Here is a 56,578-nt window from a genome sequence, read left to right on the forward strand (position 1 = left end):
ACGGCGGGGTGCGCCGCGTCAGCCGTGGGTGGGCGGCGAGGCCCGGAGCACCTCGAGGCGGGCGCGGTACTCCTGCTCGTCGATGTCCCCCGCGGCGAAGCGGCCGGCGAGCACCTGCTCGGCGCCCGGCCCGCGGTGCATCCCCGGGCGTCCGGGTCCGCCCCACGGCCCGCCCCAGCGGCGGAACACCAGGCCCCGGAGGGCGACGAAGAACAGGACCCAGAACAGGAAGAAGCCGAAGGGGAAGAACAGGAACCACCAGTGGAAGCCTCCGTCGGCGTACGGCCCCGGGTGGGTGGCGAGTGCGGTCAACGCGGTCATGGCGCGTCCTCTCGGTCGGTCGGCGACCGGCTCTCGGTCACGCCACCACCGTCGCCCCGGCCGATCTGCTCGCGCGTCGGCCCCGGGATGGCTCTCACGCTGCTCCCCCGGGAGTACGCGCGCCGTCAGGCCATCCAGCCCGGCCGCACGAGCCCGCTCTCGTAGGCGAGGACGACGAGCTGGGCCCGGTCGCGGGCCCCGACCTTGGTCATCGCCCGGCTGACGTGCGTCTTCGCGGTCGCGGGCGAGAGGAACAGCCGCCCTGCGATCTCGTCGTTCGTCAGCCCCTCGCCGACGAGGGCGACGACCTCGCGCTCGCGCCCGGTCAGCGCCTCGAGCGCCCGGACCTGCTCGACCGGCGGCCGGCGGGCGTCGCCGGCGGCCACGTGCTCGAGGAGGCGCCGCGTGACGCTCGGGGAGAGCGCCGCGTCCCCGGCGGCGACCTGCCGGACGGCGATGATGAGGTCGGCCGGCTCGAGGTCCTTGAGGACGAAGCCGCTCGCCCCGACCCGCAGCGCCTCGAAGACGTACTCGTCGAGCTCGAACGTCGTGAGGACGAGGACCCGGGTCCCGGCGAGCGCGGCGTCGGCGCAGATCTCCTCGGTCGCCGACAGGCCGTCGCGCGTCGGCATCCGGATGTCCATGAGGACGACGTCCGGCCGGGTGTCGCGGACGACGGCGACGGCGACCTCGCCGTCGGCGGCCTCGCCGACGACCTCGAGGTCGTCCTCGCCGTCGAGGATCATCCGGAATCCGGCGCGCAGCAACGGCTGGTCGTCGACGAGCACGACGCGGATCACCGCCCACCCCCTCCCCCGGACAGCGGGAAGACCGCCCGGACCCGGTGGCCGGAGCCCGTCGCGCCCGACTCGAGGGTGCCCCCGAGCCGCTCGACCCGCTCACGCATCCCGACGAGGCCGGTGCCGGAGGTCTCGCCGGTCTCGACGGCCGCGCCCTGCCGACCCGGGTCGACGACCTCGACGACCAGCCCGGACTCGTTCCGCGACAGCATGATCCGCGCGCCACGAGCACCGCTGTGCCGCCGGACGTTGGTCATCGCCTCCTGGACGACGCGGTACGCGGCCGCATCGACCGCCGCCGGCAGCGCCCCGACGTCGGCGAGCCCGTCGACCTGCCACCCGAAGCCCGGGTCGGCGGCCACGAGGTCCGCCACGTCGGTCAGCGCGGGCCCGGGACGCACCGCCGCGGCGGCCCCGGGGTCGCGGACGGCGTCGAGCACGCGGCGCACCTCCTCGAGGGCGCGGTGCGACTCGGCCTTGACCGTGGCCAGGGCCTGCCGGGCGTTGTCGGGGTCGCGGTCGAAGGCGTGCAGCGCGGCCCCGGACTGCACGTTGATGAGGGTGAGGCTGTGCCCGAGGGTGTCGTGGAGGTCGCGGGCCATCGCGATGCGCTCCTCGGACCGGGCCCGCTCGACCCGGTCGCGCCGCTCGTCCCGCACCCGCGAGAAGCGCTCGCGCCGACGCCGGATGCCCTCAACGAGCAGGGCGGCCACGGGGGCGGCGAACACCGGCCCGACGGGCTCGCCGGTGGCGACGTAGGCCAGCGCGGCCGAGATGGAGACCCCGAGCGGCACGAGCGGGAAGCGCGACAGGAGGGCGATGGACAGCGGGCCGGCGACGAGCAGCAGCACCCCGCCCCAGCCGACCTGCGTGCCGTCCCGTGCGGCCCGGCCGAGCGAGCCCCCGAGCTGGAGGACGAGCGCGACCGCCGCGAGCGGCACCGCCGGGAGCCAGGCCGGCGGCCCGCCGCGCTCACGCCACCGGGGGTCCACCGTCCGACCGTAGCCGGGCCGCGGCCTCGCGTCGTCGTCCCGGCGGAGTATCCGGGCGTGCACCCGCGGCGGTACGCCGCCGCGCCTTCCCGACCTCGTGGGGAGAGACCCGCCGACACGCGGACGGTGAGCGGACGTGCCCCCACAAAGCCGGGAGAAGCGCGGGGACAGGTCGGTGACGGGGGCGGGGCACAGGTCAGGGACGGGGGCGGAAGACGGCGTCGACGGCGGGGATGCGGGCGCGGTACCCGGCGAGCAGCTCGCGGGCCACCGTCACGGAGTCGACGAGGGGGTGCAGCGCGAAGGCCTCGACGGCCCGCTGCTCCGACCCGGTCGTGGACGCCTCGATGACGAGCCGCTCGACGGCCTTGACCTGCTGCACGAGCCCGAGAGGGTGCCCGACGAGCGGCGACACGGGGTGCGGCCGCGGCCCGGCGGCGTCGACGGTGCACGGCACCTCGACCACCGCGTCGTCCGGCAGGCCGGCGACCGTCCCGCCGTTCCGGACGTCGAGGATGAGCTCGGCCGGCTCGCCGCGGGAGATGGCCGCCATGATGGCCAGCGCGACCCCCTCGTACCCGCCGCCCTGCACGTCGGCCTCGTCGCGCTCCTCGTCGGCGTCGCGCGCCTCCTTCATGTACGTGGCGTTGCGCTCCATCCGCACCCGGTCCCACTCGGCCAGTGCCCCTGCGTGGGAACCGTGTCCGGACAGCCCGGCGTAGAAGGCGCGCTGCTGCTCGAGGAGGTACTCACCCCGCGTCTGCCCGGACCCGGTGATCGAGCGCACCGCGTCGCGGGTGAAGTAGTAGTAGTACAAGTACTCGTTGGGCACCGCCCCGAGCGTGCGCAGCCAGTCGAGGCCGAAGAGCTGCCCCTCCTCCATCGACCCGAGCAGCACGTCGTCGGCCAGCAGGTCCGGGAGGACGTCGCGCCCACCGTGCGACACGCCCCGCAGCCAGCCGAGGTGGTTGAGCCCCACGTAGTCGACGACCGTCTCGGCAGGGTCGATGCCGAGCGTGGCGGCTGCCCTGCGCCCCAGCCCGATCGGGCTGTCGCAGATGCCCACCACCCGGTCGCCGAGGACCGACTGCATCGCCTCGGTGATCATCCCCGCGGGGTTCGTGAAGTTGATGACCCACGCGTCGGGGGCGACGGCCGCCACGCGCCGGGCCACGTGCAGGGCGACGGGCACGGTGCGGAGCCCGAACGACAGCCCGCCCGGACCCGTGGTCTCCTGCCCGAGCAGTCCGAGGTCGAGGGCGACCCGCTCGTCGGCCGTGCGGCCCTCGAGCCCGCCGACCCGGATCGCCGAGAAGACGAAGTCCGAGCCCTCGAGCGCGGTGTCGAGGTCGGTGCTGGCGTGCACCACCGGGGGGTCGTCGTGCGCGGTGGCCATCTCGTCGAGCACCTGCCGGATGGCGGCCAGCCGGTCCTCGTCGACGTCGTGCAGCCACACCTCGTCGACCCGTCGCTCGTGGGCGTCGCGCAGCAGCGCGCCGTAGACGAGCGGCGTACGGAAGCCCCCGCCGCCCAGCATCGCGAGCCTCACGCGAGGACCACCTCGGTGCCGGCGGCGCGGCAGGCGGCGAGCGTCGCGGCGTCGGCCCCCTCGTTCGTCAGGAGCACGTCGACGGCCCCGGCGTCGCAGACCCTCAGCGACCCCGTGCCCGGCAGCTTGTGCGCGTCGACGAGCAGGACCGAGGTGTCGGCAGCACCGAGCAGGGCGCGCTTCACCGGCACCTCGACCGCCGTCGTGTCGAGAACCGTTCCGTCCGAACGCACCCCGCTCGCCCCGAGGAAGACCGTCGTGCCGTGCACCTGCCGCAGCGCGTCCTCGGTGAGCGAGCCCACGAGCGAGTGGTAGGTCCGGCGCACGACGCCGCCGAGGAGGATGAGCTCGACGGCCTCGTCACCCCGGAGGACGTCGAGGACGGCGAGGCTCGCGGTGACGACCGTGACGGGGCGGCCGCGCAGCTCGCGGGCCAGGAGCATGGTCGTCGTCCCGATGTCGAGGACGACGCAGTCGCCGTCGGCGACGAGCCCGGCGGCGCGACGGGCCACCGCGGTCTTCTCGGCGGCGTCGGTGGCCGCGACCTCGGCGAACCCGCGGACGGCGTCGGCGTCGGCGACGCCGTGGGTGACCGCCCCACCGTGCACCCGCCGCAGCGCCCCGAGCCGCTCGAGCTCGATGAGGTCGCGGCGGACGGTGGCGATGGACACGCCGCACAGGCCGGCGAGCTCCTCGGTCGACGCACTCCCCCGAGCGCGCAGTCTCCCGACGATCGACTGCTGCCGCGCTGCCCGCATGCGCCCACCATAGCGATCAGAAATCGTCACGGAGTGATGACGTGTGCACATTTGTGTGCACCGGAGAGCACCACGCGGCCCCGGACGGGTGCATGCTGGCGGCCTCACCGCCGATGCCCCTCCGGAACCGAGGAGACGACCGCCGTGCCCACCCCGGCCTTCGACCCGCTCGCCCCCGTGCGCCGCGACGGCGACCCCGAGTGCGACGTCTTCGTCTGGGGCACGGTCTTCCTCGACATCATCATGACCGGTCTCGAGGCGCTGCCCGACGGCGGCCAGGAGGTCTGGGCCACCGGCATGGGGTCGTGCCCCGGCGGCATCGCCAACCTCGCCGTCGCGGCCCGCCGGCTCGGCCTGCGCACCTCGCTCGCCGCGGCCTTCGGCGACGACGCGTACGGCGACTTCTGCTGGGAGACCCTCGCCGACGAGGAGCGGGTCGACCTCAGCCGGTCCCGCCGCTTCGAGGGATGGCACTCCCCCGTCACCGTCTCGATGGCCGTCGACCGCGACCGGGGCATGGTCAGCCACGGCCACGCGCCCCCGCTCGACGCCACGGCCCTCATCGGCGAGCCGCCCCGCTCGCGCGCGGTGATGGCCGAGCTGGCGCCGGGACGCCCGCTCACCGGCGGCACCGAGCCGACCTGGGTCGAGAAGGCCCGCGACGCCGGGGCGCTCGTCTTCGCCGACGTCGGGTGGGACCCCTCCGGGCGGTGGCCCAAGGACGTGCTCGACCAGCTCGTCGTCTGTGACGCGTTCCTGCCCAACGCCGTCGAGGCGATGGCCTACACGCGCACGCGCACCCCGAACGAGGCGCTCTACGTGCTCGCCGACCTCGTGCCGCTCGCCGTCGTCACCAACGGCGAGGAGGGCGCGCTGGCCATCGACTCCCGCACCGGCGAGGAGGCCGTCGTGCCGGCACTGCGCGTCGACGCCCTCGACCCCACCGGAGCCGGCGACGTCTTCGGGGCGGCCGTCGTGCTCGGCACCGTCGCCGGCTGGCCGCTCTCGCAACGCATCGGGTTCGCGGCCCTCTGCTCGGCGCTGGCCGTCCAGCACTTCGGGGGCTCGCTCGCGGCCCCGGGCTGGGGCGACATCGCCGACTGGTGGCACCACCTGCGCGACGGCGCCGCCACCGACAGCTACCACCGCTCGCTCCGCCGCCGGTACGAGTTCCTCGACGCGGTGGTGCCCGAGGTCCCCATCGGCGCCGAGCGCCGCGCCACCGCAACCATCGCCCGCCACGTCGACGTCGAGGGCTACCGCCCCGCCGCCACCACCAGAGGAGAGCCCGCATGAGGAGACGACCCACGACCACCCTGATCGCCGCCGGGATGCTCGGCGCGCTCGCGCTGACGGCCTGCACCCCGGGTTCGAACAGCAGCGAGGGCTCCACCGCCTCGCAGTCCGGCCAGGTCAACACCGACCCCGCCTCGATGGGGCAGGTCACGCTCACCGTGTGGGACCAGGAGGTCCGCGGCGGCCAGGCGGCGCAGATCGAGGAGCTCAACAAGGAGTTCCAGGCGAAGTACCCGAACATCACGCTCAAGCGGGTCACCCGCTCGTTCGACGACCTCAAGACGACCCTCGGCCTCGCTCTCTCCGGCAACACCCCGCCGGACGTCTTCCAGGCCAACAACGGCCGCCCGGACATGGGCAAGTTCGTCCAGGCCGGGCAGCTGCTGCCGCTCGACCGCTACGCCGACGCGTACAAGTGGACCGACCGCTACCCCGAGTCGGTCCGCAAGTACTCGAGCTACTCCGAGGACGGCAAGACCTTCGGCACCGGGAACCTCTACGGCCTCCCGCAGGTCGGCGAGGTCGTCGGCGTCTACGCGGACAAGGCCGTGCTCGCCAAGGCCGGGGTGTCCGAGGTCCCCACCGACTGGGCCGGCTTCGAGGCCAGCCTCCAGAAGGTCAAGGACGCCGGCCAGCAGCCGCTCGTCCTCGGCAACCTCGACAAGTGGCCGGCCATCCACGTCTTCGGCACCGTCCAGGCGCAGACCACGCCGGCCGACCAGATCCGCCAGCTCGGGTTCGGGCAGAAGGGCGGCAGCTGGACGACCCCGGAGAACACCGAGGCCGCCCAGACCCTCGTCGACTGGGTCGACAAGGGCTACTTCTCCAAGGACGTCAACGGCCTCGGCTACGACCCGGCGTGGCAGGAGTTCTCGAAGGGCAAGGGCGCCTACCTCATCGCCGGCACCTGGCTCCAGGCCGACCTCGGCAAGGCGATGGGTGACGACCTGACCTTCGTCCTGCCGCCCAAGGCCCAGGCGACCCCGGCGGCGACCGGCGGCACCGGCATCCCGTGGGCGGTGTCCAGCAAGACGAAGAACCCCGACGCCGCCGCGGCGTACATCGACTTCATCACGAGCAAGGACGCGATGGGCGTCCTCGCCAAGACCGAGAACCTCCCGGTCGCCGACACCGCCGACCAGAAGGCGCCGAGCGCCATCGGGCAGGACGTCTTCACCGCGTTCGGCACCGCCGTCGAGGACGACGCCCTCGTCCCGTACCTCGACTACGCGACGCCGACGATGGCCGACACCCTCGGGGCGGCGCTCCAGGACCTCCTCGCGAAGAAGGCGACGCCCGAGCAGTTCCTCGAGACCGTCCAGAAGGACTACGGCGACTTCGTCGCCCAGAACGGATGACGGACACGGCGGTCGCGGCCGAGGACCGCACGCGGACCCCGGAGCGGGCCCGGCGCCGACGCGGCGGCGGGCCCCCCGGGGAGCCGCGCGCGGTCGGCTGGCTCTACGTGCTGCCGGCCCTGCTCGTCTACGCCGCGTTCCTCCTCTACCCGCTGCTGCGGGCGGTCCAGATCTCGCTCTACGACTGGAACGGCAACACCCTCGCGACGTGGGCCGGCCTCGACAACTACGCCGACGTCGTCACCGACCCGGCCCTGCGGGCGTCGTTCGGGCACGCCCTCGTGCTCATCGCCTTCTACGCGCTGCTGCCGCTGCTCGTCGGGCTGGTGCTCACGGCGATCCTGTCCCGGGCGCAGGTGCGGGGGCTCGGGTTCTTCCGCACCGTCGTCTTCCTCCCGCAGGTCGTCGCGATGGTCGTCATCGCCGTCGCGTGGCGGCGGATGTACTCCCCCGACGGCAGCGTCAACGACCTCCTCCGGGCGATCGGGCTCGACGGCCTGACCCGCGGCTGGCTGGGCGACTACACCGCCGCGCTGCCCGCCGTCGGGCTTGTCGGCACGTGGTTCGAGATCGGGCTCGTCACCGTGCTGCTGCTCGCCGGCACCGGCAAGATCCCGACCGAGCTCTACGAGGCGGCCCGGCTCGACGGCGCCGGGCCGGTGCGCGAGTTCGTCACCGTCACCCTGCCGGCGCTGCGCGGCGAGATCTCGGTCGCCCTGACACTCACCGTCATCGCCGCCCTGCGCACCTTCGACCTCGTCTACGTGACGACCCGGGGCGGGCCCGGCACGAGCACCTCGGTGCCGTCGTACGAGGTGTACAACCGCGCCTTCCAGCAGGGACGGGTCGGGTCGGCGGCCGCCATCGCCGTCGTGCTCACGCTCGTCATCTTCGCGATCTCGTTCGGCATCACCCGGATCGCGGAGCGGGACCGCTGATGCGTGTCTCCCGCGGCGAGCGCACCGCCAACTACGTCGTCCTCGTGGCCTTCGCGGTCTTCGCCCTCTGGCCGGTGCTCACCGTGCTCCTCGCGGCGCTCGGGCCGGACGACGCCGCCGGCGGGTCGGTCGGCGGCGGCGTGCTCGGCCTGCACCCCGAGAACTTCGTCACCGCCTGGGACCAGGGGCGGTTCGGCAGCTACCTGCGCACCAGCGTGCTCGTCTCGGGCACCGTCGTCGTCGTCAGCGTCGTGCTCTCGCTGCTCAGCGGGTACGCGCTGGGCACGATGCGCTTCCGCGGCTCGACGGCCCTGTTCTACCTCTTCCTCGTCGGCATCATGATGCCGAGCGAGGCGGTCCTCGTGCCGCTGTACTACGACCTGCGCGACCTCGGGCTCACCGACACCGTCTGGGCCCTGCTGCTGCCGCAGATCGCGCAGTCGGTGGCCTTCGGGACCTTCTGGATGCGGGCCTGGTTCCGCTCCTCGAGCCGCTCGATCGTCGAGGCGGCGCGGCTCGACGGCGCGTCGACGTGGCGCATCCTCTGGCAGGTGCTCGTGCCGCTCGCCCGGCCGGCGGTCGTCACGCTCACCGTGCTCACCTTCATGTGGACGTGGAACGAGTTCCTCGTCCCCCTCGTCATGGTCGTCTCCGAGTCGCTGCGCACCGCGCCGCTCGGTCTGGCGTTCTTCCAGGGGCAGTACACGCAGGGCTTCACCCTGCTCGCGGCCGGGGCGTGCATCGTCGCGACGCCGGTCGTCGTGCTCTACCTGTTCCTGCAGCGCCACTTCATCGCCGGGATGCTCGAGGGGGCAGTCCGGGAGTAGGGCAGGGGAAAACCGTTCCGCGACAGGGAAGAGGTCGATGATGACCAGGTTCACGAGTAGACCACGCGCGTCCGCGAGGAGGGCGGCGACGCTCGCCGTCGCGGCCGCCCTCGCCCTCACCGGCGCCGGCGCGGCGGGTGCCGCGACGGCGGGTGACCACGACGGGCACGGTGGGCACGACGGCCACGGGTCGTCCGCACCGCCGCACGCCACCACCTCGGCGGGCCGGCCGGTCGACCTCGGCGCCCTCTTCATCGGCGCGCACCCCGACGACGAGGCGGGCTCGCTGTCGGCCTTCGGCGAGTGGGGTCACGAGAACGGCCTGCGCACCGGCGTCGTCACCGTCACCCGCGGTGAGGGCGGCGGCAACGCCGTCGGGCCCGAGGAGGGTCCGCCGCTCGGCCTGCTGCGCGAGAAGGAGGAACGCTCGGCCGTCGGGCGCGCGGGCATCACCGAGGTCTTCAACCTCGACGAGGTCGACTTCTTCTACACCGTGAGCGACGCCCTGACCCAGCAGGTCTGGGACCACGACCAGGTCCTCGGCAAGGTCGTCCGGGTCATCCGCCAGACGCGTCCCGAGATCCTCTTCACGATGGACCCTGCACCCTCGCCCGGCAACCACGGCAACCACCAGGACGCCGCGCGGCTCGCGACCGAGGCCTTCGAGGCCGCCGCCGACCCGAAGCGCTTCCCCGAGCAGATCCGGTCGGAGGGACTGCATCCCTGGGCGCCGGCGAAGCTGCTCAACCGCGGCACGGCCACCGCACCCACCGGGTCGCAGTGCATGGCGCAGCTGACGCCGAAGGACCCGACCCAGACCGTGTACGGCGTCTGGGCCGGCGCGAAGGCCGCGGACGGTCGCACGTGGGCCGCGGTCGAGCGTGACGCCCAGCGGCAGTACGCCTCGCAGGGCTGGGCCGGTTTCCCCGACGTCCCCACCGACCCGGCGCAGATCGGCTGCGACCTCTTCCGGCAGATCGACTCCCGGGTGCCCTTCGCCGAGCCGGGGACGGCTGCCGCGCAGCGGCCGTCGTCCGCGCTGGCCGGGGCGACGGTGCAGCAGAAGGGTGCGGTGCCGCTGGGTACCGGGCTGCGCGTCACCACGGACCGTTTCGGGGTCCTCGCGGGCGCCCCGTTCACCGCGACGGTCTCGGTCACCGCGCCGAAGCGCGCCCTCCCCGGCTCGTCGGTGGCGCTCGACCTCCCCGAGGGATGGACCGCGCGCGGCGACGGCCGGCTGGGCACGGTGAAGCCCGGGCGGACGGTCACCCGCTCGTTCCGGGTGACCCCGGCCGCCGACGCGACGGCCAGCGAGCGGCAGCGCATCGCGGCACGCCTCTCGACGCGGGTCGGCGCGGGCTACTCGGACCGGGTCGTCGAGGTCGTCCCCACCGTGACCGCCCGTCCGCAGCTGCTCCCGCAGGTCGCGGCCTTCGAGGACTGGGCGCCCGCCGTGGCCCACCAGCCCCAGCTGAGCGGCACCGTGACGCCCGTCCTGTCCCTGCCGTCCGGCGGGACGCGTGAAGTGCGGGTCGACCTGCACTCCAACGGGACCCGTGAGGACGCCGGCACCGTGTCGCTCGACCTGCCGGCCGGGTTCTCCGCCGAGCCGGCGAGCGCCCCCTACGGACCGCTCGCCGCGGGAGCCGACGGATCGGTGACCTTCACGGTGACGAACACCGACGCGTCGCTGCCGACGTCGAACGCCGGCGGCACGCCGGGCGCGGCGGCCGGTGACTACGCGTACTCGATCGTCACGACGACGCGGGCCGGCACGGCGACGACGTCCGCCGCCCTGGAGCTCGTGCCGACGACGACCATCGAGCAGGCCTCTGCCGCACCGGTGGTCGACGGCGTCGAGTCGTCCGGCGAGTACCCGGGTGAGGAGCTCGACCTCTCCCGGCTCTGGGAGGGGACGGCCTGCTCGTCCGCGGCCGACTGCTCGGCGACCGGGAAGGTCGCGTGGCACGACGACACGCTCAACGTCCTCGTGCACGTGACCGACGACGTCCTCGGGACGAAGCTCGCCGCGGCCGACTGCAAGCGGCACTGGCGCACCGACTCCGTCGAGATCGCCGTCGACCCGCGGGGCGACAGCGAGAACACGTCGACGACGTTCAAGGCCGCCGTCCTGCCGGTCACCGCCGAGGGGACCGCCTGCGGCCTGCGCGACGCCGACAACCACCAGGGCCCGGCCGCCGAGACGGCACCGGGCATGAAGGTCGCGTCGGTCGTGAACCAGCCCTACGACGGGTACACCGTCGAGGTGTCCATCCCGATGTCCGAGCTCCCCGGCGCGGTCGACCCCGAGCACCTCGGGCTCGACGTGTTCGTCTACGACTCGGACACCCAGGACAAGACCGGCCAGACCCGCATCGGCTGGTCGACCTGGGGTGGCGTGCAGGGCGACCCGTACCGCTGGGGCGTCGCGACCCTGCCGGGGTACACGCCACCGGCCGGACGTCCCACCGAGGCACCCGAGCCCGTCATCCCGCTCACGGCGCTGTCCTCGCTCGACAGCCCGCCGAGCCTGGCCCAGGCGGTGCGCGTCGACGTGCCGCTGGCCGGTGACCCGGCGAGCCGGTCGACGGACGCCGGCTGGGTCGAGAAGGCCTCGGCCGGGCGGTCGTCGGTGACGGCCCGCTTGCGGGCCAACGCGGCCGGCACGGCGCACGTCGTCGTCGTCAACCGCGACGGCACCGTGGGCACCCGCACCGTCGAGGTGCGAGCCGGCCGTCCGGAGGTGAAGGTCACCCTCGACCGGGCGCTCGGGCGGGACGCGAAGGTCTACGTCGGCTGGCTCGACCGGCGCGGCGGCACGCTCGCCTCGGTGGCCCGGGTGCGCTGACCGGCACGCCCCCGACACGGGCCGGGCCGGAATGCGGTTGCCGCCGACCCTGCACGCCGGGGTACGGTGGCCGGGACATGGAGAGCTGACCCACGCACCCCGCTCGCGCCCGAGGCCCCGCCCGGCGAGCGCCCGCCGCACCCGCGTGGAGCCTCCCGTGTCACCGTCCCCCACCGCCCCCGTCGTCGTCCGCGACCTCTCGATGACCTTCGACGGGCGCCCCGTCCTCGACGGCGTCTCGCTCACCGTGCCCCCCGGCCACCGCGTCGGCCTCGTCGGCGAGAACGGCTCCGGCAAGTCCACCCTCCTGGCCTGTGCGGCCGGCGTCCTCACGCCGTCGGCCGGGTCGGTGACGACGCCCGCCGACCTCGGGTACCTGCCGCAGGACGGCGGCCTCGACCCCGGGGCGACGGTCGGCGAGGTGCTGCGCGACGCCCTGGCCCCGCTGCACCGGCTCGCGGCCGAGGTCGAGCGGCTCGCGACCCACGTCGGTGCGCATCCGGACGACGCCGCCGCCTCCGCGTCCTACGACGACGCCCTGTCCCGGGCCGTGGCCCGCGAGGCGTGGGACGCCGACCGCCGGGCCGAGGTCGCCGCGCACCGGCTCGGGCTCGAGGCGCTGCCCCACGACCGCCCGGTGGCCCGGACGAGCGGCGGCCAGCGCTCGCGCCTCGCCCTGGCCGCCCTCCTCGTCCGCCGGCCCGATGCCCTCCTGCTCGACGAGCCGACCAACCACCTCGACGACGACGCGCTCGACTTCCTCGAGTCCGAGCTCGTCGCGATGCCCGGCGCGGTCCTCGTCGCGAGCCACGACCGCGTGCTGCTCGAACGTGCCTGCACCGGCGTCGTCGACCTCGACCCGCGCCACCGCGGGACCGACGGCGTCGGCGGCGCGACGTGGACCGGCTCGTTCGCCGAGCACCGCGCCGCCAAGGCCGCGGCCCGCCGGCGCTGGGAGGCGGAGTGGCTCGAGCAGCGCGAGCTCGTCGCCGACCTGCGCGGACGGGCCGAGACGCGCGAGTCGTCGGTGGCCCACGGCCGGGGACCGACCGACAACGACAAGTTCATCCACGCCTTCAGGGGCTCCCGGGTGCAGACCGCCGCGCGGCGCCGAGCGCGCGACGCCGAGCAGCGGCTCCTGCGCATCGAGCGCGACCCCGTGCCGCGCCCGCCGGCGCCGCTGCGCCTCGACGTCGACCTCGGCCGCGCCGGGGGCGGTGACGCAGGCCTCCGCGTCCGCGACCTCGTCGTCCCCGGCCGGCTCCAGCTGGCCCGCCTGGACGTGGCCGCCGGGGAGCACGTCCTCGTCACCGGCCGCAACGGGTCCGGCAAGTCGACCCTGCTGCGCGCGCTCGCGGAGCCCGGGCGGCACCGGGGGGTCGAGGTCGGCGGCCGGGTCGCGCGCCTCGCCCAGGACACCGCGTTCCCCGACCCGCGCCGCTCGCCCCAGGTCCTCGTCGCCGCGGCGCTCGGGGTGGCCGTCGAGGATGCCCGCGCCGCCCTGCTGCCCCTCGGCCTCGTCCACCCCCGCGACGTCGCGCGCCCGGTCGGCGACCTCAGCCTCGGTCAGCAGCGCCGGCTGGCGCTGGCCCTCGTCGTCCTCGCCCGGCCGGACGTCCTGCTCCTCGACGAGCCGACGAACCACCTGTCGCTCACCCTCGTCGACGAGCTCGAGGCGGCCGTCGACGCCTCGCCCGCCACGATCCTCGTCGCCTCGCACGACCGGTGGCTGCGGCGGCGGTGGACGGGACGCACGATCTCCCTCGACTCCCGCTGAGTACCGGTGCTCTCGCCGGACGCCCGGCCGGCGGCGATGCTCGCGACATGACGCCGACCCGACCCTCCCCCCTCCGGCTCCTCGGCGCCGCCGGCGTCCTCGCCGCCGCGAGCGCCGCGGCGTGGTTCGTCTGGGTCGGCTGGGACCACGAGTACCAGGTCGACCCGGCCACCGGGGTCGCCTCCGGCCCCTACGAGGCCTGGCAGGTGGTGGGGTGCGCGCTCACCCTCCTCGTCGCGGGGGTGGTCGCCGGCGTGCTCGTCTCGCCGTGGCTGCTCGCGGTCGTGCCCCCGGCCTTCACCGCCGCGTGGACGGTCGACGCCGCGGCCTCCGACGAGACCGGCCTCTTCGTCGTGGGCGCGGTGCTCGTGCTGCTCGGCGCGTCCTTCGGTGCTGCCGTTGTCGCTCTCGTCTCCCTCGGGCTGCGAGCGGCTCGCGGTCGTCGGGTGCCGTCTACCGTGGGCGGATGACCGGTACGGACCGACGCGTCGTCGCCCTGGGCCGCGAGCTGCGCGATCTGCACGACCGGATCCGCGACGTGCTCGAAGACGCCCGCGACGGGCTCGACCCGTCCACCGGCGCGAGCGCCCTGGCGAGCGACCCGGTCACCCGGTGCCGCACCTTCTGCGGCGTCCTCGACACCCACCACCGGCGCGAGGACGACACCCTCTTCCCCTGGCTGCTCGCCACCCGTCCGGACCTCGCCGACGTCGTCGAGCGGCTCACCCAGGACCACCGCGCGGTGGCCACCCTCCTCGCCGACCTGGCCCGGGCCTGCGACGACGAGGCCGCGCCCGCCGTCCTCGTCCGCCACCTCGAGGGCCTCGACGCGATCATGGAGAGCCACTTCCGGTTCGAGGAGCGAGTGCTGGTCCCGGTGCTCGACGAGCTCTCACCCGGCCGCCCGGACGACGACCGGCCGGCCCTCGGGCCCGACTTCTGGAGGCCGTCGTGGCGCGGATGACGCGCAAGGGCGACCTGCCGACGAAGGTCTGCGCGACCTGCGGCCGCCCGTTCACGTGGCGGAGGAAGTGGGCCCGCGACTGGGACGAGGTCCGCTACTGCTCGGAGGCCTGCCGTCGCGGCCGACCCGGCGCTGGCAGGGTGGAGGCGTGACCGGTACCGACGTCCTCCTCATGGGCGACACCCACCTGCCGAAGCGGGCGAAGGACCTGCCGGCGGCGCTGTGGGAGGCGGTCGACGCGGCCGACCTCGTCGTCCACGCCGGCGACTGGGTCGACGAGCCGACGCTCGACGCGCTCGAGGCCCGCAGCACCCGGCTCCTCGCGTGCTGGGGCAACAACGACGGCCCCGGCCTGCGCGCGCGCCTGCCCGAGGTCGCCCGCGCGACCGTCGAGGGCGTGCGGATCGCCGTCGTCCACGAGACCGGTGGCCGCGACCGACGCGAGCAGCGGATGCGCTCCGGGTACCCAGGCGTCGACCTGCTCGTGTTCGGGCACAGCCACATCCCCTGGGACACCGAGCACGACGGCCTGCGCCTGCTCAACCCCGGATCGCCGACCGACCGCCGGGCGCAGCCGGACTTCACGTGGATGACGCTGCGCCTCGAGGCGGGCGGCATCCACGACGTCCGGCTGCACCGGTTGGCGCCGCCGAGCCGTCAGGCCGGGGCGTCGGCGAAGCGCAGGTAGGGCTTGACCTCGTCGACGTTGGCGAAGCGCTCGCGGGCATCCTCGGTGGACACGGTGGGCGCGACGATGACGCGCTCGCCCGGCGTCCACTCGGCGGGCGTGGAGACCGGCGCGGCATCGGTCTGCTGCAGTGCGTCGAGGGCCCGGAGGATCTCGGAGAAGTTGCGCCCCACCGACTTCGGGTAGGTGATGGTGAGGCGCACCTTGTCGGCCGGGTCGACGAGGAAGACCGAGCGGACGGTCGAGGTGTCGCCCTCGCCGGGGTGGATCATGTCGTAGGCCTGCGCGACGGCGCGGTCCTGGTCGGCGACGATCGGGAAGTCGACCTCGACCCCACCGACCTCGGCGATGTCCGGCACCCAGCGCCGGTGGTCCTCGACCGAGTCCACCGACACCGCGATCGGCTTGGCGTTGCGCTTGGCGAACTCGGCGGACAGCGCCGCGGTGCGCCCGAGCTCGGTGGTGCACACCGGCGTGAAGTCGGCCGGGTGGCTGAAGAGCACGGCCCACGCGCCGGACTTCCAGTCGTGGAACGAGATCGGGCCGGCGGTGGTGTCGGCGTCGAAGTCGGGGGCGGTGTCGCCGAGGCGGAGGGGCATCGATAACTCCTTGTTCGGATACGTATGGCCCGACGTTATCCAATCGTCGCCGAGATCGTCTCAACCTGCCCGGGATCCGGACAACGGCCTCAGGACGAGAAGAGGGACCAGCAGAGCTCGTCGCGCCGCACCATGTCCTCGAGGACGAGGTCCCGGACCTCGTCGGGAAGGTGCGCCCGCTGCCACGCCAGCTCGCGGAGCCGTTCGCGGTCGCCCGCACCGGCGGGTGCTGCGGCGACGACGGCCTTGAGGGCGTAGGCGGCGGCCCCGAGGTCGTGCTCGGCGACGTGGGGGACGCACGCGGCCTGCCCTGCGGCGTAGGCGGCGAAGCGCGGGGCACCGCGCAGCGGCCGGGCCGCCCCCATCGCGTGCCCGCCGGCCGCCCGGGAGTCCATCATCCGCACCTCGCCCCGCGCCCACCCGCGCACGGCCGCGAGCGCGGCGCGGGGCCGGGCGTCGCCGGGGACCTCGGTCTCCACGAGGGGCAGCACGTGCTCGGCGCACTCGGCCGCCCAGAGGGCGAGGAGCCGGTGGTCGTCGTCGGCGAGGGTCCCGCCGCGGCGGACGGTGACCATCCGCGGGTCGCGCACCGGCGGGAGGATCACGCCGACGCGTCCTCGGCGGCCGCGGCGAGCCGCTGCGCGAGCGCCGCGACGGCCGCGCGCAGCTCCGGCCCGCCGACGACCGTGAACGGCACCGGGAGCCGGGCGAGGTCGCGCGCGTAGTCGGCGAGGTTGCTCGTCGTGCCGACGAGCCGGGTCCTCCGCTCGTCGACGGCCTCGAGCCGGCCGAGCGTGCCGGGCAGCCAGACGACCTCGGCGAGGGGTGCCCCGACGAGCACCTCGGTCGGGTGCTCCCAGCCGGCGGCGAGGTGCTCCTCGAGCGCGGCGACGGGGTCGAGGTCGTCCGGGAGGCGGAAGGGTCGCTCGAGCTGCTCGACCGTCTGCACCCGGTCGACGCGGTACGTGCGCACCGTGCCCGAGCGCACCGACCGGCAGAGGAGGTACCAGCGCCCGTGGCGGACCACGACCGCCCAGGGCTCGACCTCGGTCGTGAACTCCCGCCCGTTCTCGGACCGGTACAGCACTGTGACACAACGCTGTTCGGCTCGAGCACGGACGAGCGCGACGGTCGTGCCGGGGTCGGGCCGGGCGGCGCCGCGGTCCGGGGCGGCGGCGGTGGTGCGGCGCACGACGTCGGCCTGGTCGGCGACCCGTTGCGGCATCGCGCGCAGCAGCTTGGCGACGGCGGCACCGACCGCGTCGTCCGGGTCGGAGGTCGGGTGGTGTCCGTCGAGCACGGCCATGACGAGGCCGAGGGCCTCCGCGCTGCTGAAGACGAGCGGCGGCAGCCGGGTGCCGCGACCCAGGCGGTAGCCGCCGGCCGGGCCGCGGGTGGACTCGACGGGGATCTCGGCGTCGCGGAGGATGCCGACGTAGCGGCGCACCGCCCGCGCGGACACCCCGAGCCGTCCGGCGAGCCGCTCGGCGGTGATGCCCGGCTCGTCCTGGATCGCCTCCATCGTGATGAGGGCCCGCGCCGCGGGGCTGGTGTCCGGTCGCACGGGTCCATCGTCATCACGGACGCGTTCCGTCCGCAACCCTCCCTAGGGTGGCCGGATGACCGACATCCTGCTGCTCCACCACCTCCACGGCCTGACCGCCGGCGTCACCGGGCTCGCCGACGGCCTGCGGGCGGGCGGCCACACCGTCCACACCCCCGACCTCTTCGAGGGCCGGACCTTCGCGACCCTCGACGAGGGCGCCGACTTCGCCCGGTCCGTCGGGTTCGACGTCGTCCGGGCCCGCGGTGTCGCCGCGGCCGAGGGGCTGCCCGACGACCTCGTCGTCGCCGGGATCTCGCTCGGGGTGATGGCCGCACAGCAGCTGGCGCAGAATCGCCCCGGCGTGCGCGCCGCCCTGCTCTACGAGGCCTTCGCCGCCCCCGAGAACTTCGGCACCTGGCCGGACGGGGTGCCCGCCCAGGTGCACGGCATGGAGCACGACCCCTTCTTCGGGGAGGAGGGCGACCTCGACGCCGCGCGCGAGTTCGCCGCCGGCCGCGACGACGTCGAGGTGTTCGCCTACCCGGGATCGGTGCACCTCTTCACCGACTCCACGCTCCCGACGTACGACGCCGACGCCACCCGGCTCGTCCTCGACCGCTCGCTCGAGCTGCTCGGGCGGCTGGGGTGAGCGCCGACCCGCCGTGGGAGCCGCCGCTCGCCGGCACCGAGGTCGAGCAGCTGCTCGGCGCGCTCGACCGGCAGCGGATGACGTTCCGCTGGAAGGCCGACGGGCTCGACGCGTCGGGTCTGGCCACGGGCCTGCCGTCCTCCACGCTCACCCTCGGCGGCCTGCTCAAGCACCTCGCCGTCGCCGAGGACACGTACTCCAGCCGGAAGCTCTCCGGCACACCGCTGCCCGCGGTCTGGGACGACAACGGGTGGGACACCGACGACGGCTGGGAGTTCACCTCCGCCCGCGACGACGACCCGGCCGACCTCTACGCCGGCTACGACGCGGCGGTGGAACGCTCCCGGGCCCGGTTCGCCGAGGCACTGGCCGAGCGCGGGCCGGACGGCGAGGCACACGTCGCGATGCCCGACGGCCGCCACGCGAGCGTCCGCCGCCTCCTGCTCGACCTGCTCGAGGAGTACGGGCGGCGCACCGGCCACGCCGACCTCATCCGCGAGGCGGTCGACGGACGGACCGGTGAGGACCCGCCCGAGCACTGGGTCCCTCCTCAGCAGCCCCCCCAGTAGCCGGAGGCGGTCTGCCGCAGCGTCGCGGTGTAGAAGGTGTTGTAGAGGCCGAGGTTCTGCTCCGAGCCGTTGGCGTACGCGTACCCGCCGGACTGGTGCGCCCGTCCCGCGCTGACGTGGGCGTAGGTCGAGGCGGTGACGCAGGTGGCCGTCGGGGACGTCGTCGGGGTGCTCGTCGGCGTCGCGGTCGGGGTGGACGTCGGGGTGGCGGTGGGCGAGGGCGAGGAGCCTCCGGCGTCGAGCCCGAAGAAGCGCGCGTCCTGGTAGGCGGCGCACACGGAGGTGTCGATGAAGTACGCGCCGGCCGTGCCGCACTGGGTCGTCCCGCTGCCCGGGTCGACGGCGGTGCCGTGCCCCATGCCCTGCACCCGCGTGACGCGCACCTTCCCGGCGTGGTCCTCGACGGTGACGCCGCTCGCGACCGTCCCGGTGGACGTCGGGGTCTGCGAGACGCCGGCGACGTCGGTGAACTGGTCGCGCAGCTCGGTGGCGTTCATCGGGGCGACCGTCGTGTCGGACGTCCCCTGCCAGATGGAGACGAGCGGACGCGGGCCGGTGTACCCCGGCGCGGCGGCCCGGACGAGGTCGCCCCACGCCGCCGGGCTCTTGTCGACGCCGGGGTTCATGCACGAGAAGGCGTCGAGGGTGCTCGTCGCGCAGCGGTACGGCAGACCGGCGTTGATCGAGCCGCCCGCGTAGGTGTCGGGGTAGGTCGCGAGCATGACGGCGGTCATCGCGGCGCCGGCCGAGAGCCCGGTGACGTAGGCGCGGGACGCGTCGAGGCCGTAGCTCGAGACGGCGAAGTCGGTCATCTGCTTGATGCTCAGCGCCTCGCCCTGCCCGCGCGCGGTGTCGCCCGCCTGGAACCAGTTGAAGCAGGAGCTCGAGTTGTTGCTGCTGCTCTGCTGGGCGAGCACGAGCGCGAACCCGTACCGGTCGGCGAGCTCGCGCCACCCGGAGTGCGAGAAGTACGTCGAGGCGTCCTGCGTGCAGCCGTGCAGCTCGACGACGAGGGGGGCGCCGGCGGGCAGGCCATCCGGTCGGTACGAGTACATCGCCAGCGCACCGGGATTCGACCCGAATCCGGTGACCTGCTGGAGGGTCGCCGCACGTGCGGGCGGCGAGGTGGTCACGACGAGCCCGACGGCCCCGAGGACGGCGAGGGCCGCCATGAGGACGAGGCTGCGCCCGAGGGCGGCCGCGCGGGTCGGTGGGTGGGTGGACGTCATCGTCTGCCTCCGTTCCCGGCGGCTCCGTCGACGCCGGTCCGGCCACCGTGGCACCGGCATCGTGGTCGTGGGGTGGTGCGCGGCCCCAGGACGAGCGGTCGCGGGTGGACTCCGGCGACACCCGTGCGCAGCGTGGGACGACTGCGTCGGTCAGGTATGGTGGGACGAAAGATGTTGTGGTGCAGCGCAATAGGGGCTGTGGATGACGCCTTGTGTCGGTCCTCCGGGGTAGGAACGGGGCACGAGGGGAGGGGGAGCCGATGGCCACCGCAGCGACAGCGCAGGACGTCCTCGGCGCCGTCGGCCTCGCGCGGGCAGCGCTGGCGTCCCTCCTTTCCGTCGGCGGTCCGAGTGGGTCGCTGGAGGCGTGGGCCGACGTGCTCGGGGCCTTGCAGGGGCTGGTGAACGAGGCGAGCGCGGTGCAGGACGAGGTGGTCGTCGCGCTGGCCGCCCTCGACGCGGAGCGGGCCGAGGACGGCACGGTCGTCGAGGTCCGCAAGGCTCCGGGGCACGTGGCGCTCGACACCCCGGCCATCGTCTCCGGCGTCCTGTGCCTGTCCGCGAACCAGGCCGAGCGGCGGGTCCGGGACGCGGTCCGCCGGACCGCCGACGGACCGGACGGCACCGCCACCTGCACCGGGCTCGGCGGGTTGCACGCCGCGATGCGGGCCGGCCGGCTGGACGGGTACCGCGCCCAGGTCGTCGCGCACGAGCTCGAGGAGTGCCCGCCCGAGGTCGCCGTCACCGTCGTCGCCGCCCTCGACCCCTGGTTCCACACCGACGACGCCACCCGACTGCGGCGCAGAGCCCACCGGCTGCTGGCGAAGGTCTCCCCGGACCTGCTCCGGCAGCGGGCCGCCCGGGCCCGCGCGGAGTCCGGGCTGAGGCGGTGGGTCGACGAACCCGGTGTCGACACCTGGCTCGGCACCTTCCCCTCCGAGGAGGCCCGCGGCGCGTGGGCCGCGATCGACGCCCTCGCCCAGCAGTACGTCGCCGAGGGTGTGTGTCGACGCCTCGACCGGGCCCGAGCCAAGGCCCTCACCGACCTCGTCCTGCAGCAGGCGACCGTCACCACGGTCGTCGTGGAGCACACCGCCCACCCCGTCTCGGGTGCGTTCACGGACCCCGACGGGTCGCTCTCCACGACCGCGTACCGCCCGGCGGCGACGCTCGCCGCGTTCGTCCGCGCCCGCGACACCCGCTGCCGCTTCCCCGGCTGATCGGTCACCGCCCGGTTCTGCGACCTCGACCACGTCGTCGCGTGGCCCGCCGGTCCCACCAGCGCCGCCAACCTCGTCTGCCTCTGCCGCCGCCACCACCGGGTCAAGCAGCGCCCCGGCTGGCGCACCCACCTCGGCGCCGACGGCACCTACACCGTCACCGACCCCACCGGCCGGGTCCGCAGCACGGATCCGCCCGACCACCGGCACGTTCCCCTGCCCCGCGGTCTGCCGAACCCCGACCTCGAACCACCACCGACGGCCCGACCGAGCCAGGTCGTCCCCGACGGACCCCACAGCGACCTCGAGCACCTCCTCGAGGCGCAGCTGGGCGGCCCCCACGGGCGACGCGCGGCAAACTGTCGCGTCGACGTGCGCCACCCGAGCCGACCCGTCGACCTCGGACCGGTTCCGCACCCCCGGCGGTGGCGCGCCGGCTCACCCCGGCCCGACACCCCGCCCTTCTGAGCCCGCGCCGCCGGGCAGCGGACGGACCGCCGACCCAGTCGCACCCACCGACGATCCGGCGCGACGTGGTGATGCAGCGGGCGGGCTATGTGCCGCCCTGTGCATCACCGCAGCGTCTTGGTGTGTTGTGAGCCGACGCGGTCGTCGCTGCTCAGGTGTGGTCGCGCAGGTAACGGCCGAAGTGCGGGACCGTGAAGGCGATGAGCCCGCGCTCGCCCGAGTAGATGAGACCCTTCTTGAGCAGGGCGTCGCGCGCGGGCGAGAGCGACTGCGGCTTGCGGCCGAGGTGGGCCGCCACCTCCGAGGTCGCGACCGCCTCCGTCTCACCGTCCGGCGCCCCCGCCGCGACCTCGGCCATGGCGCGCAGGTACTCGCGCTCACCGGGCGTCGCACGCTCGAACCGCGACCCGAAGAACCCGACCGCCAGCTCGGAGTCCGCCTCGGGTGCCGCGACCTCGACGTCGGCCGGGGTGATGGGCGACCCGGGGGCCCTGTCCCACACCGCTTTCCCGTACGCCTGGATGAAGTACGGGTAGCCACCGGTGGCGGCGTACATCGCGTCGAGGGCCGCCGGCTCGTACGCCGCACCTTCCTCCTCCGCCGGGCGAACGAGCGCTGCATCCGCCGCCGCACGGTCGAGCCGGTCGATGCGCGAGTAGCGGAACAGCCTCTCCGAGTACGACTTCGACGCCGACAGCACCGCCGGGAGGTGCGGCAGGCCCGCCCCGACGACGACGAGCGGCAGCCCGGTCTGGCTGATCTCGTGGGCCGCCGCGCAGAGCGCCGAGACGTCCTCGGGACCGAGGTCCTGCATCTCGTCGATGAACACGGCGATGCCGCGGCCGGTGTCGGCGGCCATCCCGCCGAGGTCGGAGAGGAGCTCGACGAGGTCGATCTCGATGTCGCCGGAGTCGGCCCGCCCGGCGACCGCCGGCACCTGGATGCCGGGGTTCCAGCGGTCGCGCAGCTTCGGGGCGCCCCGCCCGGTCCCGGCCCCGGCGGTCTCGCGCTGCGCGAAGGACCGGACGACGCCGAGGGCATGCTCCCCGGCGCCCCCGGCCGGCCCGAGCTCGCGCACCGCCTGGTGCAGGGCGCTCGACAGCGGCCTACGCAGCGACTGCTCGGGGCGGGCCTCGAGCTTGCCGGTGCCCCAGCCCGCACGCACCGCGGCCGAGCGCAGGGCGTTGAGCAGCACGGTCTTGCCGACACCGCGCAGCCCGGTGAGGACGACCGAGCGCTCCGGGCGCCCGCGCGCCACCCGCTCGAGGACGACGTCGAAGGCATCGAGCTGCTCGTCGCGGCCGGCGAGCTCGGGCGGGCGCTGCCCGGCGCCGGGGGCGTAGGGGTTCCGGATCGGGTCCACGATCGCAGCGTATGCGGTTCTCTAGCGTTCATCCGATACATCCGCAGACACCCCGATCGTGTCGCGCGACGGACAAACCCCCACCCATGTCAGCACCGGTCGGGCCGCCCCCGACCGCTCGCACCACGGCGGCCACCGTTCGTCGCAGCGCCCGGACCTGCGGGGATGCCGTCCGCGGCCCGCGGGGAGGGTCGAGACGGCCCCGGACCTGCACGACGACGTGGAAGGACCCGCACGATGACACCGCAGACCACCCACCCGATCCTCGAGGGCGGCCGGCTCGGCCGGCGCTCCCTGCTCACCGGCGCCGGCGGTGCCGCCGCCCTGGCCGCGACCGGACTGCTCGGCGGGGCCGACGCCCTCGCCCGTCCCCTCGCCGGACCGCGCGCGGCGGCCGCCGCCCCGAAGCCGCTCGACCTGCTGCGCCGGATGATCGGCTTCGACACCCAGAACTTCGGCGAGGGCGGGAAGACGCGCGCCCACGCCGAGTGGCTCAAGGGTGTCTGGGACGGGGCCGGCGTCCCGTCCGAGATCATCCCGACCCCCCAGCCCGACAACGTGCACCTCATCGCCCGGATCAAGGGCACGTCCTCGGCCCGTCCCCTCCTGCTGCTCGGCCACTCCGACGTGGTCCCCGTCGAGCGCGAGAACTGGTCGGTCGACCCCTTCGCGGCCGTCGTCGAGGGCGGCGAGATCTACGGGCGCGGGGCGCTGGACATGAAGGGCGCGAACGCGGCGACCGTCGCCGGCCTGCTGCGCCACGTGCAGCAGGGCCACCGCTTCGAGCGCGACGTCATCGTCCTCACCGACTGCGACGAGGAGGCCGGCCAGTACGGGTCCGGTTGGCTCGCGGAGAACCACTGGGACAAGCTCGACGCGGGGATGGTGCTCACCGAGGGCGGATGGTTCCTCGCCCAGTCGAACGGCCGCACACCGATGCTCGTCACCGTCACCCGCCAGGACAAGGTCTACTTCAACCTCGACCTCTACGCCTCGGGCACGGCCACGCACTCGTCCAAGCCGATCCCCGACTCCGCGATCGTCTCGCTGTCCAGGGCCGTGGCCGACATCGGCGACGACCTCGCCCCGGTCCACCTGACCGCCGTCACCCGCGAGTACTTCTCGGCGCTCGCCCGCGCGACCGACGACCGCCGGCTCGCCGGGGCGATCCGGCTGATGCTGGGCACGCACAGCACGAAGGTCCGCGAACGGGCCGCGTCGCTGGTGGTCAAGTACTCCGACTACCCGTACCTGCACTCCGCCCTGCTGCGCACCACCGCCGCCTTCGTCATCGAGGACGCGGGGTACAAGGAGAACGTCATCCCGTCCGAGGCCCACGTCCGCGTCAACTGCCGGGGGATCCCCGGCGGCGAGAAGCCGCGCGACTTCGTGGCCCGGCTGCGGAAGACGCTGCGCGGCAAGGACATCGAGGTCCGACTCGGGGCGCCGGAGGGGACGAGCGAGGCCGACTACCTCGACCAGCTCGACGAGACCTGGGCGACCGCCCCGGCCTCGCTCGACACCCCGCTCTTCCACGCCATCGAGCGGGCGGCGCAGCGCACCTACCCCGGGGCCGTGTTCTCGCCCGCGCTGTTCGAGGCCGGGACGAGCCTCGGGCCGTGGCGCGAGCGGGGCATCCCCGGCTACGGCGTGTACCCGTACGTCATCGACGACGACCAGCTGATCGGGATGCACGGCAACGACGAGCGGATCTACGTCGACGCGCTGGAGCGCGGCACCGACTTCATGTACCGCGTGTTCGACGGGTTCCGCGCCTGACCGGTCACCCGCGGTCCCGGGCGGGTTTGCCCGGGACCGCGGGGCGTGCGACCCTCGGGTCAGAGCCCGTGTCGGGCTCCCGGACGAGGGGTGCCGTACCCGGCGACGCGACAAGACGGCCCGCAGGAGCTCGTCATGTCGTGGGTCGTCCTCGTCCTCTCCGGTGTCCTCGAGGCCGTCTGGGCCACCGCCCTCGGCCGGTCCGAGGGGCTGAGCCGCCCGGTACCGGCGGCCGTCTTCGTCGTCGCGCTCGTCGCGAGCATGGGCGGCCTCGGGTGGGCCATGCGCGACCTGCCCGTCGGCACCGCCTACGCCGTGTGGGTGGGCATCGGCGCGGTCCTCACCGTGTCGGTCGCCATGGCGTCCGGCGAGGAGCCGGTGTCACTGCTGCGGGTGCTGCTCGTGCTCGGCATCGTCGGCTGCGTCGTCGGGCTCAAGCTCGTCCACTGACGCCTCGCCCCCGACGGCGGCCGCCCGTCAGGAGACCGTGGGTTCGCCGGCGGCGGCCTCCATCGGACGGCCGGCAGCGTGCCACGCGCGCATGCCGCCCTCGAGGTTGGCGACCTCGTAGCCCTGCTGGGCCAACCACGGCATGACGCGCTGCACGCGCCCGCCCGACCGGCAGGTGATGACCAGCGGGTCGTCGCGGTCGAGGAACGGCGCGAGCTCGTCGACCCGCTCCGGCAGCTGGCTCATCGGGATGTGCACCGCCGACGGCGCGTGCCCGAGGTCCCACTCGTCCTGCTCGCGGATGTCGAGCACGACGGCGTCGTCGGGCAGGGCGGACACGGGCACGTCGGGGAACTCGCTCATCGCGACAGCATCGCAGAGCCGGCCGCCGCGGGGGCGATCAGCCCTTCGCCGCGAGGTAGTCCTCCCACGTGACGACGGTGCGCTGCGCGGAGGTGGACGGGACCCGCTGGTCGCAGTGCCCCAGCCCGTCGCCCTTGTAGACCCACTCGTAGACCTGGCAGTAGCCGGTCCACCCGTCGTCGACGATCGGAGCGGGCGCCCCGCCGACCCCGTGCACGGCCCAGGCCATCTGGTAGTCGTTGAGCGCGACCGCGTGGATGTGGTTGCTCCGCTCCCACGCCGCGAAGCCGACCTCGCGCAGGGCCGCGAGGCGCTTGGCCACGCCGGTGGCGTTCGTGTCGATGATGCGGACGTCGATGATGCCGCCGCCGTCGTGCGTGCCGAAGGACTCCGGGGCACAGGAGGCGTCGCAGTAGCTGCCCTGGGTGATCGTCATGTCCTTGCCGACGTCGCCGCGGCGGACCATGTTGCGCTGGGCCTCGAGGAACATGTCGAGGGTGCGCCGGTTGACGACCTCGGTGCCGTCGTCGCTGTTGCCGGCGGGGGCCTTGGCGACCGTGACCCGGCCACCGACGTCGTAGGACTTGACGACGTCGAACCGGCCGGCGCCGAACTTCCGCAGCTCGGCCGGGCTGGGCAGTCCGTTGCGGGTGTGGATCCCGTTCTGCCCGATGGACTTCTCGTACCTGCCCCACGCCGCGGTCGTCGTGGTGCCCCAGTAGCCGTCGGCGTACGTCGAGGCGAGCAGGCCGTCGGCGACGAGCGCCCGCTCGACGCGCAGGACGCTGGTGGAGGCACCGGGCGTCTTGACGTCGTCGGTGCGCCAGGGGTCGAGGGTCGCGGCCAGCACGACCTTGCGGGCGTTGACGTCCGGCAGGGCGGTGCACTGGTCGCCCGCCGGGCAGGCGGCCTGCGCGGCCGGCGCCGGCAGCGCGAGGACGGTCGCCGCGACGGCGGCGACGCCGGCGAGACCGCGCCGGACCAGGCGCCGGGTCGGACGGGTGGACGGGTGTGCGGTCATGGGTTCTTCCTCCCCCTCGGGCGCCGGTCTCCCCCCGACGCGCTCGGACACGGGCAGCGTATCGGCGGGCGGGCCGCAGGGCGAGGGGAGCGCTCCCCGTCGGCTACTTGAGGAACTTGCTCGTGCGCCGGTCGGCGAGCGGCTTGCCGCCGGTCTGGCAGGTGGCGCAGTACTGGAGCGAGGAGTCGGCGAAGGAGACCTCGCGGACGACGTCACCGCACTCGGGGCACACCTCGCCGGTGCGGCCGTGCACCCGCATGCCCGCGCGCTTGGCGTCCTTGAGCTCCTTGGCCGGCTTGCCGGAGGCGGTCGCGACCGCCGCGGCGAGCGTCTCGCGCAGGGCGGTGTAGAGCCGGGTGACCTGCTCGGGCTCGAGCTTGGCGGCGATGGCGAACGGCGAGAGCTTGGCGACGTGGAGGATCTCGTCGGAGTAGGCGTTGCCGACGCCGGCGATGAGCGCCTGGTCGCGCAGCAGGCCCTTCACCTGCATCCGGTGGTCGGCGAGGAGGGCCGCGAAGACCTCCTCGGTGAACTCGTCGGCGAGCGGGTCGGGCCCGAGCGAGGCGATGCGCGGCACGTCCTCCACCCGGTTGACGACGTAGGCCGCCAGCCCCTTCTTGGTCCCGGCCTCGGTGAGGTCGAAGCCCGAGCCGTCGTCGAAGCGCACGCGCAGGGCGATGGGGGACTTGCCGGGCCGCAGCACGGTGGCGGGCATCGCGTCGGACCACCGCAGCCATCCGGCCCGGGCCAGGTGGAACACGAGATGGGTTCCGCCGCAGTCGAGGTCGAGGAACTTCCCGTGGCGGCCGACGCCGTCGACCGGTGCGCCGACGAGGGCGTCCGGGGGTGGCGTGAAGGTCTTGAGGACCGCGAACGACCCGAGCTCGACGCCGGTGACGACGAGCCCGTCGGTGCGCCGGCCGAGGAAGTCGGCCAGCGCCTGCACCTCCGGCAGCTCGGGCATGGGCCCGACGCTACCGTCCGGCGCCGTCCCCCGGGGCCTCCCCGGGCCAGGGGCGCGCGGCGACGACGGGCTCGAGCACCGCGCTCGCCTCGGGGGTCGCGAACCACCGCCGCGGCGAGGCGTCGAGGGCGTGGGCCAGCGCGGCCATCACCATCGACTGGTCGAGCGAGAGGTACCGGCCGGCCGTCCGGCCGGAGCGCAGCCCGACCGAGTCGACGAAGCCGCCGGCGCCGTGGCAGCCGATGTCCTCGAACCGGGCCAGGCAGGCCGCGGCCTCCTCGGGCTCGTGCAGCAGGGCGAGGGCCGCCGCGTGCGGGGTCGCGACGGGGTCGCCGTCCTCGGTCGTGCTCGGGTAGCCCTCCGGCGCGAGCGCGATGCCGGGCACGCCGAACACCGAGTACCCCTCGACCGGGCGGGCACACGGCGAGAAGCCCCAGACGGTCCAGCCCTGCTCGGCCGCGTGCTCCCGGTGCGACGCCACGGTCGCCGGGTGGGACCTGCCCCAGAACCCGGGAGCCCACTCCTCCTCGGGCACGAAGAGGTCGGGCATCAGCGCCTCGAACATCGAGCCGCCCCACGTCGGGACGACGTCACGCCCCCGCCACCGCAGCACGGTCGCCGACATCGCCGCGTAGTGCTCCGCGGGGATGTCGCCACCGGCGATCCCGGCGTAGGAGGCGATGCGCGGCTCGCTGTCGAGGTGGTCGTAGTGGTGTGGAGTGTGGTGCACGGGCGCCGCACCGTCGAGGTAGGAGGCGACGACGGTGGGCTCACCGGGATCGCTCTCCCAGAACCCTCCTCGCAGGCGTCCACCCGGGCCCGGCGGCCCGGCCGACGGGTCGTGGAACGCCCCGAGGTCCATCCGCCCCCGCAGGGCACCGGCCTGCGCGGCCAGCTCGGGGACGGCCGCCGCGACGACGAGCAGCCCCGCCGCCAGCCAGCCGTTGTCGACCGAGGAGTGGAACGGCACGATGCGCCGCCCGCCGTCGGGGTCCTCGCGCAGCACCTCTCCGGTGCCCTCGTCGACCCAGTTGGCGATCGTCCCCGCGTCCGGGTGGTGCTCCAGCCGCTCGACCGTGGCCAGCGTCCGGGCGCAGCGGTCGCGGCACTCGCCGGCGTCGATGACCCCGACGTCGCGCGCGGCCACCGTGCTCCACAGCAGTCCACCGATGTTCGTCGGCGACGTGTACCCCGACCGGCTGCTGGGGTCGAGGTCGTCGCGTACCGAGTCGGCGGGCAGGCCGGTGCGCTCGTCGGTCATGGCGGCGAGCGAGGTCCACGTCTCGCCGGCCCACCGTCGCAGCAGGGCGTCAGGCACCGGCACCCGCCTCGGCGACGGCAGCCGCGGGCGGGGTCGGCAGCGACGGACCGTCCCACGGGCAGCCGCACGACCCACGCAGGACGATGCGGGTGGGGATGACGAGCGGCTCGACGTCCTCGGTGCGCCCCTCGATCCGTTCGTGGAGGCGGATGGCCGCCCACCGGCCGATCGCGCGGGTCGGCTGCTGGGCGGTGGTCAGCCCCGGCCGGACGTAGCGCGAGGTCATGATGTCGTCGAAGCCGGTGACCGCGAGGTCCTCCGGCACCCGCACCCCGTGCCGCGCGAGCAGCGCCATCACCGACACCGCGAGCTCGTCGTTGGCGCAGAGCAGCCCGTCGACCGGCTCGGCCGAGGAGAGGACGGCGTCGACGACCTCGGGCGCCGACGCCTCCTCGAGGCGGACGCGGATCGGCGGTGCGGCCTCGAGCAGCCGGCGCCGCCGCAGGGCGGCCACGAAGCCGGCGTAGCGCTGCCCGACGTCGTGCGAGTCGGCGGTGTCACCGACGAAGACGAGGTGGCGCCGGCCGTGGCCGACGAGGTGGCTGGTCAGCTCGGCGGCACTGCGCTCGTTCTCGGCGAGCACGGCGTCGCACCCCTGCACCGGGTCGCGGGCCAGCAGCACGGTCGGGGTCGAGCGCGAGATCGTGCGCACCACCGCGTCGTCGACCGTGTCGTTCGCGATGACGACCCCGTCGATCCGCTGGAGCAGCCCGCGCAGCGACTCCTCGAGCGGCACTGGGCCTCCGGCGAGCAGCACGACGACCGACTGCCCGTACTGGGCCGCGGTCGCCTCGAACCCGCTGAGCAGCTCGGAGTAGTAGGGCCCGACGAGGCCGGGCAGGACGAGGCCGTGGGTCTGGTGCCGCGGCACCTCGACCGGACGTGACGAGCGCAGCGGCACGTAGTCGAGCTCCTCGACCGCGCGCAGCACCTTGCGGCGGGTCATCGGCGAGGCCGGAGTGCTGCCCTGGAGCACCCGGGAGACGGTCGCGATGGACACCCCGGCGCGCGCCGCCACGGTGTAGATCGTCACCGGCCGGTCGTCGTCGTCCTGCGGCACCTCGGGGCCTCCTTCCGCCGGGGACCACCCTGCCGGGAGGAGGGGCCGAACGGAAGCGGAGGGACGCGACGGCGCCGCGGCGAGGACGGTCACCCGAACGGGTTCGGGACGGCGTCGAGCAGCCGGCGCGTGTACTCGTCGCGCGGCGAGCGGATGACGTCGAGGGTCGGGCCGCGCTCCACGACCCGCCCGTCGTTGAGGACGAGCACCTCGTCGGAGAGCATCCGGGCGCTCAGCAGGTCGTGGGTGATGTAGAGGATGCCCATGTCGTGCTCGCGCACGAGCGACCCGAGGAGCTCGAGGATCTCGGCGCGGATCGAGACATCCAGGCTCGAGATCGGCTCGTCGGCGATGACGATCTCCGGCTCGGCCGCGAGCGCCCGGGCGATGACGACCCGCTGGCGCTGCCCGCCGGAGAGCTCGTGCGGGTAGCGGTCGACGAAGCGCTCGGTGGGGGTGAGGGCGACGGTCTCGAGCAGCTCGCGCACCCGGTCGCGCAGCGCCCGGCCGGAGAGGCCGTGGTGGTTGACGAGCGGTCGCTCGAGCGCCTGCCCGATGCGCTTCGCGGGGTTGAGCGAGGAGTACGGGTCCTGGAAGACCATCTGCACGTGCTTGCGGTAGCCGCGCAGCGCCCGGCCGCGGAAGCCGGCGACCTCCTGCTCGCCGTCCGGACCGTGGAAGACGATCCGGCCGGTCGACGGCTTGTCGACGCCGGTGATCAGCCGGGCGAGCGTCGTCTTGCCGCTGCCGCTCTGGCCGACGAGCGCGGTCACCTCGCCGCGGCGCAGCTCGAAGGAGACGTCGTCGACGGCGACGGTGCGCTCGACCTTCAGGCCGCGGCGCCGCTCGTACGTCTTCCCGACGGAGTCGACGGAGAGCAGGGCCGGGCGGGTGAGCGCCTCGGTCGACTCGGCCGCGGTCTTGACGAACTCGGGGCCGGCGAAGCGGCGGGTGGGCTCACCGACGTCGGCGGCCGCGAGCCCGTCGACCTCGCCCCCGCGCTGCACGCGGGCGACGTGGCAGGCGACGTCCCCACCCGCGAGCGGCGCGAACGCGGGGGTCACGCTCTCGCACAGCGAGATCCGCTCCGGGCAGCGCGCGACGAACGGGCAGCCCGTGACGTCCTTGGTCAGGTCCGGCAGCCGGCCCGGCACGTACGTGATGCGCACGGTCTCCGCGCGGGGGTCGCTGTAGGAGCCGAGCAGACCCTTCGTGTACGGGTGCATCGGGTCGCGCAGCAGCGACGCGGCGTCGTTCTCCTCGACGATCCGCCCCGCGTACATCACGAGGATCCGGTCGGACAGGTCGAGCACGGTGCCGATGTCGTGGCTGATGAAGAGGACCGCGAAGCCCTTCTCCCGCTGCAGCCGGCGGATGTTCTCGAGGATCGAGTGCTGCACGACGACGTCGAGCCCGGTCGTCGGCTCGTCGAGGAGGACGACCTTGGGCTCGAGGGCCAGGGCGAGCGCGAGGTTGACCCGCTGCTTCATCCCCCCGGAGAGCTCGTGCGGGAAGGCGCGGATGAACCGGTGGTCGATCATCACCATGTCGAACAGCTCGCGAACCCGCTCGGTGACGGCGTCGCCGCGCAGCCCAGAGTGCTCCTCGATGACGTCGCGGAACTGGGCCTCGACGCGGATCACCGGGTTGAGCGCGTTCATGCTGCTCTGGAACACCGTGGAGACGTCGCGCCAGCGCAGCGGCCGCAGCTCGTCCTCGGACAGGGCGGTGATGTCCGTGCCGTCGAGGCGCACCGAGCCCTCGCTGATCCGGGCCGGCCGGTCGAGCAGCCGCAGCAGCGCGGTGCCGAGGGTCGTCTTTCCTGACCCGGACTCGCCGATGAGGCCCACGAACTCACCGGGGCGGATCGAGAACGAGACGTCGGAGACGGCGGTCAGCGACGGGTTGCGCTTCGGCTCGTAGCGCACCGAGAGGCCGTCGACCTCGAGCAGGGCGTCGGGGCTGGTGGCGGTGGTCATCGTCAGTCCTCCCGCAGGTGGGGGTTGCTCAGCAGGTCGACACCGAAGTTCACGAAGGTCATCGCGGTGATGAGGATGCCGAGGACGAGACCGGGCACGAACACCCAGATCCACAGGCCCTGCGCGATCGCGCCCTGCGCGTTGGCCTGGTAGAGCATCGTGCCCCACGAGACCGAGCCGGAGTCGCCGAGACCGAGGATCGCGAGGCCGGCCTCGGCACCGATCGCGCCGGTCGCGGCGCCGACGAAGCCGGCCGCGACGAGCGAGGTCATGTTCGGCATGATCTCGGCGAAGACGATCCGCAGCGTGCGGTCGCCGGCGAACTTCGAGGCGGTGACGAAGTCGCGGTTGCGCAGCGTGATGATCTGCGCGCGCTTGGCCCGCGCGGCGCCGGCCCACGACGTGATCGCGATGACCGCGACGATGAGCGGCACGCCACGGGTGTCGGAGTACGCGACGAGCGTGATGATCAGCGGCAGCACGGGGATGACCAGTGCGACGTTGGTCAGGAAGGTCAGCGCGTCGTCGAGCAGCGTGCCCTCGGCGTAGCCCGAGACCATCCCGATGACGAGCGCGATGGCCGTCGCGAGGAGCCCGCCGAAGAGACCGACGAGCAGCGAGATGCGGGTGCCGTGGATCAGCTGGGAGGCGATGTCCTGCCCGTTGGTCGTCGTCCCGAGCCAGTTCTCGGCGCTCGGGCCGGCGAGCGGGACGAAGTCGGAGTTCGTCGGGTCGTGCGGCGCGATGAGGGGGGCGAAGATCGCCACGAGGACGTAGACGGCGACGATGACGAGGCCGACGCGGGCCTTGCTGCTGCTCCAGACGACCCTGTACCAGGGGTCCGGTCGGCGGACCTCGACGGTCTCCTCCGGGGCGAGCTGCGGTTCGCCGACGCCCTGCGGGTCGGTGACGGGGGTGGTCGTCATGACTGCGCCCTCCTCGCGCGCGGGTCCAGCACGCCGTACATGAGGTCGGCGACGAGGTTCGCGAGGAGCACCCCGGCGGTCGTCAGCAGCATGAGCGTCTGGAGCAGGGGGTAGTCCTTGTTCTCGACGGCCTCGCCCATCAACCGGCCGAGGCCGGGGTAGTCGAAGGCGGTCTCGACGAGGATGGCGCCGCCGAGCACGCCGCCGAGGGCGAGCGCGAAGCCGGTGACGCTGGGCAGCAACGCGTTCCGCGCCGCGTACCCGAGGGCGATCCGCCGGTCGGGCAGCCCCTTGGCCCGGGCGAGGCGGATGTAGTCCTCGCCGAGGTTCATGATCATCGTGTTGCGCATCCCGAGCACCCAGCCGATCGGCGTGACGACGAGCAGCGCGAGCGCCGGCAGGAACGAGTGGCTCACGGCCTCCTGGATGAACGGCCCGTTGAACCCGGGCGTCGCGGCTTCGTAGCCGCCGGAGGTCGGGAACCAGCCGAGCGTGTAGCCGAGCAGGTAGATGAGCAGCAGGGCGATCCAGAACGGCTGGAGGGTGCCGAGGAACGTCGACCCGAGCGTGACGACCGAGTCGAAGCGGGTGTTGCGCCGCCACGCCGCGTACGCCCCGAGGACGGTACCGACGGCGAAGGACAGCACCTGCGTGACGACGACGAGGACCACCGTCCACCAGATCGCCTGGCCGATCACCTCGGTGACGGGGAACGGGTAGTACGTGTAGCTCAGCCCGAAGTTCCCGTGCGCCAGCTCGCCGAGGTAGCCGGTGTACTGGCTCCACAGCGACCCGTCGGGGGTGCCGAGCATCGCGCGCATGGCCTGCACCTGCGCGGGGTCGAGCTGGGAGTCCTTGCCCGCGAGGCGCTTGACCATGATCTCCGCCGGGTCGCCCGGCTGGAGCCGCGGGATGAGGAAGTTCAGCGTGACCACGGCCCAGAGGGTGGCGAGGAAGAACGCGACCTTGCGCGCGAAGTACCTCACGACGCACCTCCGGCCGGGTGGCCGGCGCTCACTTCGCCGAGGACAACCGGGTGAGCACGAGGAGCCGGTCGTCGGACGGGTTGGCGTAGGGGTCCTGCTCGCTCGGCCAGCCGACGGCCTTGTCCGTGCGGTACAGGATGCGGGTGGGCGCGTAGATGAGCGGCGTGACGGGGAACTGGGTCATCATCACGTCGACGAGCTTGCCGACCTCGGTCTTCTGCTCGGCCTGGTCGGTGGCCTTCTCGAGCGCGGCGACGGTGGCGTCGACCTGCGGGTCGGAGAACCGGCCGACGTTGCTCCTGACCTCCTTCTCCGTCGGGAACTGCTTCGAGGAGAGCTTGGCCCCGATGTTGCGGGCCAGCTCGCAGCCACCGTGGAGGTACTCGAGCATCGCGGTGTACTCACCGGTCTTCTTCTGCTGGTCGACCGAGTCGGGGGCCGAGGCGGTGACCTTGGTCTGGACGCCGACCGAGTTCAGGCCCTTGGCGATGACGTCGGCGATGGCCTGGTAGTCGATGAAGCCGGCCTGCACCGAGAAGTTCACCGCGAGCGGCGAGCCGTCGGGGTTGGTGCGCTTGCCGTCGGCGCCCTTGCGGTAGCCCGCGGCGTCGAGCATCTGGTTCGCCTTCGCCACGTCGAAGGGAATGACGGTGTCGGAGTTCGCGACCGAGTCAGGGAGCAGCTTCTGCATCGACGGCAGCTTGAGGCCGGTCTGGCTCGCGGGCTTCATGATCCCGTAGGTCGCCTTGGTCGACATCGCTTCCTTGTCCATCGCGTAGGACACCGCCTCGCGGAACTTCGGGTCGTCGAACGGCTTCTGCTTCAGGTTGCCGGTGAGGACGGTCATCCCGTTGGGGGCGAACCAGAAGTGGTTGACCTTCGGGTCGGCCGAGACGAACGTCTTCTCCGGGTTGGGGATCTCGCCCCAGTAGGCGTCGAGCTCGCCGGAGCGCAGCTTGAGCGCGGCCTGCGACGCGTCGTACTGGCCCTCCTGGACGATCTTCTGCACCTTGACCTTGTCGGCCTGCCAGTAGTCGGGGCGGCGGTCGAGGACGAGGCGGCGGCCGTTGTAGCTGCCGAGCTCGTACGGCCCGGTCCCGACTGGCTTCTTGTCGACGTACTTCGTCGGGTCGCCGACCTTCGAGTACACGTGCTCGGGGAGCATCGGCTGCTTGATGATCTCGTCGTACTTCGCGGCGGCGTTGCCGGAGAACTTCATCGTCACGACGTTGCCCTCGGCCGTGACCGACTCGGCGGGGGCGCCGAAGGTGTCGTTCCAGACACCGGCCTTGTCCAGGCCGGCGTACTGCTTGCCGAGGTTGAACGTGAAGGCGACGTCCTTCGCGGTGAACGGCTGCCCGTCGCTCCACTTCACACCGTCGCGGATCGTGATGGCCAGGGTCTGGTCATCGGTCCAGTCGGCCTTCGTCGCGAGCCACGGCGTCTCCTCGCAGGAGAGACCGTTCTTGATGATCAGCGGCTCGTAGACCCAGAACCGGGTGAGCGGCTGGGTGGCGTAGGGGTTGAAGTCGCCGAGGCCCCCGGCGGCCCCCGTGACCTCCGCGGGGAAGGTCAGCTGGGCGACCATGCCCTTGCCGGCGGCTCCTCCGGAACCGCTGTCGGCGCTCCCGGCGCAGGCCGTGAGGGCGAGCGCGGCGACGAGGCCGGTGGCGGCCATGGACATGGTGCGAGTCAGCATCGTTGCAGACCTTCCGTGGAGTGGGCTCCGGTCAACGTACGACGCCGTAACCGTTGTGTGTCAACGGTTTCTGACCATGTAACTACTTTCATGGATGGCCCTTGCTTACATCTGTTTTCACGGTCACGAAGCCTTCCTGCGCACCGCCCGGACTGGTAGGCAGGAGCCGTGCACGAGCAGCAGACCGCCCACCTCCCCGCCCCCCGACACGGCCTCGACGGCCCCTGCGGGCTGGCCGCGGAGCTGACCACCAACGGGTCGCTCCGGCGCTTCGAGGCGTTCGGGCTGAGCCTGCTGCTCTATCCCGCGACCGAGCTCGAACCGGGGCCCGCTGGCCTGTTCCTCCGGGTCCTCGACGGCGACCGCGCCCGCTGGACCCCGCTGCTCGGCCCGGCCTCCGGCGGGGTCGTGCACGGCGGCGACGGTGTCGTCGGTCTGCGCGGCACCTGGGAGGGGCTCGACTGGTCGGTGGCCCTGCGCGCCGGCACCTCGTCCGGCGACGACCACGTGGCGTGGCGCTGGGAGGTCGAGGTCGAGAACGCCACCGGCCGAGGGCTCGACGTCGACGTCGTCCTCACCCACGACCCCGCCCTCGCCACTCCCGGCGCGGTGCGCACCAACGAGTACTACGTCGCGCAGTATCTCGACGTCTCACCGCTCGAGGGACCGCACGGCACCGCCCTCGCCGTGCGCCAGAACATGCCCGGGCCGTTCGTCCCGTGGCTGGCCATCGGGTCGCTGCGGGCCGGCCGCGGCTGGGCCACCGACGCGCTGCAGCTGACCACCCGCACGCCGGCGGGCACACGGTGGGACGGCCTCGACGCCGCCGCGCTGCCCTCGACGCGCCACCAGCACGAGCACACCCTCGTCGTGCTCGGCGACGAGCCGGTGCACCTCGCGGCGGGGGCGACGCACCGCACCGGCTTCGTCGGCGTCGCGGTCGCCGACCACCCGGCGGCCACCGGCGACGACGACGCGCAGTGGCTCCGCCGGGCCGAGGCCGAGACCGCGTCCCGCCCCGGCCGGCCAGATCCCGGCGGCGCGGCCGTGTCCGCCACGGCGTTCAGCCGCCCCTCGGCGCCCGCCCGCCCGCTGACCTCCGACGAGCTCGCGCGGCTCGGCATCGCGCCCGATGGCTCGGTCGAGACGGCGGCCGACGGGTCACCCTGGTCGTGGTCGACCCCGGCCGGCCAGGTCGTCCTGCCGGCCAAGGACCTCACCGTCCTCCGCCCGCACGGCACCGTCCTGCGCACGGGCTCCTCCCTCGTCCCCGACGACGGCTCCCTCACGACGACGGTCTGGATGGACGGCACCTTCCTCTCGCAGGTCACCCGGGGCCACGTCGGGCGTGACGCCCTGCTCACCGGGCGCCGCTCGTACCTCGGGCTGCTCGAGGCGCACGGCGCCCGCCTCCTCGTCCGCGGCGAGCACGGCTGGGAGCGGCTCGGCACCCCGTCGGCCTGGCGCGTCGACCTCGACCGCTGCACGTGGTGGTACGCCCTCGGCGACACCGTCCTCGAGGTGACGACGACCGCGCCGGAGGGCCGCCACGAGCTCGTCGTCGCCGTGAGGACCCTCGCCGGCCGGCCGCTCGACCTGCTGCTCGCCCTCGCGGGCACCGGGGCGCCGGTCGAGCCCACCGGGCCGCGCGGCCTGACCCTCGGCACCGACGAGCCCTGGGTGCTCACGTGGGAGGGCGCCGACGCCACGGTCGGTGACGACGCCCCGCTGCACGACGACCGCGTCGGCCGCGACCCCGCGTGGGTGACCCTCGAGGTCCCCGCCGCCGCGGACTGGAGCATCCGGCTCGGCCGGCCTGCCCCGACACCGCCGGTGCCGGCCGAGGCACCGGAACCGTTCTGGGACAGGGTCGCCCGCGCCCTCGACGTCTCGGCCCCGACCTCCCCCACCGGCGGCTCGGTGCGGCACGTCGCCGACGCCCTGCCCTGGTTCGCGCACGACGCCGTCGTCCACTACCTGGCGCCGCGCGGCCTCGAGCAGTACAGCGGCGGGGCGTGGGGAACCCGTGACGTCTGCCAGGGACCGGTCGGGCTGCTGACCGCCCTCGACCGGCAGGACGTGGTCCGCGAGGTGCTCGGGCGCGTCTTCCGCGGGCAGAACGCGCGTGGTGACTGGCCGCAGGCCTTCGAGTTCCTCGAGCCGCTGCCGACCGCCGGCCAGCAGGACTCGCACGGCGACGTCGTGTTCTGGCCGCTGCTCGCGACCGGCGAGCACCTCCTCGCGAGCGGGGACCCCGCCCTCCTCGCCGACGAGGTGCCGTTCGTCGGCGACACCGGTCTCACCGACCCGGCGCCGGTGCTCGACCACCTCGCCCGGGCCGTCGAGCGCGTCGAGGCGTGCACCGTCGACGGCAGCCCGCTCCCGGCGTACGGTCACGGCGACTGGAACGACTCGCTCCAGCCCGCCGACCCGCGGCTCGCCCGGCGCCTGGTGTCCGTGTGGACCGCCGTCCTGCAGACCCAGTCGCTGCGCACCCTCGCGCACGGCCTCCGGGCCGTCGGCGCCACCGGCGCCGCGGCCGACCTCGCCGAGCGGGCCGCCGCGCTCGCCGACGCCACCGAGGACGCCATCCACCGCGACCTCATCGTCGACGACGTCATGCCCGGGTACCTGCTGCTCCACGAGGACGGCACCACCGAGCCGCTGGTCCACCCCCGCGACACCCGCACCGGCCTGACCCTCGGCATCCTCCCGTGGATCCACGCGGTGAGCGCCGACCTCCTCACCCCCGAGCAGGCCGGGCAGCACCTCGCGCTCGTCGAGGAGCACCTGCTCGGCCCGGACGGGGCGCGCCTGTTCGACCGGCCGGTGGCCTACGCCGGCGGGCCGATGAGCGTCTTCCAGCGCGCCGAGGCCAGCACCTTCTGGGGCCGCGAGATCGGGCTGATGTACGTCCACGCGCACCTGCGGTATGCCGAGGCCCTGGCCCGCGTCGGGCGCGGGGCCGAGCTCGTGCGGGCCCTCGCGCTCGCCACCCCGGGCGGCGCCACCGAGCTCGTGCCCTCCGCCCGGCCGCGCCAGACCAGCTGCTACTACTCCTCGTCCGACGGCGCCTTCACCGACCGGCTCGACGCCCAGGAGCGCTACCCGGAGCTGATGGCCGGCCGCGTCCCGCTGGAGGGGGGCTGGCGCGTGTACTCCTCGGGTCCCGGGCTCTTCCTCCGGCTCGTCGTCGAGTGCCTCCTCGGCATCCGGCGGCGCGGCGACGTCGTCGAGGTCGACCCCGTGCTCGACCCCGCGCTCGGCGAGCTGCACGCCCGGGTCCCCCTGGACGGCCGCGTCCTCGACGTCGTCGTCCGGCCCGGCGGCACCGGGAACGGCGTCACGTCGGTCACCGCCGACGGCACGCCCCTCACGACCACCCCGCTCGACAACCCCTACCGGCGCGGTGGCGTGGCGGTGCGGCTGGACGACCTCCGGCGCACCGCCACGAGCCTCGTCGTGGAGACCTTCTGAGATGACGCGCACCGACCGTCCGTGGCTCGACCCTGCCCTCGGCCCCGAGGAGCGGGTCGAGGCCCTGCTCGCCGTGATGACCCTCGAGGAGAAGGTCGGCCAGACCCACCAGGTCGCGAACATCACGCCGGAGGACGAGGACGCCATCCGCGCCGGTGCCGTGTCGTCGAGCCTCTACGCGTCCGGCGCGACCGCCGGCAACGAGCGCGACGAGGGGATGCTCGTCGCGAACATCGATGCGGCACAGCGGCTCGCCGTCGAGGAGTCGCGCCTCGGCGTCCCGCTGCTCTTCGGCCGCGACGTCATCCACGGCCACCGGACCGTCTTCCCGATCCCCCTCGGTCTCGCGGCCGCGTTCGACGACGGGCTCGCCGAGGAGACCGCGCGGGTGGCCGCCGAGGAGGCGACGCTCGAGGGGGTCGCCTGGACCTTCGCGCCGATGATGGACGTGTCCGAGGAGCCGCGCTGGGGGCGCGTCGCCGAGTCGCTCGGTGAGCAGCCGGTGCTCGCTGGCCGGCTGGCCGCGGGGATGGTGCGCGGCTTCCAGGGCGAGGACCCGTCCGACCGCCGCCGTCTCGCCGCCTGCGCCAAGCACTTCGTCGGCTACGGGCTGTCCACCGGCGGACGCGACTACAACACCGTGTCGGTCGGCGAGAACACGCTGCGGAACCTGCACCTGCGGCCGTTCCGCGACGCCGTGCGCGCCGGCGTCACCACCGTCATGGCCGCGTTCAACGACGTCGACGGCACCCCGATGCACGCGCACCGACGGCTGCTGCGCGAGGTGCTCAAGGACGAGTGGGGCTTCGACGGGGTCGTCGTCGGCGACTGGAACGGCGTCGGCCAGCTCGTGCGCCAGGGCGTCGCCGGCGACCTGCGCGAGGCCGCCCGGCTGGCCATCGAGGCGGGGGTCGACCTCGACATGTGCGCCGGGGCCTACACGGCGCACCTCGCGGACCTCGTGCGCTCGGGGGAGGTCGACGAGGCCCTGCTCGACGACGCCGTGCGCCGCGTGCTCCGGCTCAAGGTGCGCCTCGGGCTCTTCGAGCACCCGTACGCCGGTGACCTCGAGGACGACCCGGCGCCCACGGCCGCGACGCGGTCCCTGGCCCGGCGGGCGGCGCAGGCGGCGCACGTGCTCGTGAAGAACGACGGGGTGCTGCCGCTCGACCCCGCGGGGGAGGACCGCGTCCTGCTCACCGGAGGCTTCGTCGACGAGGGCGACGCCCTGCTCGGCACGTGGGTGCTCGACGGGCGCGGCGAGGAGGTCGTCACGCCCGCCGACGCCCTGCGCGAGCGGCTGGGCGAGGAGCCCGGGGTGCAGTTCGGCCGGCGCCTCGACGTGCTCGACGGGCGCTTCCCCGACCAGGTGCTCGAGCTGGCCCGGCGCGCCTCGACCGCCGTGATGCTCCTCGGTGAGCACCGCGGCCGCTCGGGCGAGGACCGCTGCGTCACCGACATCGGCCTGCCGCCCGGCCAGCTCGACGTGCTCCGGCACGTGGCGGCCCTCGGCACACCGGTCGTCGCCGTCGTCTACACCGGCCGGCCGCTCGACCTCACCGAGGTGCTCGACCTCGCGGCGGCCGTCGTCGTCGTGTGGCACCCCGGTGTCGAGGCGGGGTCGGCGCTCACCGACGTGCTCGTCGGCGACGTCGAGCCGCACGGGCGGCTGCCGATGACCTTCCCGCTCTCGGTCGGTCACGTGCCGACGAGCACGCACCAGCGCCCGACCGGACGGCCCATCCCCGTCGAACGCGACCGCTTCGAGGGCCGGTACGTCGACGCGCTGACCCACAGCCGCCTGCCGTTCGGGTTCGGGTTGTCGTACACGAGCGTCGAGTACGGGGAGCCGTCGGTGGAACCGGAGTCCGTGCCGGTCGAGGACGGGACGGCGACCGTGCGGGTCACGTTGTCCAACAGCGGTTCCCGGCCGTGCCGAGAGGTCGTCCAGCTGTACGCGCACGACCCGGTCGCCGACGTCACGCGTCCGGAGGTCGAGCTCGTCACGTGGCAGACCGTCGACCTCGCGCCCGGTGAGAGCCGGGAGGTCGCCCTCGCGGTGTCCACGCGCGACTTCGCGTACTCGGGCCGGGACCTCACCGAGCGGGTCGACCGCGGCGACATCGTGCTGCTCGCCGGGCCGGACTCGGCCACGCTGCGCGCCACGACCCTCACCCTGACCTGACCGACCACCTCCCACCACCCCAGGAGCGATCCTCGTGATCGAGCTGTCCCGCAAGCAGATCCACATCGACGGCGTGCCCCGAGTCGTCATGGCCGGGGAGGTGCATTACTTCCGCGTCGCGCGCGAGGAGTGGGAGCAGCGCCTCGACCTCGTCGTCGAGGCCGGGCTGACGGCCGTCGCCTCGTACATCCCGTGGATCTACCACGAGCTGCCGGACGGGACCATCGACGTCGAGGGTCGCACCCGGCCCGAGCGCGACGTCGCGGCGTTCGTCGACCTGTGTCGTGACCGCGGGCTGCTGTTCATCGCCCGGCCCGGGCCGTTCGTCATGGCCGAGCTGAAGAACGAGGGCATCCCGCACCGCGTGTACCGCGAGCACCCCGAGGTGGTGCCGACGGGGTGGGACGGGGCGCCGACGACGTCGAGCACCGTCGACTACCTCGCACCGGCCTTCCTCGAGGAGACCGCCCGCTGGTACGCGGCGATCATGCCGCTGCTGGCCCCGCGGCTGCAGCCGCGCGGAGGGAACGTCGTCGCCGTCCAGCTCGACAACGAGGTGGGGATGCTCGCCTGGGTCACCAACACGCCCGACCTCACCGACGACCTCGTCGACCACCTCGGACGCTGGGTGCGCGAACGGTACGCGGGTGCGGGGCCGTTTCCGGTCGAGCCCGGGGGGCCCGGCTGGGCCGAGGTCGTCCGCAGCCCCGAGGAGGCGTGGGCCGGCCCGCTGCGCCGCGACCTCGGTGAGTTCATGCGGGTGCGCTTCGCCGACTACGTCGCCGCCCTGCGGACCATGGCCGAGGAGCAGGGCATCGTCGACGTCCCGTTCCTCGTGAACATCCACGGCACCGAGGGTGGCAGCGGCCAGCCGTTCCCGATCGGCATCAGCCAGCTCGTGCGCACGTACTCCGGTGTGCCGGGCATGGTCTCGGGCAGCGACCACTACATGGGCGAGGCGACGCTCTCGACGATGTCGGACCTCTACGTCATCAACGCGTTCATGGACGCGGTGCACGACGAGGACCAGCCGCTCACGTCGCTGGAGTTCGAGGCGGGGTCGGGCGACTACGGCGCCGGGGCCGAGATGCAGTACGACCCGTCGACGACCGAGCTGAAGACCCGGCTCTGCCTCGCGCAGGGCAACCGGCTCGTCAACTACTACCTCTTCGCCGGCGGCATCAACCCGATGCTCGACGAGCGCGTCGACGACGGCAACGAGCGGCTGTCCTTCACCGGCGAGCGCCACGGCACCGCGGCCCCCGTGGGTCCGGAGGGGCAGCGCGGGTTCGCCTACGAGGCGACCGCGCGGTGCGTGCGGGCGGTGGCGGCCAACGAGCCGTGGCTCGCGGTGATGGACGAGGAGCACGACGACGTCGAGCTCGGGCTGGTGCTCGACGCCTACGCCACCGAGTACCACCACCCCGGGTCGGACCTGATGACCGACGCGGTGACCGACCTCGCCGCCCACCGAGGGGCGGGGCAGCGGCGGGCGCTGGTGCGGTCGCTGCTCATGGCGGGGTACCGGTTCGGGGCGGTGCACCTCGAGGAGCGTTCTCCCCGAGCGGGTTCGGTGCTCGTGCTCGGTGCGGGACGGTACCTGGCGCGGGCCGTGCAGGAGCGCGTGCTGGCGCACGCGGAGGCCGGGGGAGGGGTGCTGCTCCTCGGGCCGGCGCCGGTGCTCGACCTCGACGGGACGCCGTGCACGGTGCTCGTCGACGCGCTGGGGGTCGTGCCGGGCGAGGTCGTGCGCGACACCGGGCACTACTACCCGTCGGTCGTGGCGCAGGGCTGGGCCGCGCCGTGGCCGGAGATGCGGGTCGGCTGGCGCCAGGAGCTGACGCCGTCGCGGGGTGACGCGGTGCTCACCGACGTCTACGGGGCGGTGTGCGGCGTCGACGTGCCGGTGGGGGCGGGGCGCGTGGTGCTGCTCTCGGCCGAGCTGCCGTCCAGCCGCGAGCTGTTCACCCGCGCCGTCGAGCGGCTGGGGGCGACGCCCGGGGTGTCCACCCGGACGCCGTGGCCCGGGGTGGTCACGACGACGACCGCGTCGGAGGACGGGCAGCGGGCGCTGCACGTCATCAACCTGTCGGGGGCCGCGATGCCCGTGGAGGTGACGGTGGACGGACACCCGCTGACCGACGCGGCCCTACGGGTGCCGGCGCGGTCGGGGTACGTCCTGCCGCTCGGGCTCGACGCGGGTGGAGTGCGGGTCGTCGGGGGGACCGGCGAGGTGGCCGGGGTGGAGGAGGGCGCGATCCGCTTCCGGCCGCTGCTCGGCGTGGGTGAGGGGCCGGGGTACGTCGACCTGGCTTCCGGGACGCCCGTGCTGCCGGACGAGGACTACGTCGTGGCGGCCGGGCCGGACGGGTGCGTGCGGGTGACGCCGCTCGACCCCGGTGGGTCACTGGTGTTGCGGCTGGGGTGAGCCGTCGGGGGGCGGGACGCGGGGGGCGGCCCTCCCGGAGCGACATCGGTGGCACGCCGACCGGAGGCAGCGCCATCGGCGCAGGCCGACCGAGGCCGCGAGGTGGACGGTGAGGGTTCGCCCGATCCTTGCTCCCCGCAAGGGACCCCTTGCCGCCCGCAAGGGATTCCTTGCACGTGGCAAGGGATCGCTTGCGGGTGGCACGGAGTGCGCTCGCACCAGGGTGGGGGGTCGAGCCGGCCGGCGAGCGTCGCCGCGACCCCCGCCGCCGTGGCTTAGCGCTCGTCCGGCCCCTCGACGAGGTAGTCGGGCGGGTCGTCGACGTCGGTGACCACCGTCGACGCGTACTCGCCGAGGGTCCGCGCCCGCGGCGCCTCGTCCCACAGCCCCTGCACCCGCCGACGCAGGTCGTACCCGTCCGCGGCGCGCACCACCGGCACCTCGAGCTGCTCGGTGGGCGCCGGGGCGATGTCGTCGGTCGCGACCGGGATGACGTGGCTCAGCACCTGCTCACCGGCCGACAGCTCGCGGATGGCGATGCCGCGCACCCGGTCTGGCCGCCTCGTCGCGAAGTCTGTGTACAGCCGCGGGTCGTGCTGCCCGTCGTCGCCCACGAGCAGCCACCGCACGTTCGGCAGCTCGCGCGCCAGCCGGTGCAGCTGCGCCCGCTTGTGCTCCTGCCCCGAGCGGAACCATCCCGTGTTCGTCGGCCCCCAGTCGGTGAGCAGCATCGGTCCCGCGGGGTACCCGTTGCGCCGGAGGAAGCGGGTCAGCTGCGGCGCGGTGTTCCACGCCCCGGTCGACAGGTAGACCACCGGCGCCCCCGGCTGCGACGCCAGCAGCTCGCGGTACATCGTCGCCATCCCCGGCACCGGCCGGCGCGCCCCCTCCGAGCGGAGGAAGGTGTTCCAGGCCGCGATCATCGGGCGCGGCAGCGAGGTCGAGAGCACCGTGTCGTCGATGTCGCTGATGATCCCGTGCGTCACCTGCGACCCGACGACGAGCACCGGCACGTCGATGGTCTCCGCGCGCGGCGACGAGAGGTAGACGTGGTGCCACCCCGGGGTCAGGCCGTGCCCGCGGATGACGAGGTCGACGAAGCCGCCGCGGTCGGTGCGCGTCGTCACGAGCCGCTCGTTGACCCGCACGGTCACCGGCTCCTCCATCGCCGGTGTCGCCACGAAGGCCCGCCAGCCCCGCGTCTCGAGCTCGACGGCCCGCAGCCGCGCGGCGTACGTGGGCTCCTCGGGCTCGTCCTCCGGCCGGCCCCGCGTGAAGATCACCCGGCCGAACACCCGCAGCTGGCTGGTGCTGCCGTACCCCGTGGACGGCACAATGCGGGTGACCCAGCCGCGCGAGCGCAGGAGCCCGGCCTTGCGCTCGGTGTAGGCGTCCTCGAGGAGGGCTGCCGCGTGCGGTCGCGCCATGGACCGACTCTAGGACACCGCCCTCAGCGCTCCGACAGGTCCGCTCCGGCGGTGCCGCTGAGCACGCCGCGGACCACCTGCTCGGCGAGCACCCGCACCTTGACGTTGCGGTCCTGGGAGGTCTTGCGGAGCACCTGGAAGGCGTCGTGCTCGGGGATGCCGCGCAGCGCCATGATGACGCCCTTGGCCTGCTCGATGACCGCCCGGCTGGCCATCGCCTGCTCGAGCTGACCGGCCAGCCGGCGCATCCCGTCGAGGGCGGTGACGGCGACGACGGCGTCCGCGCACCGGGCCGCGGCCACGCGGACGAGGGCGGCGTCGAAGCCGTCGAAGGCGTCCGTGGCCCACGCGTAGAGGTTGAGCGCCCCGACGCACTCGTCGCCGCTGACGAGCGGCACGGCGAAGAGGCTGCGCATGCCGTCGCGGCGGGAGACCTCGGCGAAGATCGGCCAGCGACCGTCGTCGGTGCACAGGTCGGGCACCATCTGCTCGCGCCGGGAGCGGGCGGCGTCGAGGCACGGTCCCTCGTCGAGCGCGTACTGCGCGGCGTCGATCTCGAGGGTCTGGACGGTCGTGTAGGCCGCCGTGTGCGGGCGGTCGTTGCTGAGGATGGTGACGCCCACCTCGTCACAGCCGTCGACGTGCCGACGGACGGCGTGCACGACGCGTTCGAGGTAGTCGGAGAGCTCCTCCATCGACTCGAGAACACCGGCGAGCTCCTGGCTGAAGCGCTCGAGCAGGACGGCGGCGTCGGTGTCCTCGTCCTCCGGGTGAGGCAGCGCGAGGGTGTCGGTCATGGGATCCTCCGAGGTCACACGGTGTTCGGTGCCGACTGTAGCCCGAGCCCGCGACCTCGTGCCCGGCACGGGTGGTGGGTGCGACGATGGGCCGGTGCCGCGCCGCTACCGGAAGTCCTCGCCGAGCGCGCCACCGGGCTACTTCCACTGGGAGGCCCGGGGGCTGCGCTGGCTCAGTGACGCCGGCGGCGCCCTCGTGGCGGAGGTGCTCGACGTCGGTGAGGACTACCTCGAGCTGCCGCTGCTCGAGGCGGCGCCGCCCACCGCCGCGCACGCCGAGCAGCTCGGGCGCGGGCTCGCCGCCGTCCACGCCGCCGGAGCCGAGGCCTTCGGCGCCGGGCCCGACGGCTGGGACGGGGACGGATGGCTCGGCCCGGTCAGCGAGCTCCTGCCGCTGCGCCTCGGGACGTGGGGGACCTGGGGGTCCTTCGCCGCCGAGGCCCGGGTGCGACCGCTGGCCCGCCTCGGCCACGAGCGCGGGGTCTTCGACGACGAGGGGCTGGCCCTCCTCGAACGGCTCGCCGACACGCTCGCCACGGGGACGCTCGACACCGATGACGGGCCGTCCCGGCTGCACGGCGACCTGTGGTCCGGCAACGTCGTGTGGACGCGCGACGGGGCGGTGCTCATCGACCCGGCCGCCCACGGTGGGCACCGCGAGGCCGACCTCGCGATGCTCCTCCTCTTCGGCGCCCCCGAGCTCGACCGGGTGCTCGCCGCGTACGACGAGGCCGCGCCGCTCGCCGACGGCTGGCGCGACCGCGTCCTCCTGCACCAGGTGCACCCGCTGCTCGTCCACGCCGTGCTCTTCGGCGGGTCCTACGTCCGGCAGGCCCTCGACGCCGCCGCCCGGTACGCCTGAGGCCGGCGTGACGACGCAGCGGCTCAACGCGTTCGGCGCCGGGTGGGACCTCGACGTCTCCGGGCTCGGGGAGCCGATGGCCGGGCGGCTGCGCACCCTGTGGGCCCGGGCGGCGAGCGGACCCGAACCGGGCGGCGAGGTGCTGCCGTACGTCGTGGCGCGCGACGGGGACGACGCGCTGTCCGTCGCCGGTGTGCCACACCGGGCGAGCGACGACGAGCTGCCCTACCTGCTGTCACGCGCCCTGACGATGGCCTCGATCCGGCGGCGCACCGGTCAGTGCCTCATGCTGCACGCGGCGGGGGTGTGCACCCCGGACGGCTCCACGGTCGCGCTCGTCGCGGCCTCGGGCACCGGCAAGACGACCGCCGCCCGGCTCCTCGGGCAGCACCTCGGCTACGTCTCGGACGAGACCGTCGCGGTCGAGGACGACCTCACCGTCCGGCCCTGGGCCAAGCCGCTGTCGGTGCTCGTCGACCCGCGTGACCCGTTCGACAAGACCGAGTCCGGCCCGGATGAGCTGGGCCTGGCCCGCGCTCCTGAACACCTCCGGCTGGGGGCCGTCGTGCTCCTCGCCCGCGACCCCGGGCACGGCGAACCCGTCCTCGAGCCGGTCCCCCTCGTCGAGGCGCTCGCCGAGGTCGTCCCGCAGACATCGGCGCTGCTGCGCCTCGAGCGGCCGATGGAGTCGGTCGTCGCCGCGCTCACCGCCGGCGGGGGGCCGTGGCGGCTGCGCTACTCCGAGGTCGCCGACTGCGTCGACCTCGTCGCCGGGCTCGCCGGGGGGTCCGGGGCGTCCCAGCCCGCCATCCGGTGGACGACCGAGCGCGGCGGGGAGCCGGCGCTGATCGATGACGACGCGTCGGCCGCGTCGGCCCCACCGATGACGCCGGAGCCCCCGGACGTCGACCTCCCCGCTGGCGCGCTCGTGCAGCGCACCTCCTTCCAGCACGCCGTGCACGCCGAGGGGGCCTCGTTCGTCGTCCGGGGTCAGGTGCCGGCCGTCCTCCCCGACCTGGCGTCGACCGTGTGGCGGGCGGCCTCCGAGCCGGTCTCCGTCCGCGACCTCGTCGACGTGGCCGTCGAGCAGCACGGGGCGCACCCCGAGGCCGAGCAGCTCGTCACCGCGACGGTGACGGCGCTGCTGGCCTCGGGGCACGTGGCGCCGGCCGGGGGCCGGCACCCCTGACCGGACCGGGCGCGACAGGGGTGCCCCCGGTCCGGCCGGTCCGGTCTCACGCCCGGGACGCCCGCGGGGTCCCGCGTGAGGTGGTGATGAGTGCCGCGCCCGCGAGGAGCAGCGCCAGGGCCAGGGCCAGGAGGGCCCCCGTCTCGACGCCGGTCTGCGCGAGCTGCGGGGCCGCGGCCTGCGCCGCGACGACGTCGAGGACCGCGCTCGGAGTCACCGAGCCCGCCGGGACGTCCGTGTCACCGGGGGTGTCGGGCGTGCCGGGGTCACCCGGGGTGCCCGGCGTGCCGGGGTCCTCCGTGCCGGGCGGCGAGCCGGTGCTCGACCCCTCGGTCGTCGAGTCCCCGACGACGGAGACCGCGTTGCCGCCGACGGTCACCGGCACCGACACCGGCAGACCCACCTGGTTGCCACCGAGGACCGAATCCTCACCGGTCGTCGACGACGCACCGTCCGTCCCGGACGAGCCCGTCGAGGTCCCGGTCGCGGCACCCTCGCTGTGCGAGTCCCCGACCACGGAGATCGCGTTGCCGCCGACGGTCACCGGCACCGACACCGGAGCGGTGGCCTGGTTGCCACCCCCGGCCGAGTCCTCACCCGAGGTGCTCCCCACCCCTCCGGAGGAGCCACTGCCGGCCGACGAGGCGGCCTTCGAGCCCTCGCTGTCCGAGTCCCCGACGACCGAGACGGCGTTGCCGCCGACGGTCACCGGCACCGACACCGGAGCGGTGGCCTGGTTGCCACCCCCGGCCGAGTCCTCACCCGAGGTGCTCCCCACCCCTCCGGAGGAGCCACTGCCGGCCGACGACGCGGCCTTCGAGCCCTCGCTGTGCGAGTCCCCGAGCACCGAGACCGCGTTCCCGGCGGCGGTGACGGGTGCGGTCACCGCGGCGACCACCTGGTTGCCCCCGAGGAGGCCGTCCGAGCCGGACGTGGTGTCGTCGGCCCACGCGGGGCTGGCGAACAGCACCCCGCCTCCGACGAGGAGGGCCACCTGGAGCCCTCTGCGCATGTAGACGTGCATGATCGTGCGTCCTTTCCTGGATGTTCCGTGGACCCCCGCAGGGCGGGGTCGAGCCGTGCGCCGTCAGGACGGCGAGGGCGCGGATCAGCCAGGGCTGGAGCCGGGGACGAGGGCGGGGCCCGGGACCGGGCTCCGAAGGACCGAGAACACGCGCTCGCTCGCGAGCGGCGGTGCGGCAGAACGGGAGGGGACGAGCGCCGGCCCGGCCAAGCTCAGGCCGCGACCGGCCGAGGACGCCAGCGCGCCGGCCGCCGCGACGCACGCGAGGTAGGGCAGAGCCGGGAGCGGGCCCGGGGCCACGGGCACCGGGGACGACACGACGGCAGCGCCGGACTCGACGGCACCGGCGGCCGGCGGGCGCACCGCGCCGCCCGTCACCGCGAGGGCCGCCGACCCGGGCGCGACGACGCCGGACGCGTCCGACCCGGCCGAGGGCGCGAGCAGCTCGACCGGGGTCGTGGCACCGGGCCGGGCCGAGGTGTCGGGGAGCACACCACCGGGGGCGGGGACCTCGGGGGCGTCGGGCACGACCGGCTCCACGGCGTCCGAGACCGTCCCGACGACGGCGCCGACCGCGCCATCGGCCGTGTCGACCACGCGGGACACGGTGTCGGACACCGTCTTCGACGTCGTATCGACGGTCCGGACGAGCTTCGCGCCGGCCTCGTCGACGAGCTCGCGCCCGGACGTCGTCACCTCACGCGTCGTGCGATCGACCGTCACCGTCGTCTCGCGCACGGCATCGGTCACGGGGCGGACCGGAGTGGCCGCGGTCTGCTCGGCGGCCTTCTCGACCGTGCCGGTGGAGTGGTGCGTGACCTTCTCGACCGTGCCGAGCAGGTCGTCGGTCGTCCGCGTCGCGGTCTCGACACCCTCCCGGACGGAGTCGGTGACGGAGGCGGTCACCTCGGGCTCCACGGCGGCGGCCACTTGGCCGAGGAGGCCCGAACCCGTTGCGGGAGAAGGCTCTTCTGCCTCAGCCCGGGCCGAGCCGAGCAACAGCCAGCACGCGCCGACGACGCCCATCAGGAGCAGGAGCCGGAGGGGCACGCGGACGAACGGCGACGCGGTCATCGGCGAACCTCCCCTCGACGGCTTTCAAGGCCTTCGCACAAACACATCACAATGGATTGGTGCATTTCCATTGTTCCGGCATTTCTTTGCAAAGCCTTTAATTCCGACCCTGTCGACAAAACGACCCCGAACCATCGGCGCGGGCACCCCCGCTCACCGGGGTCCGCGCGGGCCGCGCGGCATACTGGCGCGATGAGCGAGCGTCTCGAGGTCCCCACGTCCGACGGACCGATGCCGGCCCACCTCTGGCGGCCCGAGGCCGGGTCCGGGCCCGGCATCCTCCTGCTCCAGGAGATCTTCGGCATCAGCCCCTACATCCGCCGGCGCGCCGAGGACCTCGCCGCCCTCGGCTACGTCGTCCTCGCCCCCGAGGTCTTCTGGCGGCTCGGCGTGAGCGACGTCGCCAACGGCCCGGACATGCTCGAGGAGGCCATGGGGCTGCTGAACCGCCTCGACTGGGACGCCGCCGTGGCCGACTCGACGGCCGCCCTCGAGTCCCTCCGGGACCGGCCCGAGGTGCGGGGCGGCACGGGCGTCGTCGGGTTCTGCTTCGGCGGCGGGCTCGGGTACGCGGTCGTCGCCGGCGATCCGGCCGACGCGCTCGTCTCGTACTACGGCTCGGCCCTCCCGGGGCTCGTCGAGGCCGTGCCCTCGGTCTCGACCCCGTCCCTGCACGTCTTCGGCGAGTCCGACGCCTACCTGCCGATGGACCAGGTGACGCGCATCCGCGACGCCGTGACCTCCGGCGACGCGCCGGCCGAGGTGAACACCTACCCCGGAGCCGACCACGCCTTCGACAACGACGACTTCGTCAACCACGACCCGGCGGCCAGCGCGGCGGCCTGGTCACGCACCGAGGCCTGGCTCGCGGAGGTCCTGCCGACCGGGGTCGACGCCTGACCTACGGGCAGGTGCAGGGCGAGCCGGCGCAGCGCGGGCACCCGTCGGCGTAGCGCTCGACGGCGGCGGCGAGGTCGACGTCCATCTGGTTCGCCAGGGAGGCGACCCACGCGACGACGTCGGCGAACTCGTGCTCGCGCTGGGCGTGCGTGCCCTTGCGGACGGCCTGGGCCAGCTCGCCGACCTCCTCGGCGAGCCACGCCACCGTGCTGGGGACGCCCCGGGCCCGGTCGCGCTCGCCATAGGTGCGCTCGATGACCTCCTGGAGGCGGGCGAGGTCCATGCGCGGCACCCTACGCGAGCGGCTCAGTTGAGCGAGGCGCCGCCGAGGTCTGTGGGCGTCGGGAGCGCGGCGAACCGGTCGACGATGGCCGTCTCGCGCCCGAGGAGGGAGAGCACGGTGCGCAGGCGGGTGGCGGCGTCCGACCCGTCGAGCACGCGCTGCCGGTCCGCCGGGTCGAGGACCATCCGCTCGGCCACCCGGAACGCGACGTCCTTCGGCCGGGCCTCGACGGGGTCGGCGGTGGCGCCGAGGGTCTCGAGGTACCGCCCGTGGGCGGCGAGCACCCGGGCCGCGAGCGCGACCACCTCGGGGTCGTCGTCGGCGCCGGTGTCCTCGAGCCAGGTGACCGACCCGGTGAGGTAGGTCGTGCCCGCGCCCTCGTCGAGCCCGTCGAGGCGGAACCGGCGGGCACCGCGCGCGACGAGGTGCACGACGGTGCCGACGTCACCGCGCGCGAGCGCCATCGCGTCGACCTTCGCCTCGCACCCGATCTCCTGGAGGTCGGTCGCCGCACCGTCCCCCACCTCGTGCCCCTGACGGATGCGGACGACGCCGAAGCTGCGCTGGTCGTCGGGGAGCGACGCGAGGTGCTGGGCGAGCTCGAGGTAGCGCGGCTCGAAGAGCTGCAGCGGCATCCGGGCCCCGGGCAGCAGCACCCCACCGAGCGGGAAGAGCGGCAGCGCGGCCATGCTCCACTGTAGGCACTCCGGCGGGGCCGTCGAGCCCGTCGCTGCACGGCGCGTGCCCTCACGTCACGACGAAGTACCGGATCCAGACGTAGGGGATGCAGACCGCGATGGTCACCGCGGTGACGACGAGGCCGTACCTCGTGAAGGTCCAGAACGAGATGGGGTGGTCGTTGCGCCTGGCGATGCCGGTGATGACGACGTTGGCGCTCGCGCCGATGGCCGTCGCGTTCCCCCCGAGGTCGGCGCCGAGGGCCAGCGCCCACCACAGCGACTGCTGCGCCGGTGGGAGGCCGGCCCCGGGTCCGACGAGGTCGTGGACGAGCGGGGCCATCGTCGCGACGTAGGGGATGTTGTCGACGATGCCCGAGAGCACCGCCGACCCGCCGAGGATCCCGAGGGCGGCCGGCAGGTAGTTGTCGCCGATCGCGGAGGTGAGGCTCGAGGCCAGCTCGGAGATGACGCCGGCCTTGACCAGCGCCCCGACCATGACGAAGAGGCCCGCGAAGAAGAGCAGCGTCTCCCACTCGACGTCCTCGAGGTACTCGTCCGAGGGCAGCCGCGAGAGGAGCACGGAGGCCCCGGCCCCGAGCAGGGCGACGAGCGAGGGCTCGAGGTGGGTGAGGTTGTGGGTGAGGAAGCCGAGCAGGACGAGCCCGAGGACGACGAGCATCCGGCGCAGCAGGCGGGCGTCGGCGATGGTCTCGCGCGGGGTGAGGGCCATGACCGACGCGGCCCGCTCGGGGTCGTAGACCATCCGGCGCCCCCAGAGGAGCCAGGCGAGAGCGAGGAAGACGCCGAGGAGGACGACGACGATCGGCGCGAGGTTGACGAGGAAGTCGTTGAAGGTCAGGCCGGCGCGGCTGGCGATGATGATGTTCGGCGGGTCGCCGATGAGCGTCGCGGTCCCGCCGATGTTGCTCGCCATCGCCTCCGCGAGGAGGAACGGCACCGGGGCCAGGGCCAGCCGGTCGCAGAGCAGGAGCGTGACCGGGGCGACGAGGAGCACCGTCGTGACGTTGTCGAGCAGCGCCGAGGCCACCGCCGTGATGACGATGAGCAGGGCCATCATCCGGAACGGCCGGGCCCGGGCGCGCTGGGCGGCCCAGATGGCCACGAACTCGAAGACCCCCGTCTGGCGCAGGACGCCGACGATGACCATCATCCCGAGGAGCAGGAAGATGACGTTCCAGTCGACGCCGGTCTCCTCGGAGAAGAAGACGTCGCCCCCGCGCACGACGCCGATGAGCACCATGAGGGCGGCTCCGCCGAGCGCGACCGCGGTGCGGTTGACCTTCTCGGACGCGATGAGGACGTACGCGCCCGCGAAGACGACGACGGCGAGGACGGCGGAGACGGTCACGGCGCCTCGCGGGTGGGGCCGGACTCGTCGGGCGTGCCGCGCAGGATGATGTCCTTCGCGAGGCGGCGCCGGACCAGGTCGCTGTCCTGGCCGGCGGCGGTGGCGACGGCCGCGAGGACCCGCGACATGGTCAGCACGCCCCGGAAGGTGCCGTCGGCGTCCCGGACGACGACGACGGGCGAGTGGGCCTCGTCCATCGCGGAGGCGATCTCGAGGAGGGTGTCCTCGGGGAGGACGGACGGCAGCTTCTTCGCGGTGAGCTTCTCGTCGTCGAGCAGGTCGCCGATCGTCGACTCGTTGAGCCGCCGGCAGAGGTCGTCGGCGCCCGCCTCGTCGTAGGCGTGGACGAGCTTGCGGTCGTCGCGGACCCAGCGCGGCAGGACGAGCCCGAAGAGCTGGCTGCCGGGCACGACGGCGATCGGCTCGCCCGACTCGTCGGCGACGACCAGCCCGGAGAGCCGGTACTCGGCGACGACCCGGGCCGCCTCGGCGCCCGTCGTGGCCCGGGTGACGGTGGGTACCTGTTCGACGAGGTCCTCGGCGCGCATCGGCGGTCCTTCTCTCTCTCCGGTCGGTGGGGTCTCAGCCGGTGAGGCCGAGGGCCCGCAGCGGGGTGGTCGTGGCGGCGGTGAGGACGTCGGCCTCGGGGATGCCGGCGACCTCGATGCACCACCGGACGCAGTCGGCGAGGGTGGAGGTGCTGCCGGCGATCGAGCCGGTGTCGGTGGTCCGGGCGGTGCCGGCGGTGACCTCGACCTCGAGACCGCCCAGCCGGTACCGGCCGTCGCCGAGGCCGGTGGCGGCCATCGCGTCGGAGACGAGGACGACCGACTGCGGCCCGACGGTGTCGAAGACCATGCGGACCACCTCGGGGGCGACGTGCACCCCGTCGGTGATGAGCTCGAGGAGCGCCTCGCCCCGGGCGGCGGCGGCGAGGGCCGCCGCCACCGGACCGCCGGCGCGGTGGTGCAGGGGCGGCATCCCGTTGAACAGGTGGGTGACGAGCGCCGGGGCCCCCTGGAGCTCGGCGACCTCGGCGAGCGTGCGGGCGGTCGTCGCGGCGTCGGCCTCGGTGTGCCCGACCGAGGGCCGGATGCCGAGCTCGACGAGGGTGCGCACGAGGGGGTCGGCGCCGGGGAGCTCGGGGGCGAAGGTCATGTGCCGCAACGCGTCCGGTGCACCCGCGAGGGCTGCGGCCTCGGCGAGCCGCTCGACGAGCGCGGGGTCCGGGAGAGCCAGGGCCGCGGGGTCGTGGGCCCCGCGCCGGCCGTGGGAGAGGAAGGGGCCCTCGAGGTGGATGCCGGCGAGCGTGCCGTCCGCGACGAGCGGGGCGAGCGTGGCGACCCGGGACACGAGGTCGTCGGCGGGGGCGCTGACGAGGCTCGCGACGAGCCGATGGGTGCCGGCCGCGGCGTGGTGCGCGACGGCGGCCCGGCTGCCGTCGGCGGTGTCGCCGAGCTCGGCGCCCGCGGCGCCGTGGCAGTGGATGTCGACGAGGCCGGTCACGCCCCCGACGCTACCGGGCCCCTCCCGGCCCGTGCACAGGTGCGGCGGCTACGGTCCGGTGCCCGTGGACGTCGACGAGGTGTGGCAGCGCGTGCAGCCGGTGGGCGAGGTGTCGCTGAGCGGCCGGCCGGTGCTCGTCGTGCTCCTCGCGGCCCTCGTCGCGGTGGGGGTCGGGCCGGTCTGGCGGGTGCTGCGGCTCGGGGTCACCCTCGTGCACGAGCTCGGCCACGCGGGGGTCGGCATCCTCTGCGGTCGGCGGTTCACCGGGTTCGTCCTGCGCGGCGACATGTCCGGGCACGCGGTGACGGTGGGGCCGGCGCGGGGGTTCGGGCGCGTGGCGACGACGTGGGCCGGCTACCCGGCGCCGGCCGTGGTCGGCGCCGCGGCGGTCTGGCTGGCCGGTCGCGGGTGGGGGCCGAGCGTGCTCGCGGCGGTGCTCGTCGTGCTCCTCGTGGCGCTCGTCCGGTCGCGCTCGGTGCTCACGGCCATCGTGGTGCTGGCGGTCGGGGCGGTGACGGGCTGGCTGTGGTGGTCGGGGTCGGACCGGCTGCACGCCCAGGTCCTCGTCGGCACCGGGGTCGTCCTCGTCGTCGGGGCCTGGCGGCACCTCGGCGCGGTGGCCGGGTCGCGCGACCGGTCGGCGAGCGATGCGGCCGTGCTGGCCCAGCTGACCGGCGTGCCTCGGGTGCTCTGGGTGGTGTCGTTCGCGCTCGTCTGTGCCGGCGCCACCTGGCTCACCGCGAGCACCGTCCTCGCCGCCCTCTGACCCGACGTATTGCGAGTTCCGCCGCCGACACGCCGCGTCGGGGGCATGTCGAGCGGGCGAACTCGCAAGAAGTGGGGTGGTTACTTGACGGAGCCGGCGGTCAGGCCGCCGACGAGGTGCTTCTCGATGAGCGCGAAGAGGATGACGACCGGGACGACGGCGATGACGGACGCCGCGAACAGCTGGTCCCAGTTCTGCTCGTAGCCGGTGACGTAGGACCGGAACCCCACGGTCAGCGGCTTCTTGTCGTCGTCGATCATCAGGGTCAGCGCGACGACGTACTCGTTCCACGCCGCGATGAACGTGAAGATCACGGCGGTGACGAGCCCGGGCAGGGTCAGCGGCAGCATGATGCGCCGCAGCATCCCGACCCGGCCGACGCCGTCGAGCGCGGCGGCCTCCTCGACCTCGAGCGGGATCGAGGAGAAGAACCCGTGGAGGATCCAGATCGCGAAGGCGAGGTTGAACGCCGCGTTCGTGATGATCAGCGCCCCGTAGGTGTTGATCATGTTCAGCTCGAAGAACTGCCGGTAGAGCCCGACGACGAGCGAGGTCGGCGCGAACATCTGCGTCACGAGCACGACGAGGAGGAACACCCCGCGCCCCGGGAACCGGTGCCGCGCGGTCATGAACGCCGCCGGGATGGCCACGAGGATGACGACCGCCGTCGCACCGAGCGAGACGATGAGCGAGGTGAGCAGCCAGTGCGGGAAGCGGCCGTCGGTGAGCACGGTCGTGTAGGTGTCGAACTGCCACACCCGCGGGAGGAACGACGGCGGGGTGGTCTTGACGTCGGTGCTCGTGCGGAAGCTGTCGAGCACCATGACGAGGTAGGGCGCCAGGAACACGAGCGCGACGACCGCCGCGGTGAAGGCGACGAGCCGGGGCCGGCGGACGGTGGTCACCGCGACGTCTCCTCGCGCCAGTTGACGAGCCTCAGGTAGACGAGCACGACGAGCAGGATGACCAGCACGTTGATGATGCCCGTCGCCGCCGACATCCCGACGTCCTTCTCCTGGCTCTTGAACGCGAGCTTGTACATGAAGGTGATGAGGGTGTCGTGCCCGAAGCCGGGGTTGCGGTCGTTGAGCGTGTAGATGATCGGGAAGCTGTTGAACACGTAGATCGTGTTGAGCACGGTGGCGATGAGCATCGCGGGGCGCAGCAGCGGGAAGGTGATCTGCCGCCAGCGCTGCCACGGCGACGCGCCGTCGACCTCGGCGGCCTCCATGACGTCGTCGGGGATCGCGTTGAGCCCGGCGATGAAGACGAAGATCGTGAACGGCAGCGACACGAAGACGCCG

Annotated in this window: 52 protein-coding genes and 1 riboswitch (1 of these 53 cut by a window edge); of the genes, 22 read left to right on the top strand and 30 right to left on the bottom strand. The window is 74.1% G+C overall.

Annotated elements, in window-relative coordinates:
* Positions 1–18: 18 nt before the first annotated feature.
* The 5 genes from JQN70_RS12100 to JQN70_RS12120 form a co-directional block, all read right to left on the bottom strand.
* Positions 19–321 (bottom strand): SHOCT domain-containing protein, encoded by a 303-nt coding sequence (locus JQN70_RS12100; RefSeq protein ID WP_204131612.1) that lies wholly within the window; start codon positions 319–321, stop codon positions 19–21.
* Positions 322–446: 125 nt separating this feature from the next.
* Positions 447–1,121 (bottom strand): response regulator, encoded by a 675-nt coding sequence (locus JQN70_RS12105; protein ID WP_204131613.1) that lies wholly within the window; start codon positions 1,119–1,121, stop codon positions 447–449.
* On the bottom strand, positions 1,118–2,113 hold the full coding sequence (locus JQN70_RS20985) for a sensor histidine kinase (protein WP_204131614.1): 996 nt from the start codon (positions 2,111–2,113) through the stop codon (positions 1,118–1,120). Before JQN70_RS20985 ends, JQN70_RS12105 begins: the two co-directional genes overlap by 4 nt.
* A 196-nt stretch (positions 2,114–2,309) precedes the next feature.
* On the bottom strand, positions 2,310–3,662 hold the full coding sequence (locus JQN70_RS12115) for a 6-phospho-beta-glucosidase (RefSeq protein WP_204131615.1): 1,353 nt from the start codon (positions 3,660–3,662) through the stop codon (positions 2,310–2,312).
* Positions 3,659–4,420 (bottom strand): DeoR/GlpR family DNA-binding transcription regulator, encoded by a 762-nt coding sequence (locus JQN70_RS12120; RefSeq protein ID WP_204131616.1) that lies wholly within the window; start codon positions 4,418–4,420, stop codon positions 3,659–3,661. The genes JQN70_RS12115 and JQN70_RS12120 overlap by 4 nt, the downstream gene beginning before the upstream one ends.
* Positions 4,421–4,564: 144 nt before the next feature.
* Here JQN70_RS12120 and JQN70_RS12125 point away from each other — a divergent pair, with 144 nt between their 5' ends.
* From JQN70_RS12125 to JQN70_RS12170, 10 genes are all read left to right on the top strand, one after another.
* Positions 4,565–5,716 carry a carbohydrate kinase family protein gene (locus tag JQN70_RS12125; protein ID WP_307835948.1) on the top strand — a complete coding sequence of 384 codons (1,152 nt, stop codon included), beginning with the start codon at positions 4,565–4,567 and terminating at the stop codon, positions 5,714–5,716.
* On the top strand, positions 5,713–7,074 hold the full coding sequence (locus JQN70_RS12130) for an extracellular solute-binding protein (RefSeq protein ID WP_204131618.1): 1,362 nt from the start codon (positions 5,713–5,715) through the stop codon (positions 7,072–7,074). The genes JQN70_RS12125 and JQN70_RS12130 overlap by 4 nt, the downstream gene beginning before the upstream one ends.
* On the top strand, positions 7,071–8,012 hold the full coding sequence (locus tag JQN70_RS12135) for a carbohydrate ABC transporter permease (protein ID WP_204131619.1): 942 nt from the start codon (positions 7,071–7,073) through the stop codon (positions 8,010–8,012). Before JQN70_RS12130 ends, JQN70_RS12135 begins: the two co-directional genes overlap by 4 nt.
* Positions 8,012–8,839: a carbohydrate ABC transporter permease gene (locus JQN70_RS12140; protein WP_204131620.1), complete on the top strand. Its 828-nt coding sequence runs from the start codon at positions 8,012–8,014 to the stop codon at positions 8,837–8,839. The genes JQN70_RS12135 and JQN70_RS12140 overlap by 1 nt, the downstream gene beginning before the upstream one ends.
* A 40-nt stretch (positions 8,840–8,879) precedes the next feature.
* Positions 8,880–11,687, top strand: a complete 2,808-nt coding sequence (locus tag JQN70_RS12145; protein ID WP_204131621.1) for a sugar-binding protein — start codon at positions 8,880–8,882, stop codon at positions 11,685–11,687.
* A gap of 157 nt (positions 11,688–11,844) precedes the next feature.
* Positions 11,845–13,464: an ABC-F family ATP-binding cassette domain-containing protein gene (locus JQN70_RS12150; protein WP_307835949.1), complete on the top strand. Its 1,620-nt coding sequence runs from the start codon at positions 11,845–11,847 to the stop codon at positions 13,462–13,464.
* A gap of 47 nt (positions 13,465–13,511) precedes the next feature.
* Positions 13,512–13,934 (top strand): hypothetical protein, encoded by a 423-nt coding sequence (locus JQN70_RS12155; RefSeq protein ID WP_204131622.1) that lies wholly within the window; start codon positions 13,512–13,514, stop codon positions 13,932–13,934.
* A complete protein-coding gene (locus tag JQN70_RS12160; protein WP_204131623.1) occupies positions 13,931–14,428 on the top strand; it encodes a hemerythrin domain-containing protein in 498 nt (165 codons plus the stop codon). Before JQN70_RS12155 ends, JQN70_RS12160 begins: the two co-directional genes overlap by 4 nt.
* The gene (locus JQN70_RS12165) at positions 14,425–14,580 is read left to right on the top strand and encodes a DUF2256 domain-containing protein (RefSeq protein WP_204131737.1); all 156 of its coding nucleotides are present in this window, start codon (positions 14,425–14,427) and stop codon (positions 14,578–14,580) included. The genes JQN70_RS12160 and JQN70_RS12165 overlap by 4 nt, the downstream gene beginning before the upstream one ends.
* A 20-nt stretch (positions 14,581–14,600) precedes the next feature.
* Positions 14,601–15,116 carry a metallophosphoesterase family protein gene (locus tag JQN70_RS12170; RefSeq protein WP_204131738.1) on the top strand — a complete coding sequence of 172 codons (516 nt, stop codon included), beginning with the start codon at positions 14,601–14,603 and terminating at the stop codon, positions 15,114–15,116.
* Here the strand turns inward: JQN70_RS12170 and JQN70_RS12175 are convergent.
* The 3 genes from JQN70_RS12175 to JQN70_RS12185 form a co-directional block, all read right to left on the bottom strand.
* Positions 15,086–15,715 (bottom strand): peroxiredoxin, encoded by a 630-nt coding sequence (locus JQN70_RS12175; protein ID WP_204131624.1) that lies wholly within the window; start codon positions 15,713–15,715, stop codon positions 15,086–15,088. The two genes, JQN70_RS12170 and JQN70_RS12175, sit on opposite strands and share 31 nt — an antisense overlap.
* An 89-nt stretch (positions 15,716–15,804) precedes the next feature.
* Positions 15,805–16,320 (bottom strand): putative immunity protein, encoded by a 516-nt coding sequence (locus tag JQN70_RS12180; protein ID WP_204131625.1) that lies wholly within the window; start codon positions 16,318–16,320, stop codon positions 15,805–15,807.
* The gene (locus JQN70_RS12185) at positions 16,317–17,279 is read right to left on the bottom strand and encodes a helix-turn-helix transcriptional regulator (RefSeq protein WP_204131626.1); all 963 of its coding nucleotides are present in this window, start codon (positions 17,277–17,279) and stop codon (positions 16,317–16,319) included. Before JQN70_RS12185 ends, JQN70_RS12180 begins: the two co-directional genes overlap by 4 nt.
* A gap of 55 nt (positions 17,280–17,334) precedes the next feature.
* Between JQN70_RS12185 and JQN70_RS12190 the strand changes: the two genes are divergently transcribed.
* Together JQN70_RS12190 and JQN70_RS12195 are read left to right on the top strand one after the other, a co-directional pair.
* Positions 17,335–17,910 carry a dienelactone hydrolase family protein gene (locus JQN70_RS12190; RefSeq protein ID WP_204131627.1) on the top strand — a complete coding sequence of 192 codons (576 nt, stop codon included), beginning with the start codon at positions 17,335–17,337 and terminating at the stop codon, positions 17,908–17,910.
* A complete protein-coding gene (locus JQN70_RS12195; protein ID WP_204131628.1) occupies positions 17,907–18,479 on the top strand; it encodes a mycothiol transferase in 573 nt (190 codons plus the stop codon). The genes JQN70_RS12190 and JQN70_RS12195 overlap by 4 nt, the downstream gene beginning before the upstream one ends.
* Here JQN70_RS12195 and JQN70_RS12200 read toward each other — a convergent pair.
* Positions 18,461–19,708, bottom strand: a complete 1,248-nt coding sequence (locus JQN70_RS12200; RefSeq protein WP_239111521.1) for an extracellular catalytic domain type 1 short-chain-length polyhydroxyalkanoate depolymerase — start codon at positions 19,706–19,708, stop codon at positions 18,461–18,463. The genes JQN70_RS12195 and JQN70_RS12200 overlap by 19 nt on opposite strands.
* Before the next feature lie 260 nt (positions 19,709–19,968).
* Between JQN70_RS12200 and JQN70_RS12205 the strand changes: the two genes are divergently transcribed.
* On the top strand, positions 19,969–20,928 hold the full coding sequence (locus JQN70_RS12205) for a hypothetical protein (RefSeq protein ID WP_204131629.1): 960 nt from the start codon (positions 19,969–19,971) through the stop codon (positions 20,926–20,928).
* A gap of 619 nt (positions 20,929–21,547) precedes the next feature.
* Here the strand turns inward: JQN70_RS12205 and JQN70_RS12210 are convergent.
* Complete coding sequence (locus JQN70_RS12210; protein WP_204131630.1) at positions 21,548–22,759, bottom strand: ATP-binding protein; 1,212 nt, start codon at positions 22,757–22,759, stop codon at positions 21,548–21,550.
* A 237-nt stretch (positions 22,760–22,996) separates the two neighbouring features.
* On the opposite strand from JQN70_RS12210, the gene JQN70_RS12215 reads away from it, so the two are divergent.
* Both JQN70_RS12215 and JQN70_RS12220 read left to right on the top strand, forming a co-directional pair.
* On the top strand, positions 22,997–24,538 hold the full coding sequence (locus JQN70_RS12215) for a M20/M25/M40 family metallo-hydrolase (RefSeq protein WP_204131631.1): 1,542 nt from the start codon (positions 22,997–22,999) through the stop codon (positions 24,536–24,538).
* A gap of 59 nt (positions 24,539–24,597) precedes the next feature.
* Positions 24,598–24,663, top strand: a riboswitch (guanidine-III (ykkC-III) riboswitch).
* A gap of 10 nt (positions 24,664–24,673) precedes the next feature.
* Positions 24,674–24,988: a DMT family transporter gene (locus tag JQN70_RS12220; protein ID WP_204131632.1), complete on the top strand. Its 315-nt coding sequence runs from the start codon at positions 24,674–24,676 to the stop codon at positions 24,986–24,988.
* Positions 24,989–25,015: 27 nt separating this feature from the next.
* On the opposite strand, the gene JQN70_RS12225 is transcribed toward JQN70_RS12220, so the two are convergent.
* The 9 genes from JQN70_RS12225 to JQN70_RS12265 form a co-directional block, all read right to left on the bottom strand.
* On the bottom strand, positions 25,016–25,351 hold the full coding sequence (locus JQN70_RS12225; RefSeq protein WP_204131633.1) for a rhodanese-like domain-containing protein: 336 nt from the start codon (positions 25,349–25,351) through the stop codon (positions 25,016–25,018).
* 37 nt (positions 25,352–25,388) lie between these two features.
* On the bottom strand, positions 25,389–26,372 hold the full coding sequence (locus JQN70_RS12230) for a hypothetical protein (protein WP_204131634.1): 984 nt from the start codon (positions 26,370–26,372) through the stop codon (positions 25,389–25,391).
* A gap of 103 nt (positions 26,373–26,475) precedes the next feature.
* On the bottom strand, positions 26,476–27,336 hold the full coding sequence (locus tag JQN70_RS12235; RefSeq protein ID WP_204131635.1) for an Fpg/Nei family DNA glycosylase: 861 nt from the start codon (positions 27,334–27,336) through the stop codon (positions 26,476–26,478).
* Positions 27,337–27,346: 10 nt separating this feature from the next.
* The gene (locus JQN70_RS12240) at positions 27,347–28,654 is read right to left on the bottom strand and encodes a glucoamylase family protein (RefSeq protein WP_204131636.1); all 1,308 of its coding nucleotides are present in this window, start codon (positions 28,652–28,654) and stop codon (positions 27,347–27,349) included.
* Entirely contained in the window at positions 28,647–29,717 is a 1,071-nt protein-coding gene (locus JQN70_RS12245; RefSeq protein WP_204131637.1) for a LacI family DNA-binding transcriptional regulator, read from the bottom strand. Before JQN70_RS12245 ends, JQN70_RS12240 begins: the two co-directional genes overlap by 8 nt.
* Before the next feature lie 89 nt (positions 29,718–29,806).
* The gene (locus tag JQN70_RS12250; protein ID WP_204131638.1) at positions 29,807–31,696 is read right to left on the bottom strand and encodes an ABC transporter ATP-binding protein; all 1,890 of its coding nucleotides are present in this window, start codon (positions 31,694–31,696) and stop codon (positions 29,807–29,809) included.
* A gap of 2 nt (positions 31,697–31,698) precedes the next feature.
* Positions 31,699–32,622 (bottom strand): ABC transporter permease, encoded by a 924-nt coding sequence (locus JQN70_RS12255; protein WP_204131639.1) that lies wholly within the window; start codon positions 32,620–32,622, stop codon positions 31,699–31,701.
* Positions 32,619–33,608: an ABC transporter permease gene (locus JQN70_RS12260; RefSeq protein ID WP_204131640.1), complete on the bottom strand. Its 990-nt coding sequence runs from the start codon at positions 33,606–33,608 to the stop codon at positions 32,619–32,621. Before JQN70_RS12260 ends, JQN70_RS12255 begins: the two co-directional genes overlap by 4 nt.
* A 28-nt stretch (positions 33,609–33,636) precedes the next feature.
* The gene (locus JQN70_RS12265; protein ID WP_204131641.1) at positions 33,637–35,307 is read right to left on the bottom strand and encodes an ABC transporter substrate-binding protein; all 1,671 of its coding nucleotides are present in this window, start codon (positions 35,305–35,307) and stop codon (positions 33,637–33,639) included.
* A gap of 168 nt (positions 35,308–35,475) precedes the next feature.
* Between JQN70_RS12265 and JQN70_RS12270 the strand changes: the two genes are divergently transcribed.
* From JQN70_RS12270 to JQN70_RS12280, 3 genes are read left to right on the top strand one after another with little or no spacing between them, the layout of a single operon-like run.
* Entirely contained in the window at positions 35,476–38,784 is a 3,309-nt protein-coding gene (locus tag JQN70_RS12270) for a cellobiose phosphorylase (RefSeq protein ID WP_204131642.1), read from the top strand.
* A 1-nt stretch (position 38,785) separates the two neighbouring features.
* On the top strand, positions 38,786–40,969 hold the full coding sequence (locus JQN70_RS12275) for a glycoside hydrolase family 3 N-terminal domain-containing protein (RefSeq protein ID WP_204131643.1): 2,184 nt from the start codon (positions 38,786–38,788) through the stop codon (positions 40,967–40,969).
* 34 nt (positions 40,970–41,003) lie between these two features.
* Entirely contained in the window at positions 41,004–43,397 is a 2,394-nt protein-coding gene (locus tag JQN70_RS12280; RefSeq protein WP_307835950.1) for a beta-galactosidase, read from the top strand.
* 275 nt (positions 43,398–43,672) lie between these two features.
* Here JQN70_RS12280 and JQN70_RS12285 read toward each other — a convergent pair whose 3' ends face one another.
* Together JQN70_RS12285 and JQN70_RS12290 are read right to left on the bottom strand one after the other, a co-directional pair.
* Positions 43,673–44,824 (bottom strand): App1 family protein phosphatidate phosphatase, encoded by a 1,152-nt coding sequence (locus JQN70_RS12285; protein ID WP_204131644.1) that lies wholly within the window; start codon positions 44,822–44,824, stop codon positions 43,673–43,675.
* Between the two features lie 23 nt (positions 44,825–44,847).
* Positions 44,848–45,621, bottom strand: a complete 774-nt coding sequence (locus JQN70_RS12290) for a GAF and ANTAR domain-containing protein (RefSeq protein ID WP_204131645.1) — start codon at positions 45,619–45,621, stop codon at positions 44,848–44,850.
* Positions 45,622–45,715: 94 nt separating this feature from the next.
* Between JQN70_RS12290 and JQN70_RS12295 the strand changes: the two genes are divergently transcribed.
* Entirely contained in the window at positions 45,716–46,483 is a 768-nt protein-coding gene (locus JQN70_RS12295) for a fructosamine kinase family protein (protein WP_307835951.1), read from the top strand.
* A 7-nt stretch (positions 46,484–46,490) separates the two neighbouring features.
* The gene (locus JQN70_RS12300) at positions 46,491–47,672 is read left to right on the top strand and encodes an ATP-binding protein (RefSeq protein WP_204131647.1); all 1,182 of its coding nucleotides are present in this window, start codon (positions 46,491–46,493) and stop codon (positions 47,670–47,672) included.
* 46 nt (positions 47,673–47,718) lie between these two features.
* On the opposite strand, the gene JQN70_RS12305 is transcribed toward JQN70_RS12300, so the two are convergent.
* Both JQN70_RS12305 and JQN70_RS12310 read right to left on the bottom strand, forming a co-directional pair.
* Entirely contained in the window at positions 47,719–48,696 is a 978-nt protein-coding gene (locus tag JQN70_RS12305; RefSeq protein ID WP_204131648.1) for a chaplin family protein, read from the bottom strand.
* Positions 48,697–48,780: 84 nt separating this feature from the next.
* Positions 48,781–49,770, bottom strand: coding sequence for a hypothetical protein (locus tag JQN70_RS12310; RefSeq protein WP_204131649.1), 990 nt, complete (start codon positions 49,768–49,770; stop codon positions 48,781–48,783).
* 192 nt (positions 49,771–49,962) lie between these two features.
* Here JQN70_RS12310 and JQN70_RS12315 point away from each other — a divergent pair, with 192 nt between their 5' ends.
* Positions 49,963–50,670 carry a dienelactone hydrolase family protein gene (locus JQN70_RS12315; RefSeq protein ID WP_204131650.1) on the top strand — a complete coding sequence of 236 codons (708 nt, stop codon included), beginning with the start codon at positions 49,963–49,965 and terminating at the stop codon, positions 50,668–50,670.
* 1 nt (position 50,671) lies between these two features.
* On the opposite strand, the gene JQN70_RS12320 is transcribed toward JQN70_RS12315, so the two are convergent.
* The 5 genes from JQN70_RS12320 to JQN70_RS12340 are packed head-to-tail and all read right to left on the bottom strand — an operon-like array spanning position 50,672 to position 54,508.
* The gene (locus JQN70_RS12320; protein WP_204131651.1) at positions 50,672–50,953 is read right to left on the bottom strand and encodes a MazG nucleotide pyrophosphohydrolase domain-containing protein; all 282 of its coding nucleotides are present in this window, start codon (positions 50,951–50,953) and stop codon (positions 50,672–50,674) included.
* A 23-nt stretch (positions 50,954–50,976) separates the two neighbouring features.
* A complete protein-coding gene (locus tag JQN70_RS12325) occupies positions 50,977–51,642 on the bottom strand; it encodes an LON peptidase substrate-binding domain-containing protein (RefSeq protein ID WP_204131652.1) in 666 nt (221 codons plus the stop codon).
* A 58-nt stretch (positions 51,643–51,700) separates the two neighbouring features.
* Complete coding sequence (locus JQN70_RS12330; RefSeq protein WP_204131653.1) at positions 51,701–53,002, bottom strand: ArsB/NhaD family transporter; 1,302 nt, start codon at positions 53,000–53,002, stop codon at positions 51,701–51,703.
* Entirely contained in the window at positions 52,999–53,550 is a 552-nt protein-coding gene (locus tag JQN70_RS12335; RefSeq protein ID WP_204131654.1) for a CBS domain-containing protein, read from the bottom strand. The genes JQN70_RS12330 and JQN70_RS12335 overlap by 4 nt, the downstream gene beginning before the upstream one ends.
* A 34-nt stretch (positions 53,551–53,584) precedes the next feature.
* Complete coding sequence (locus tag JQN70_RS12340; RefSeq protein WP_204131655.1) at positions 53,585–54,508, bottom strand: N-acetylglucosamine-6-phosphate deacetylase; 924 nt, start codon at positions 54,506–54,508, stop codon at positions 53,585–53,587.
* Positions 54,509–54,572: 64 nt separating this feature from the next.
* Between JQN70_RS12340 and JQN70_RS12345 the strand changes: the two genes are divergently transcribed.
* Positions 54,573–55,274 carry a M50 family metallopeptidase gene (locus JQN70_RS12345; protein WP_307835952.1) on the top strand — a complete coding sequence of 234 codons (702 nt, stop codon included), beginning with the start codon at positions 54,573–54,575 and terminating at the stop codon, positions 55,272–55,274.
* Between the two features lie 80 nt (positions 55,275–55,354).
* Here the strand turns inward: JQN70_RS12345 and JQN70_RS20145 are convergent, their stop codons facing one another.
* A complete protein-coding gene (locus JQN70_RS20145) occupies positions 55,355–56,179 on the bottom strand; it encodes a carbohydrate ABC transporter permease (protein WP_307835953.1) in 825 nt (274 codons plus the stop codon).
* A protein-coding gene (locus JQN70_RS12355; RefSeq protein WP_204131657.1) for a carbohydrate ABC transporter permease crosses the window boundary here: on the bottom strand, positions 56,176–56,578 show its final stretch. Its footprint extends 566 nt past the window's final position; the window shows 403 of its 969 coding nt (coding positions 567–969); its start codon lies off the right edge, out of view; its stop codon occupies positions 56,176–56,178. Before JQN70_RS12355 ends, JQN70_RS20145 begins: the two co-directional genes overlap by 4 nt.

Origin of the sequence: Phycicoccus sonneratiae (assembly GCF_016887965.1) — a bacterium.
GTDB classification, from domain to species: Bacteria; Actinomycetota; Actinomycetes; order Actinomycetales; family Dermatophilaceae; genus Phycicoccus; species Phycicoccus sonneratiae.

Bases quoted from the DNA above. Each gene is read 5' to 3' on its own strand.
- JQN70_RS12100 (WP_204131612.1), bottom strand. From the start codon at position 321: ATGACCGCGTTGACCGCACTCGCCACCCACCCGGGGCCGTACGCCGAC.
- JQN70_RS12120 (WP_204131616.1), bottom strand. From the start codon at position 4,420: ATGCGGGCAGCGCGGCAGCAGTCGATCGTCGGGAGACTGCGCGCTCGG.
- JQN70_RS12130 (WP_204131618.1), top strand. From the start codon at position 5,713: ATGAGGAGACGACCCACGACCACCCTGATCGCCGCCGGGATGCTCGGC.
- JQN70_RS12135 (WP_204131619.1), top strand. From the start codon at position 7,071: ATGACGGACACGGCGGTCGCGGCCGAGGACCGCACGCGGACCCCGGAG.
- JQN70_RS12140 (WP_204131620.1), top strand. From the start codon at position 8,012: ATGCGTGTCTCCCGCGGCGAGCGCACCGCCAACTACGTCGTCCTCGTG.
- JQN70_RS12145 (WP_204131621.1), top strand. From the start codon at position 8,880: ATGACCAGGTTCACGAGTAGACCACGCGCGTCCGCGAGGAGGGCGGCG.
- JQN70_RS12155 (WP_204131622.1), top strand. From the start codon at position 13,512: ATGACGCCGACCCGACCCTCCCCCCTCCGGCTCCTCGGCGCCGCCGGC.
- JQN70_RS12160 (WP_204131623.1), top strand. From the start codon at position 13,931: ATGACCGGTACGGACCGACGCGTCGTCGCCCTGGGCCGCGAGCTGCGC.
- JQN70_RS12165 (WP_204131737.1), top strand. From the start codon at position 14,425: ATGACGCGCAAGGGCGACCTGCCGACGAAGGTCTGCGCGACCTGCGGC.
- JQN70_RS12170 (WP_204131738.1), top strand. From the start codon at position 14,601: ATGGGCGACACCCACCTGCCGAAGCGGGCGAAGGACCTGCCGGCGGCG.
- JQN70_RS12175 (WP_204131624.1), bottom strand. From the start codon at position 15,715: ATGCCCCTCCGCCTCGGCGACACCGCCCCCGACTTCGACGCCGACACC.
- JQN70_RS12190 (WP_204131627.1), top strand. From the start codon at position 17,335: ATGACCGACATCCTGCTGCTCCACCACCTCCACGGCCTGACCGCCGGC.
- JQN70_RS12200 (WP_239111521.1), bottom strand. From the start codon at position 19,708: ATGACGTCCACCCACCCACCGACCCGCGCGGCCGCCCTCGGGCGCAGC.
- JQN70_RS12205 (WP_204131629.1), top strand. From the start codon at position 19,969: ATGGCCACCGCAGCGACAGCGCAGGACGTCCTCGGCGCCGTCGGCCTC.
- JQN70_RS12215 (WP_204131631.1), top strand. From the start codon at position 22,997: ATGACACCGCAGACCACCCACCCGATCCTCGAGGGCGGCCGGCTCGGC.
- JQN70_RS12220 (WP_204131632.1), top strand. From the start codon at position 24,674: ATGTCGTGGGTCGTCCTCGTCCTCTCCGGTGTCCTCGAGGCCGTCTGG.
- JQN70_RS12225 (WP_204131633.1), bottom strand. From the start codon at position 25,351: ATGAGCGAGTTCCCCGACGTGCCCGTGTCCGCCCTGCCCGACGACGCC.
- JQN70_RS12230 (WP_204131634.1), bottom strand. From the start codon at position 26,372: ATGACCGCACACCCGTCCACCCGTCCGACCCGGCGCCTGGTCCGGCGC.
- JQN70_RS12235 (WP_204131635.1), bottom strand. From the start codon at position 27,336: ATGCCCGAGCTGCCGGAGGTGCAGGCGCTGGCCGACTTCCTCGGCCGG.
- JQN70_RS12250 (WP_204131638.1), bottom strand. From the start codon at position 31,696: ATGACCACCGCCACCAGCCCCGACGCCCTGCTCGAGGTCGACGGCCTC.
- JQN70_RS12255 (WP_204131639.1), bottom strand. From the start codon at position 32,622: ATGACGACCACCCCCGTCACCGACCCGCAGGGCGTCGGCGAACCGCAG.
- JQN70_RS12265 (WP_204131641.1), bottom strand. From the start codon at position 35,307: ATGCTGACTCGCACCATGTCCATGGCCGCCACCGGCCTCGTCGCCGCG.
- JQN70_RS12275 (WP_204131643.1), top strand. From the start codon at position 38,786: ATGACGCGCACCGACCGTCCGTGGCTCGACCCTGCCCTCGGCCCCGAG.
- JQN70_RS12285 (WP_204131644.1), bottom strand. From the start codon at position 44,824: ATGGCGCGACCGCACGCGGCAGCCCTCCTCGAGGACGCCTACACCGAG.
- JQN70_RS12290 (WP_204131645.1), bottom strand. From the start codon at position 45,621: ATGACCGACACCCTCGCGCTGCCTCACCCGGAGGACGAGGACACCGAC.
- JQN70_RS12305 (WP_204131648.1), bottom strand. From the start codon at position 48,696: ATGCACGTCTACATGCGCAGAGGGCTCCAGGTGGCCCTCCTCGTCGGA.
- JQN70_RS12310 (WP_204131649.1), bottom strand. From the start codon at position 49,770: ATGACCGCGTCGCCGTTCGTCCGCGTGCCCCTCCGGCTCCTGCTCCTG.
- JQN70_RS12315 (WP_204131650.1), top strand. From the start codon at position 49,963: ATGAGCGAGCGTCTCGAGGTCCCCACGTCCGACGGACCGATGCCGGCC.
- JQN70_RS12320 (WP_204131651.1), bottom strand. From the start codon at position 50,953: ATGGACCTCGCCCGCCTCCAGGAGGTCATCGAGCGCACCTATGGCGAG.
- JQN70_RS12325 (WP_204131652.1), bottom strand. From the start codon at position 51,642: ATGGCCGCGCTGCCGCTCTTCCCGCTCGGTGGGGTGCTGCTGCCCGGG.
- JQN70_RS12335 (WP_204131654.1), bottom strand. From the start codon at position 53,550: ATGCGCGCCGAGGACCTCGTCGAACAGGTACCCACCGTCACCCGGGCC.